Origin of the sequence: Streptomyces sp. NPDC051219 (genome assembly GCF_040682335.1) — a bacterium.
Taxonomy (GTDB): domain Bacteria; phylum Actinomycetota; class Actinomycetes; order Streptomycetales; family Streptomycetaceae; genus Streptomyces.
The window spans coordinates 171,376-217,379 of record NZ_JBFBAS010000009.1 but is presented as its reverse complement, the minus strand read 5'-3'; the positions used below and the strand labels follow the sequence as shown (position 1 = coordinate 217,379).

33 protein-coding genes, 1 tRNA gene and 3 pseudogenes (1 of these 37 running past the window's edge) are annotated in these 46,004 nt (G+C 70.5%); 22 read left to right on the top strand and 15 right to left on the bottom strand.

Going from position 1 to position 46,004, the window contains the following annotated elements:
• Positions 1 to 181: 181 nt before the first annotated feature.
• A tRNA-Thr gene (locus tag AB0M62_RS14010) sits at positions 182 to 257 on the top strand.
• Between the two features lie 47 nt (positions 258 to 304).
• On the opposite strand, the gene AB0M62_RS14005 is transcribed toward AB0M62_RS14010, so the two are convergent.
• Positions 305 to 2,938: a SpoIIE family protein phosphatase gene (locus AB0M62_RS14005; protein ID WP_366074405.1), complete on the bottom strand. Its 2,634-nt coding sequence runs from the start codon at positions 2,936 to 2,938 to the stop codon at positions 305 to 307.
• 347 nt (positions 2,939 to 3,285) lie between these two features.
• On the opposite strand from AB0M62_RS14005, the gene AB0M62_RS14000 reads away from it, so the two are divergent.
• From AB0M62_RS14000 to AB0M62_RS13955, 10 genes are all read left to right on the top strand, one after another.
• A complete protein-coding gene (locus AB0M62_RS14000) occupies positions 3,286 to 8,772 on the top strand; it encodes a HAMP domain-containing protein (protein ID WP_366074404.1) in 5,487 nt (1,828 codons plus the stop codon).
• A gap of 247 nt (positions 8,773 to 9,019) precedes the next feature.
• Positions 9,020 to 9,715: a response regulator gene (locus AB0M62_RS13995; protein WP_366074403.1), complete on the top strand. Its 696-nt coding sequence runs from the start codon at positions 9,020 to 9,022 to the stop codon at positions 9,713 to 9,715.
• A gap of 116 nt (positions 9,716 to 9,831) precedes the next feature.
• Entirely contained in the window at positions 9,832 to 12,642 is a 2,811-nt protein-coding gene (locus AB0M62_RS13990) for a DNA translocase FtsK (protein WP_366074402.1), read from the top strand.
• Positions 12,643 to 12,835: 193 nt separating this feature from the next.
• Complete coding sequence (locus AB0M62_RS13985) at positions 12,836 to 13,684, top strand: RodZ domain-containing protein (RefSeq protein ID WP_366074401.1); 849 nt, start codon at positions 12,836 to 12,838, stop codon at positions 13,682 to 13,684.
• Positions 13,685 to 13,768: 84 nt separating this feature from the next.
• Positions 13,769 to 15,280, top strand: coding sequence for a 30S ribosomal protein S12 methylthiotransferase RimO (rimO, locus tag AB0M62_RS13980; RefSeq protein ID WP_366074400.1), 1,512 nt, complete (start codon positions 13,769 to 13,771; stop codon positions 15,278 to 15,280).
• Positions 15,277 to 15,957, top strand: a complete 681-nt coding sequence (gene pgsA, locus AB0M62_RS13975) for a CDP-diacylglycerol--glycerol-3-phosphate 3-phosphatidyltransferase (RefSeq protein WP_366074399.1) — start codon at positions 15,277 to 15,279, stop codon at positions 15,955 to 15,957. Before rimO ends, pgsA begins: the two co-directional genes overlap by 4 nt.
• Positions 15,954 to 16,472 (top strand): CinA family protein, encoded by a 519-nt coding sequence (locus AB0M62_RS13970; protein ID WP_366074398.1) that lies wholly within the window; start codon positions 15,954 to 15,956, stop codon positions 16,470 to 16,472. The genes pgsA and AB0M62_RS13970 overlap by 4 nt, the downstream gene beginning before the upstream one ends.
• A 109-nt stretch (positions 16,473 to 16,581) precedes the next feature.
• Positions 16,582 to 16,965, top strand: a complete 384-nt coding sequence (locus tag AB0M62_RS13965; RefSeq protein ID WP_366074397.1) for a helix-turn-helix transcriptional regulator — start codon at positions 16,582 to 16,584, stop codon at positions 16,963 to 16,965.
• 163 nt (positions 16,966 to 17,128) lie between these two features.
• On the top strand, positions 17,129 to 17,599 hold the full coding sequence (locus tag AB0M62_RS13960) for a DNA starvation/stationary phase protection protein (RefSeq protein ID WP_366074396.1): 471 nt from the start codon (positions 17,129 to 17,131) through the stop codon (positions 17,597 to 17,599).
• A gap of 105 nt (positions 17,600 to 17,704) precedes the next feature.
• Complete coding sequence (locus AB0M62_RS13955; protein ID WP_366074395.1) at positions 17,705 to 17,992, top strand: hypothetical protein; 288 nt, start codon at positions 17,705 to 17,707, stop codon at positions 17,990 to 17,992.
• Here the strand turns inward: AB0M62_RS13955 and AB0M62_RS13950 are convergent.
• From AB0M62_RS13950 to AB0M62_RS13940, 3 genes and pseudogenes are all read right to left on the bottom strand, one after another.
• A pseudogene (locus AB0M62_RS13950) lies at positions 17,940 to 18,715 on the bottom strand (SDR family NAD(P)-dependent oxidoreductase). The gene AB0M62_RS13955 and the pseudogene AB0M62_RS13950 overlap by 53 nt on opposite strands.
• A gap of 51 nt (positions 18,716 to 18,766) precedes the next feature.
• Complete coding sequence (locus AB0M62_RS13945) at positions 18,767 to 19,552, bottom strand: DNA-formamidopyrimidine glycosylase family protein (RefSeq protein ID WP_366074394.1); 786 nt, start codon at positions 19,550 to 19,552, stop codon at positions 18,767 to 18,769.
• A 231-nt stretch (positions 19,553 to 19,783) separates the two neighbouring features.
• Positions 19,784 to 24,430 carry an ATP-dependent helicase gene (locus AB0M62_RS13940; protein ID WP_366074393.1) on the bottom strand — a complete coding sequence of 1,549 codons (4,647 nt, stop codon included), beginning with the start codon at positions 24,428 to 24,430 and terminating at the stop codon, positions 19,784 to 19,786.
• A 79-nt stretch (positions 24,431 to 24,509) separates the two neighbouring features.
• Here AB0M62_RS13940 and AB0M62_RS13935 point away from each other — a divergent pair, with 79 nt between their 5' ends.
• From AB0M62_RS13935 to AB0M62_RS13925, 3 genes are read left to right on the top strand one after another with little or no spacing between them, the layout of a single operon-like run.
• Entirely contained in the window at positions 24,510 to 25,382 is an 873-nt protein-coding gene (locus tag AB0M62_RS13935; protein ID WP_366074415.1) for an AraC family transcriptional regulator, read from the top strand.
• Between the two features lie 37 nt (positions 25,383 to 25,419).
• On the top strand, positions 25,420 to 26,175 hold the full coding sequence (locus AB0M62_RS13930; protein WP_366074414.1) for an AzlC family ABC transporter permease: 756 nt from the start codon (positions 25,420 to 25,422) through the stop codon (positions 26,173 to 26,175).
• Positions 26,172 to 26,480, top strand: coding sequence for an AzlD domain-containing protein (locus AB0M62_RS13925; RefSeq protein WP_366074392.1), 309 nt, complete (start codon positions 26,172 to 26,174; stop codon positions 26,478 to 26,480). The genes AB0M62_RS13930 and AB0M62_RS13925 overlap by 4 nt, the downstream gene beginning before the upstream one ends.
• Before the next feature lie 102 nt (positions 26,481 to 26,582).
• On the opposite strand, the gene AB0M62_RS13920 is transcribed toward AB0M62_RS13925, so the two are convergent.
• Positions 26,583 to 27,506, bottom strand: a complete 924-nt coding sequence (locus tag AB0M62_RS13920) for a hypothetical protein (RefSeq protein ID WP_366074391.1) — start codon at positions 27,504 to 27,506, stop codon at positions 26,583 to 26,585.
• A gap of 79 nt (positions 27,507 to 27,585) precedes the next feature.
• On the opposite strand from AB0M62_RS13920, the gene AB0M62_RS13915 reads away from it, so the two are divergent.
• From AB0M62_RS13915 to recX, 4 genes and pseudogenes are all read left to right on the top strand, one after another.
• Positions 27,586 to 27,780: a DUF3046 domain-containing protein gene (locus tag AB0M62_RS13915; RefSeq protein WP_366074390.1), complete on the top strand. Its 195-nt coding sequence runs from the start codon at positions 27,586 to 27,588 to the stop codon at positions 27,778 to 27,780.
• 119 nt (positions 27,781 to 27,899) lie between these two features.
• Positions 27,900 to 29,108 carry an AI-2E family transporter gene (locus tag AB0M62_RS13910; RefSeq protein WP_366074413.1) on the top strand — a complete coding sequence of 403 codons (1,209 nt, stop codon included), beginning with the start codon at positions 27,900 to 27,902 and terminating at the stop codon, positions 29,106 to 29,108.
• A gap of 315 nt (positions 29,109 to 29,423) precedes the next feature.
• Positions 29,424 to 30,554 (top strand): recombinase RecA, encoded by a 1,131-nt coding sequence (gene recA / locus AB0M62_RS13905; RefSeq protein WP_366074389.1) that lies wholly within the window; start codon positions 29,424 to 29,426, stop codon positions 30,552 to 30,554.
• Positions 30,461 to 31,147: pseudogene (gene recX, locus AB0M62_RS13900) on the top strand (recombination regulator RecX); the annotation flags it as partial. The gene recA and the pseudogene recX, both read left to right, overlap by 94 nt.
• 10 nt (positions 31,148 to 31,157) lie before the next feature.
• Here recX and AB0M62_RS13895 read toward each other — a convergent pair.
• The 8 genes from AB0M62_RS13895 to AB0M62_RS13860 form a co-directional block, all read right to left on the bottom strand.
• Positions 31,158 to 31,553, bottom strand: coding sequence for a rhodanese-like domain-containing protein (locus AB0M62_RS13895; protein ID WP_366074388.1), 396 nt, complete (start codon positions 31,551 to 31,553; stop codon positions 31,158 to 31,160).
• Complete coding sequence (locus AB0M62_RS13890; protein ID WP_366074387.1) at positions 31,550 to 32,086, bottom strand: cysteine dioxygenase; 537 nt, start codon at positions 32,084 to 32,086, stop codon at positions 31,550 to 31,552. The genes AB0M62_RS13895 and AB0M62_RS13890 overlap by 4 nt, the downstream gene beginning before the upstream one ends.
• A gap of 75 nt (positions 32,087 to 32,161) precedes the next feature.
• A complete protein-coding gene (locus tag AB0M62_RS13885; RefSeq protein ID WP_311605579.1) occupies positions 32,162 to 32,248 on the bottom strand; it encodes a putative leader peptide in 87 nt (28 codons plus the stop codon).
• 32 nt (positions 32,249 to 32,280) lie between these two features.
• Positions 32,281 to 33,897, bottom strand: a complete 1,617-nt coding sequence (locus AB0M62_RS13880; RefSeq protein ID WP_366074386.1) for an FAD-dependent monooxygenase — start codon at positions 33,895 to 33,897, stop codon at positions 32,281 to 32,283.
• A gap of 170 nt (positions 33,898 to 34,067) precedes the next feature.
• The gene (locus AB0M62_RS13875; RefSeq protein WP_366074385.1) at positions 34,068 to 34,985 is read right to left on the bottom strand and encodes an amino acid ABC transporter permease; all 918 of its coding nucleotides are present in this window, start codon (positions 34,983 to 34,985) and stop codon (positions 34,068 to 34,070) included.
• Positions 34,982 to 35,656 (bottom strand): amino acid ABC transporter permease, encoded by a 675-nt coding sequence (locus AB0M62_RS13870; RefSeq protein WP_366074384.1) that lies wholly within the window; start codon positions 35,654 to 35,656, stop codon positions 34,982 to 34,984. Before AB0M62_RS13870 ends, AB0M62_RS13875 begins: the two co-directional genes overlap by 4 nt.
• A 74-nt stretch (positions 35,657 to 35,730) precedes the next feature.
• Positions 35,731 to 36,570, bottom strand: coding sequence for a glutamate ABC transporter substrate-binding protein (locus AB0M62_RS13865; protein ID WP_366074383.1), 840 nt, complete (start codon positions 36,568 to 36,570; stop codon positions 35,731 to 35,733).
• Between the two features lie 66 nt (positions 36,571 to 36,636).
• Positions 36,637 to 37,413, bottom strand: coding sequence for an amino acid ABC transporter ATP-binding protein (locus tag AB0M62_RS13860; RefSeq protein ID WP_366074382.1), 777 nt, complete (start codon positions 37,411 to 37,413; stop codon positions 36,637 to 36,639).
• Positions 37,414 to 37,673: 260 nt separating this feature from the next.
• On the opposite strand from AB0M62_RS13860, the gene AB0M62_RS13855 reads away from it, so the two are divergent.
• A complete protein-coding gene (locus tag AB0M62_RS13855; RefSeq protein WP_366074381.1) occupies positions 37,674 to 38,366 on the top strand; it encodes a response regulator transcription factor in 693 nt (230 codons plus the stop codon).
• Positions 38,367 to 38,378: 12 nt separating this feature from the next.
• Positions 38,379 to 39,788, top strand: a complete 1,410-nt coding sequence (locus AB0M62_RS13850; RefSeq protein WP_366074380.1) for a HAMP domain-containing sensor histidine kinase — start codon at positions 38,379 to 38,381, stop codon at positions 39,786 to 39,788.
• A gap of 15 nt (positions 39,789 to 39,803) precedes the next feature.
• Here AB0M62_RS13850 and AB0M62_RS13845 read toward each other — a convergent pair whose 3' ends face one another.
• Positions 39,804 to 42,875: a glycoside hydrolase family 38 C-terminal domain-containing protein gene (locus tag AB0M62_RS13845; RefSeq protein WP_366074379.1), complete on the bottom strand. Its 3,072-nt coding sequence runs from the start codon at positions 42,873 to 42,875 to the stop codon at positions 39,804 to 39,806.
• A 464-nt stretch (positions 42,876 to 43,339) separates the two neighbouring features.
• Between AB0M62_RS13845 and AB0M62_RS13840 the strand changes: the two are divergent.
• Positions 43,340 to 43,696, top strand: a pseudogene (locus AB0M62_RS13840) (ROK family protein); the annotation flags it as partial.
• Here AB0M62_RS13840 and AB0M62_RS13835 read toward each other — a convergent pair.
• Positions 43,686 to 44,690 carry a TAXI family TRAP transporter solute-binding subunit gene (locus tag AB0M62_RS13835; protein ID WP_366074378.1) on the bottom strand — a complete coding sequence of 335 codons (1,005 nt, stop codon included), beginning with the start codon at positions 44,688 to 44,690 and terminating at the stop codon, positions 43,686 to 43,688. The pseudogene AB0M62_RS13840 and the gene AB0M62_RS13835 overlap by 11 nt on opposite strands.
• Positions 44,691 to 44,789: 99 nt before the next feature.
• Here AB0M62_RS13835 and miaB point away from each other — a divergent pair, with 99 nt between their 5' ends.
• Positions 44,790 to 46,004: the 5' portion of a tRNA (N6-isopentenyl adenosine(37)-C2)-methylthiotransferase MiaB gene (miaB, locus tag AB0M62_RS13830; RefSeq protein ID WP_366074377.1), read on the top strand. The gene runs 276 nt beyond the window's last position; 1,215 of the gene's 1,491 nt are visible here — the first part of the coding sequence; it begins with the start codon at positions 44,790 to 44,792; the stop codon falls past the right edge of the window.

Here is a 46,004-nt window from a genome sequence, read left to right as displayed (position 1 = left end):
TACTGCAGGGGGGACCCTGTGGGAGAGTAGGACGCCGCCGAACAATCATTGTGGGAAAGCCCCGCACCTCATGGTGCGGGGCTTTTCTGCGTTCCAGGGACGGCACCACCCCGTACACCGCGCAGTCCGAGGATGGTGCAGGAGTGCCGTCAATCTGGGGTATGATCTATCTCGTTGCTGCGCCCCAATAGCTCAGTCGGCAGAGCGTCTCCATGGTAAGGAGAAGGTCTACGGTTCGATTCCGTATTGGGGCTCCACCAATAACGAAGGCCCCCGCCTTTCGAGGCGGGGGCCTTCGTCATGTTCAGCCCTGGTGCGGCTCGGGGACGCGCATTGCGAGAATGGCCATGTCGTCCGAGGCCGGCTCGGCAGCGAAGCGCTCCACGGCTCGCAGCACACGTGAGGCGACCGCTCCCGCCGTCAGCCCCGTGCAGGTGGTCAGCACATCGGCCAGGCCGTCGTCGCCCAACATGCGGGTGCCTTCGCGGCGTTCGGTGACGCCATCTGTCACGCACAGAAGGACGTCGCCCGGATCGAGGGTGACCGTCTGCTCGTACAGCTCGAGGTCTTCCATCACCCCGAGCAGCGGCTGCGGCTCCGCGGCCGCTTCCACCGAACCGTTCTGGCGCAGGCGAAGCGGGAGCGGGTGGCCCGCGCAGACCACCTTGAGGACGGCGCTGCCGTCCTCCTGCGGCCACAACTCCCCGTACAGAAGCGTCAGGAAGCGGCTGCGGGCGCCCTCGTCGAGGATCGCCGCGTTCAGGCGCTCCAGGACCGCGGGGCCGCCGAAGCCCTCGCGGGCGAGCAGACGGATGGCGTGGCGGGCGAGGCCCGTGACGGCGGCGGCCTCGGGGCCCGTGCCGCAGACGTCCCCGATGGCGAAGCCGTACGCGCCGTCGCGGATCGGGAAGAGGTCGTAGAAGTCGCCGCCGACCTCGTTGCCCTCGCCGGCCGCACGGTAGATGACCTCGACCTCGACACCGGGGACCACCGGCAGGCCCGGCGGAAGCAGACTCCGCTGCAGGGCTTGGCTGATGGCGGTTCGCTCGGAGTAGAGGCGGGCATTGTCGAGAGCCAGAGCCGCCCGGCGGGACAGGTCTTCGGCCAGTTCCAGGATTTCCTGGCGGAAGTGCTCGTCCGTGGGCTTGCCGAGCGTCAGCATGCCGATCACCCGGTTGCGGGCGACCAGAGGGAGCACCACGGTCTCACCGCCCACCGTGGCTGCCGTGGCAAGTGTCGTGCCGATGCCAGAGCTGAGGTGAGGGGCGGTGCCGAGGCCCAGGCTGCGCATGGACCTGCGCAGGGCCGCCTGATGGGCGGCTTCGGCCGGGGCGGTCCAGAGCCGGGCGCCCGGGGCGGGTACCGGATCGGGCGGGCTGATCTTCGAAAGCAGTGCCTTGAGGCCGTCGATGCGGTCCTCGTCCTCGTGCAGCACGTAGGAGAGGTACGGATCCGAGGACTGGTCGGCGATGGTGTAGACGGCGCACCAGGTGGCGAGCGTCGGAACCGTCATCTGGGCCATCAGCGCGAGCGTCTGGTCCCGGTCCAGGGTGCCGGCCAGCAGGTCCGAGGCCTCGACGAGGAAGGAGAGTGAGCCTCTGCGGAGGCGTTCCAGCTCGCCGAGGCGCGCGGACTCGACGGCCAGCGCGATCCGGTCCGCAGCGAACTGCAGGCGCAGGGCCTCTTCGTTAGAGTACCGGCCGGCGGACTCGGCCGCGACGCCGAGGGAGCCGGTGAGCCGGCCCTCGACCTTGAGCGGAACGGTGACGACCGAGCGCATGCCGGTGCCGTTGAGCAGCGGGACCGCGCCCGGCACCGCCGCCAGGTCCTCATGGACCGCGGGCATGCGCGCCGAGCCGTAGCGCCCGGAGCCCGCTTCGACGGGTACGCGGGCGAAGCGCTGACGGGCGGACGGCAACCCGGTCGTGGCCCGAACTTCGAGTTCTGTCTCGTCGTCAGTTGCCAGCAGGAGGAAGGCCGAGTCGGCGTCGAGCATGTCGCGGGCGCGCTCGACGGTGCGCTGGAGCAGGCCGTCCAGGTCGTCGGGAGCGGGGGAGCCGATGAAGATTTCGAACGGGTCGGCGGCGCTGCGGCCCTCGGACAGGCCGGAGTCGGTGGACGGGGCGCGGGCCGGCGTCTGGAGGACGGCGCGCTCGTCGTCCCGTACGAGAAGACAGACGGTGGACGGTTCGCCGTCGGTGTCGCGGACGCGGAGATGGGAGGCGTAGACGGGGATGACGCGGCCGTCGGCGCCGCGGATGCCGTAACTGCCCTCCCAGCGCGAGAGTTGAAGGGCCTCGGCGATGCCGGTGCCGGTGCCGGGCGTGTGCGGCCAGGCCGCGAAGTCGGTGAGCTGCTTGCCGGTGACCTGCTCGCCGGCGTAGCCGAAGAGGTGCTCGGCATCCTCGTTCCATACGGCGATCGCGCCGCCGCCGTCGATCTGGACGACGGCCACGCGCACGCGCGATTCGGCGACGGGGAGCATGCCGACGGGAAGCGCGGGGCCGACGGAACGGGCGCCCACCGGGCGTTCGGGGAGGTCGAGTTGGAACCAGACGTGCTTGTGCGTCGGGGCGTACTCGACTCCCCAGCGGGTGGCCATGGCGGCGCAGAGGAGCAGTCCGCGTCCGCCCTCCTGTTCGTGGCTGCCGAACGGGTGGGCCGGGTGGTGGAGCGGGATTTCGCGTTCCGGGTACCGGTCGGCGACCTCGACGCGTACACCCTCGTCCGTACGAAGGCAGAGAACGTCCGCGTTGGTGCCCGCGTGCACCACGGCGTTGGTGACGAGCTCGCTGGTGAGGACGACGGCATCGTCGACGATGTCGGCGAAGCCCCATCCCTGGAGCGTGTCCCGGACGAAGGCGCGGGCGGTCGCGACGGAACGGCCTACAGGTTCGAAGTTGGCGGCCGCCCGTGCGGTGATCACAGCACTCCCCATTGGTGTCTCGTCGCTCCCCCGAGTTCTGTGCCCGTTTCTTGCGGCTTCGATTCGCTTGCCAGGCTAGACGGTCGGCCCCGGCGCCGTGGCACGGAGTCCCGACTCGGGAAGCTGATACGGTCCGGCGGTCTGTGCGGGCCGTCCGACGAGGAGGAGCCGCCGCGGCTTCCCGGTGGATCCCGCGGCGAGCAAGAAGGGGCAGGGCCCCACCCTTGTAGGTTCCAACGATTTGACGCTCGGGTGGTCACGTGCCAACTGTTGGCCGGGACAGTGAGCCGAAGTGGAAGACTGGGCAGGCTTGCGGAGACAGCCCGGGTAGAACGGTCGACCCCTGCGGGAGGGACACGGTGGAGTCTGGCGTGGCGGCGCGAGGGACGAACACGCGCGCAAAAGGCGGACGGTCCCGGACCAATGGGACGACAGAAGTGGATACGGCGGCCCTGAACCGGCTTCTGGCTGCCCTGGTGTCCATGCGGGACGGGAACTTCCGCAAGCGGCTCACCGTCTCCGGGGACGGCGTGATGTCGGAGGTCGCCGCCGTCTTCAACGAGGTCGCCGACCGCAATCTGCACCTGACCGGTGAGATGGCCCGGGTCCGGCGCATGGTGGGCCGGGAGGGCAAGCTCAGCGAGCGTCTGGAGACGGGGGCCTGCGAGGGCTCCTGGGCGGCCGCAATCGACGCTTCGAACGCCCTGGTGGACGATCTGGCCAGGCCGGTGTCCGAGGTCGGCAGGGTGCTGTCCGCCGTCGCGGAGGGTGACCTCGACCAGCGGATGGACCTGCGGACGCAGGGGACGGACGGGGCGGGGCATCCGCTGCGCGGGGAGTTCCTCAGGGTCGGGCGTACGGTCAACAACCTGGTGGACCAGTTGTCGGCGTTCACCGACGAGGTGACTCGGGTCGCCCTCGAGGTGGGTACCGAGGGCAAACTGGGCGGCCAGGCGCAGGTGCGCGGAATGTCCGGTTCCTGGAAGGATCTGACGGATTCCGTCAACACCATGGCGTACCGGCTCACCGCCCAGGTGCGTGACATTGCTCTCGTGACGACGGCGGTCGCCAAGGGTGATCTGTCGCGGAAGGTCACGGTTCACGTGGCCGGCGAGATGCTTCAGCTGAAGAACACCGTCAACACGATGGTGGACCAGCTCTCCTCGTTCTCCTCCGAAGTGACCCGGGTCGCGCGTGAGGTGGGCACCGAGGGTGAACTCGGCGGACAGGCGCAGGTGCCCGAGGTCGCCGGCGTATGGAAGGACCTCACGGACTCCGTGAACCTGATGGCGGGCAATCTGACCGCTCAGGTGCGCGGAATCGCCCAGGTCACGACGGCCGTCGCCAACGGAGACCTGTCACAGAAGGTCACGGTGAGCGCACGCGGCGAGGTCGCCCAACTCGCCGAAACGATCAACCAGATGACGGAGACGCTGCGCACCTTCGCGGACGAAGTGACCCGCGTCGCCAGCGAGGTCGGCGCCGAGGGGCTGCTCGGTGGTCAGGCGCAGGTGCCGGGTGCGGCGGGAACGTGGAAGGACCTCACCGATTCGGTGAACACCGTCTTCCGCAACCTCACCACACAGGTGAGGGACATCGCACAGGTGACGACGGCGGTCGCGAACGGTGACCTCTCGCAGAAGGTCACCGTGGACGTCGCGGGCGAGATGCTGGAGCTGAAGAACACCGTCAACACGATGGTGGACCAGCTGCAGTCCTTCGGATCCGAGGTCACCCGCGTCGCGCGCGAGGTCGGGGTCGAGGGTGAGCTCGGCGGTCAGGCGCAGGTGCCGGGTGCGGCGGGAACGTGGAAGGACCTCACCGATTCGGTGAACACCGCCTTCCGCAACCTCACCGGCCAGGTGCGGAACATCGCACAGGTGACGACGGCGGTCGCGAACGGCGACTTGTCGCAGAAGGTCACCGTCGATGTGTCCGGCGAGATGCTCCAGCTGAAGAACACCGTCAACACGATGGTGGACCAGCTGTCGTCGTTCGCCGACCAGGTCACGCGGATGGCCCGGGACGTGGGTACGGAGGGACGGCTGGGCGGCCAGGCCCGGGTGGACGGCGTGTCCGGCACCTGGAAGGAGCTCACCGACTCCGTCAACTTCATGGCCGGGAACCTGACTTCGCAGGTACGCCAGATCGCCCAGGTGACGACCGCGGTCGCCCGGGGCGATCTGTCGCAGAAGATCGACGTGGACGCGCGGGGCGAGATCCTCGAGCTGAAGAACACCATCAACACCATGGTCGACCAGCTCTCCGCCTTCGCCGAGCAGGTCACCAGGGTGGCCCGCGAGGTGGGTACGGACGGGCGGCTCGGCGGCCAGGCGCAGGTGCCCGGCGTGGCCGGGGTGTGGCGCGACCTGACCGACTCGGTGAACGGCATGGCCGGCAACCTCACCGCGCAGGTCCGCAACATCGCACAGGTGGCCACCGCGGTGGCCCGCGGTGACCTGTCGCAGAAGATTGACGTGGACGCGCGGGGCGAGATCCTCGAGCTGAAGAACACCCTCAACACGATGGTCGACCAGCTGTCGAACTTCGCCGAGCAGGTGACGCGGGTCGCCCGTGAGGTGGGTACGGAGGGCATCCTCGGCGGGCAGGCCGAGGTGCAGGGCGTCTCCGGCACCTGGAAGGACCTCACCCAGTCCGTCAACTTCATGGCGAACAACCTGACTTCACAGGTGCGCAACATCGCCGAGGTGACGACCGCGGTCGCCAAGGGCGATCTGTCGAAGAAGATCACCGTTGACGCCAAGGGCGAGATCCTGGAGCTGGTGACGACCGTCAACACGATGGTCGACCAGCTGTCGTCGTTCGCGGAGCAGGTGACGCGGGTCGCCCGTGAGGTGGGCACCGAGGGCATCCTCGGCGGCCAGGCGCGGGTGCGCGGTGTCACCGGCATCTGGAAGGACCTCAGCGACAACGTCAACCTGATGGCCAACAACCTGACGTCCCAGGTGCGGAACATCTCGCAGGTCTCGGCCGCGGTCGCCAACGGCGATCTGACCAAGAAGGTGACCGTCGAGGCGCGCGGCGAGGTCGCGCAGCTCGCCGACACCGTCAACACCATGGTGACGACCCTGTCGTCGTTCGCGGACGAGGTGACCCGGGTCGCCCGCGAGGTGGGTACGGAGGGCGAGCTCGGCGGCCAGGCGCATGTTCCCGGCGTCTCCGGTACCTGGAAGGACCTCACCGAGTCCGTGAACTCGATGGCGTCCAACCTGACCGGCCAGGTGCGCCAGATCGCCATGGTCACCACCGCCATTGCCAAGGGCGATCTCACCAAGAAGATCGACATCGACGCGCGGGGCGAGATCCTCGAGCTGAAGACCACCATCAACACGATGGTCGACCAGCTGTCGTCGTTCGCCGACCAGGTGACGCGGGTCGCCCGCGAGGTGGGCACCGAGGGCATCCTCGGCGGCCAGGCCCGGGTGAGGGACGTGGACGGCACCTGGCGCGACCTGACCGAGTCGGTGAACGAGATGGCCGGGAACCTGACCCGTCAGGTGCGCGCGATCGCCGCGGTCGCCACCGCGGTGACCCGTGGCGACCTCAATCTCAAGATCGACGTGGATGCGGCCGGCGAGATCCAGGTGCTGCAGGACAACATCAACACGATGATCGCCAACCTGCGTGACACCACCCTCGCGAACAAGGAACAGGACTGGCTCAAGGGCAACCTGGCCCGTATCTCGGGCCTGATGCAGGGCCGCCGGGACCTGGACGACGTGGCCTCGCTGATCATGAGCGAGCTGACTCCGGTCGTCTCGGCGCAGCACGGCGCGTTTTTCCTCGCGATGCCGACCGGCGCCGGCCAGGAGATCGGCGTCGAGGGCGCCAGGGAGGGGTCGTACGAGCTGCGGATGCGCGGTAGTTACGCGTACGCGGGCGGGGCGATGCCCACGTCCTTCCGGCCCGGCGAGGGCCTCATCGGCACGGTGGCCGAGGAGAAGCGCACGATCCTGGTGGAGAACACACCGCCCGGCTATCTGAAGATCTCCTCCGGGCTGGGGGAGGCACCCCCTGCACATGTGATCGTGCTGCCCGTGCTGTTCGAGGGGAAGATCCTCGGCGTGATCGAGCTGGCGTCCTTCCAGCCCTTCACGCAGATCCAGAAGGACTTCCTCAGCCAGATCGCCGAGATGATCGCGACGAGCGTCAACACGATCAGTGTCAACACCAAGACCGAGGTGCTGCTGAAGCAGTCGCAGGAACTCACCGAGCAGCTGCGCGAGCGCTCGGCGGAGCTGGAGAACCGGCAGAAGGCGCTCCAGGAGTCCAACGCCGAACTCGAGGAGAAGGCCGAGCTGCTGGCCCAGCAGAACCGCGACATCGAGGTGAAGAACACCGAGATCGAAGAGGCCCGGCAGGTGCTGGAAGAGCGGGCCGAGCAGCTGGCCGTCTCGATGCGGTACAAGAGCGAGTTCCTGGCGAACATGTCGCACGAGCTGCGCACACCGCTCAACTCGTTGCTGATCCTCGCGAAGCTGCTCGCCGACAACGCCGAGGGCAACCTGTCGCCCAAGCAGGTGGAGTTCGCCGAGACGATCCACGGGGCCGGCTCCGACCTGCTGCAGCTGATCAACGACATCCTCGACCTGTCGAAGGTCGAGGCGGGCAAGATGGACGTCAGTCCGACCCGGATCGCGCTGGTCCAGCTGGTCGACTACGTGGAGGCGACCTTCCGGCCGCTCACCGCCGAGAAGGGGCTGGACTTCTCCGTACGGGTCTCGCCGGAGCTGCCCGCGACCCTGCACACCGACGAGCAGCGGCTGCTGCAGGTGCTGCGCAACCTTCTGTCCAACGCGGTGAAGTTCACCGACACCGGGGCGGTCGAGCTGGTCATCCGGCCCGCGAGCGCCGATGTGCCGCACGCCATCCGCGAGCAGTTGCTCGAAGCCGGTTCACTGCGCGACGCGGACGCCGATCTCATCGCCTTCTCGGTCACGGACACCGGTATCGGGATCGCGGCGAGCAAGATGCGGGTCATCTTCGAGGCGTTCAAGCAGGCGGACGGGACGACCAGCAGGAAGTACGGCGGTACGGGGCTGGGCCTGTCGATCAGCCGCGAGATCGCCCGGCTGCTGGGCGGCGAGATCCACGCGGCCAGCGAGCCCGGCCGCGGCTCCACCTTCACGCTGTACCTGCCTCTGCACCCCAGCGAACTGCCCCCGCAGGGCTACCCCCAGCTCTCTCCAGGAGGTATCGACCTGGCGCGGCGCGCGGCCGGAGGAGGGGTTGCCGGGGACGCGGCCGGGGACATGGCGGGCCAGGGGCAGGCGTCGGTGCATGCCGAGAGCCACGGGCCTGCCGCGCTGTTCCGCAGGCGGCGGAAGGCCGTGAGCCCGACGCGGCAGCGGCCTGCCCTGCCGGGGCAGCCGACGGGCGGCCAGGCGGCGGCCCAGGAGTCCTGGGCGGCCGAGCAGGAGGAAGCGGCGACACCACGGACCTTCGACTTCCGCGGCGAAAAGGTGCTGATCGTCGACGACGACATCCGTAACGTCTTCGCGCTCACGAGTGTGCTGGAGCAGCACGGTCTCTCGGTGCTGTACGCGGAGAACGGCCGCGAGGGCATCGAAGTCCTGGAACAGCACGACGATGTGACGGTCGTACTGATGGACATCATGATGCCGGAGATGGACGGTTATGCGACGACCACGGCGATCCGCAGGATGCCGCAGTTCGCCGGCCTGCCGATCATCGCGCTCACGGCGAAGGCCATGAAGGGCGACCGTGAGAAGGCCATCGAATCGGGTGCTTCCGACTACGTCACCAAGCCGGTTGATCCTGACCACCTGCTGTCGGTGATGGAGCAGTGGATGCGCGGCAAGTGATCGACTGCTGAGTGAATTACGGTCGGTTGCTGACTCGCTGTGGCCGATGACGTGTGGGAGGGCGGTATTCGGGGAACCTTCTGGTCTCCCACTACGTTTCTGCTACGTGCACAGTGACATCGCGGTGACAGGGTGTGGCGACAGGTGGGGTGCGGCTACCATGACCGGCACAAGGACGGGCGGCGCAAGGGAGTCGTCGTCCCCTGGGGCGGCGCCCGGTGCACTGCCGGGGCGAGGAGGACGGGCCATGGTGCAGAAGGCCAAGATCCTCCTGGTCGATGACCGGCCGGAGAATCTGCTGGCGCTGGAGGCCATCCTCTCTGCGCTCGATCAGACACTGGTGCGGGCATCGTCAGGGGAGGAAGCGCTCAAAGCGCTGCTCACGGACGATTTCGCAGTGATTCTGCTGGACGTCCAGATGCCGGGAATGGACGGGTTCGAAACCGCCGCCCACATCAAGCGGCGGGAGCGGACGCGGGACATCCCGATCATCTTCCTCACCGCGATCAACCACGGGCCCCACCACACCTTTCGGGGCTACGCGGCGGGAGCGGTGGACTACATCTCGAAGCCCTTCGACCCGTGGGTGCTGCGCGCCAAGGTCTCGGTCTTCGTCGAGCTCTACATGAAGAACTGCCAACTGCGGGAGCAGGCGGCGCTGCTGCGGCTGCAACTGGAAGGCGGCGGCGGCCGGTCCGGCGTCGGGGACACCAAGGAACCCGCCGGCCTGCTGGCCGAACTCTCCGCGCGCCTCGCGGCCGTCGAGGAGCAGGCCGAGGCGCTGTCCAAGCAACTCGACGACGACTCGGCGGACGCGGCGGCCGTCGCCACCGCCGCGCACCTCGAGCGCAAGCTCACCGGCCTGAGGCGGGCCCTGGACGCCCTGGAGCCGGGCGCCGGCAGCGCCAACGGCGGCCCCCCGTCGCTGCCCGCGCAGAACTGAGCGTCCGGCAAGCCCCTTGATGCCGCGTCAGCTTCGTGGTGTCTTCGCGGCGACACGAACGGGTGAAGCAGTGGGCGCACGTGTTCACTGCCGTCGACAGCGGTAACCTCCACCTCATGGCCTCACGTACGTCCGGCAAGGGTTCCCAGGGCACGGCGGGTCCCGCAAAGCCGCGCGCCGGCCGTACGACGGGAGCGGCGAAGAAGGCGGCGCCCGTGAAGAAGGCAGCCGCGAAGAAGGCCGTGCCCGCGAAGCGGGCGCCCGCCAAGAAGGCGGCGAAGCCCGCCCCCAGACCCGCACCGTCTCCCACGGGGGGCGTGTACCGGCTTGCCCGTGCCCTCTGGCTCGGGCTCGCTCACACGGTGGGTGCCATGTTCCGTGGAATAGGGCGGGGCGCCAAGGGCCTCGACCCGGCACACCGCAAGGACGGCCTCGCGCTGCTGCTGCTCGGACTGGCTCTGGTCGTCGCGGCCGGCACGTGGTCGAACCTGCGCGGCCCGGTCGGCGACCTGGTCGAGATGCTGGTGACCGGCGCCTTCGGCCGGCTCGATCTGCTGGTGCCGATACTGCTGGGCGCCGTCGCGGTGCGGCTGATCAGGCACCCGGAGAAACCGGAGGCCAACGGGCGGATCGTCATCGGGCTGTCCGCCCTGGTCATCGGCATCCTCGGGCAGGTGCACATCGCCTGCGGCTCACCGGGCCGTGGCGCGGGTACCGAGGCGATGCAGGATGCGGGCGGGCTCATCGGCTGGGCCGCCTCCATGCCGCTGATCTTCGCCATGGGTTCCGTACTGGCTGTCCCGCTGCTCGTGCTGCTCACCGTGTTCGGTCTGCTCGTCGTCACGGCGACCCCGGTCAACGCCATCCCCCAGCGGCTGCGGCTGCTGGGTGCCAGGCTTGGGCTCCTCGAACCCGACCGTGCGTCCGGCCCGATGGAGGAGGGCTTGGACGACGAGCGGTACGACGAGCAGTGGCGGGAGTCGCTGCCCGCCCGCCCGCGGCGCTCGGCGGTACGCAGGAGCGCCGCGGCCCCGGCCGGCCGCGACGCCGAGCGGGCCGAGGAAGAGGCGCTGTCCACGCGCCGCCGGCCGCGCCGCCCGTCCGTGGCGCCGGCACTCGACCGGCCCATGGACGCCGTGGACGTGGCAGCCGCCGCGGCCGCCGCGCTCGATGGCGCCGTACTGAACGGAATGCCGCCCTCTCCGCTGGTCGCCGATCTGACCCAGGGCGTCTCCGGCGACCGGACCGCTGCCGCGGCGCAGGTACCGACCGCCCGTGAGGGCTTGCAGCCGGACAGCGGCAGTACCAACGAACGGCGGCCGGAAGCGGGCCGTCCCGGGGCCGCGAGGCCCGGGCCCGCTTCCGCCGCTGTGCCCGATCTGACGAAGTCCTCGCCCCACCAGGAGTCACAGCCGCTGCCGCCCCGCGCGGAGCAGCTCCAGCTCTCCGGCGACATCACGTACGCGCTGCCCTCGCTGGACCTGCTGGAGCGCGGTGGCCCCGGCAAGACCCGCAGCGCCGCCAATGACGCGGTGGTGGCGTCGCTGACGAACGTCTTCACGGAGTTCAAGGTCGACGCGGCCGTCACCGGTTTCACCCGCGGCCCGACGGTCACCCGGTACGAGGTCGAACTCGGCCCTGCGGTGAAGGTCGAGCGGATCACGGCACTGACCAAGAACATCGCCTACGCCGTGGCCAGCCCCGACGTACGGATCATCAGCCCGATCCCCGGCAAGTCCGCCGTCGGCATCGAGATCCCCAACACCGACCGCGAGATGGTCAACCTCGGCGATGTGCTGCGCCTGGCGGACGCCGCCGAGGACGACCACCCGATGCTGGTGGCGCTCGGCAAGGACGTCGAGGGCGGCTATGTGATGGCCAACCTCGCCAAGATGCCGCACGTCCTGGTCGCCGGTGCCACCGGATCCGGAAAGTCCTCCTGCATCAACTGCCTGATCACCTCGGTGATGGTCCGGGCGACTCCCGAGGACGTCCGGATGGTCCTGGTCGACCCCAAGCGGGTCGAGCTCACCGCGTACGAGGGCATCCCGCACCTGATCACACCGATCATCACCAACCCGAAGCGGGCCGCCGAGGCACTCCAGTGGGTCGTGCGCGAGATGGACCTGCGCTACGACGACCTCGCGGCGTTCGGCTTCCGGCACATCGACGACTTCAACCGGGCCGTACGGAGCGGCAAGGCCAAGGCGCCGGAGGGCAGCGAGCGGGAGCTGTCGCCGTATCCGTACCTGCTGGTGATCGTCGACGAGCTGGCCGACCTGATGATGGTCGCGCCGCGCGACGTCGAGGACGCCATCGTCCGCATCACCCAGCTCGCGCGCGCCGCGGGTATCCATCTGGTGCTCGCCACCCAGCGGCCCTCGGTCGACGTGGTCACCGGTCTGATCAAGGCGAACGTGCCCTCGCGACTCGCCTTCGCCACCTCCTCGCTCGCCGACAGCCGTGTCATCCTCGACCAGCCGGGCGCCGAGAAGCTGATCGGCAAGGGCGACGGACTCTTCCTGCCGATGGGCGCCAACAAGCCGACCCGTATGCAGGGCGCGTTCGTCACCGAGGACGAAGTCGCGGCCGTGGTCCAGCACTGCAAGGATCAGATGGCTCCTGTCTTCCGCGAGGACGTCGTGGTCGGCCAGGCGAAGAAGAAGGAGATAGACGAGGAGATCGGCGACGATCTCGACCTGCTCTGCCAGGCGGCGGAGTTGGTGGTCTCCACACAGTTCGGCTCCACCTCGATGCTTCAGCGCAAACTGCGGGTCGGCTTCGCGAAAGCCGGGCGCCTGATGGATCTGATGGAGTCGCGAGGCGTCGTCGGACCGAGCGAGGGTTCGAAGGCGCGGGATGTACTGGTGAAACCGGACGAACTGGATGGAGTGCTCGCGGTGATCCGCGGGGAGGCTCATCCGTAAGGGGACCGGATCGGCAGGCAACCGTTTCCCTTGCCCGTACGTCAAGTTGAGGGGAGGGACGGAGATGTCTCCTCAACAGGTCACAAAATCATTCTGATGGAGTACAAAGTCCACCCTCCCGGTTGCTCCCACCTTTCGTACCACCCCTAGACTGAACGTCCAGCAGGTGGTTACACGCTCGAAAGGCACCCCCGTGTCCATCGGCAACTCCCCCGAAGACGACCGGCCTTCGATCGGCGACGACGACAGGCCCTCGATCGGTCGTGCCCTCCAGCAGGCCCGTGTCGACGCCGGACTTACCGTCGACGAGGTCAGTACCACCACCCGGGTGCGCATCCCCATCGTGCACGCGATCGAACAGGACGATTACACGCGCTGCGGCGGCGACGTCTACGCGCGCGGTCACATCCGTACGCTCGCGCGCGCCGTGGGCATGGACCCGGCCGCTCTCATCGAGCAGTTCGACGCCGAGCACGGCGGCCGGCCCGCTCCGACACCTGCGGCTCCGCTGTTCGAGGCGGAGCGGATCCGGCCCGAGCGCCAGCGGCCGAACTGGACCGCGGCCATGGTTGCGGCGATCGTCGCCGTGATCGGGTTCGTGGGCTTCACCATGTTCAACGGCGGTGACGAGAACGAGAAGGGCAGCCCGGTCGCGGAAGGCACCGCGCCGCCGCAGCCGGCGCCCAAGCCCCCGACCAGCCGGCCGACGCCCGACACCACCCCCGAGCCTTCGGACAGCGCCATCGCCGCTGCCCCGAAGGACATGGTGACCGTCAGGATGACGGCCGTGGACCGCAAGAGCTGGATCTCCGCCAAGGACCACAACGGCCGGCTGCTCTTCGACGGCATGCTGGAGGCCGGCGACTCCAAGACCTTCACCGACAAGGAGGAGGTCGAGCTGGTGCTCGGCGACGCAGGCGCGATCCAGCTGTTCGTGAACGGCCAGGAGATCAAGGACGAGTTCCAGCCGGGCCAGGTCGAGCGGCTCAGGTACACGAGGGACGACCCCCAGCCGGCCGAGGACGACCCGCAGGCCGGATAGCGCCGACGTGCGCCGCCCGGGCCGTGATCCGCGGCCCGGGCCTCGCGGCGGAGGCTCCTGCTGGGACAAAGTAGTCTTGAGCCCATGCCCGAACGCCGTACCGTCGCCCTTGTCACTCTTGGCTGCGCCCGTAACGAGGTGGACTCGGAAGAGCTGGCAGGCCGCTTGGCAGCGGACGGCTGGGAGCTCGTCCAGGACGCCTCCGACGCGGATGTGGCCGTCGTCAACACCTGCGGCTTCGTCGAAGCCGCCAAGAAGGACTCCGTAGACGCCCTGCTCGAAGCCAACGATCTCAAGGATCACGGCAAGACTCAGGCCGTCGTGGCCGTCGGCTGCATGGCCGAGCGGTACGGCAAGGAGCTCGCCGAGGCCCTGCCCGAAGCGGACGGCGTCCTCGGCTTCGACGACTACGCCGATATCTCCGACCGGCTGCAGACCATCCTCAACGGCGGCATCCACGCCTCCCACACCCCGCGCGACCGTCGCAAGCTGCTGCCGATCAGCCCTGCCGAGCGGCAGGAAGCCGACGCTGTGGCGCTGCCCGGCCACGCGCAGGCCCAGGTCCAGGAAGTGGCTTCCGCCCCCGAGGATCTGCCGGAGGGCGTCGCACCGGTGTCCGGCCCCCGTGCGCCGTTGCGCCGCCGGCTCGGCAGCAGCCCCGTCGCCTCGGTGAAGCTCGCGTCGGGCTGCGACCGTCGCTGCACCTTCTGCGCCATCCCGTCCTTCCGCGGATCGTTCATCTCGCGGCGTCCCTCGGACGTCCTGGGGGAGACCCGCTGGCTTGCCGAGCAGGGTGTCAAGGAGGTCATGCTGGTCTCCGAGAACAACACCTCCTACGGCAAGGACCTCGGCGACATCAGGCTGCTGGAGACGCTGCTGCCCGAACTGGCGGACGTCGACGGCATCGAGCGCGTACGGGTCAGCTATCTGCAGCCCGCGGAGATGCGTCCCGGCCTGATCGACGTACTCACCTCGACCCCGAAGGTCGCGCCGTACTTCGATCTCTCCTTCCAGCACTCGGCACCCGGCGTGCTGCGGGCGATGCGGCGCTTCGGGGACACCGACCGCTTCCTCGAGCTGCTCGACACCATCCGTACGAAGGCGCCCGAGGCGGGTGTCCGGTCGAACTTCATCGTGGGCTTCCCGGGCGAGACGGAGGGCGATCTCGCCGAGCTCGAGCGCTTCCTCACCGGCGCGCGTCTGGACGCTATCGGCGTCTTCGGCTACTCCGACGAGGAGGGCACCGAGGCGGTCTCGTACGACCACAAGCTGGACGCCGACGTCATCGCCGAGCGACTGGCGCACATCTCGCGGCTCGCGGAGGAACTGACCTCGCAGCGCGCGGACGAGCGGCTCGGCGAGACGGTCGAGGTGCTCGTGGAGTCCGTCGACGGCGAGGACGGCGCGGTGGGCCGGGCGGCGCACCAGGCGCCGGAGACGGACGGCCAGGTGGTGTTCACGACAAGCCAGGGGCTGGCTCCCGGTCGTATGGTCGTGGCAAAGGTGGTCGGTACCGAGGGCGTCGATCTGGAGGCCGAGATCTGCGACGTTCTGGGTGGCGCCCCCCGGACCCCCGGTGAGGAGGCGGGCAGATGACCGGAGTCCCGGCATCCACGGCGGGCGGATCCGGCACGAAGCCGGCGCCCGGCGGCAAGCTGGGGGCTGCAGCGGTCAATCAGGCCAGCCTGTGGAACATCGCCAACATCCTCACCATGATCCGGTTGGTGCTGGTGCCCGCTTTCGTCGTGCTGATGCTGCAGGACGGCGGTTACGACCCGGTCTGGCGGGCCTGGGCGTGGGCCGCGTTCGCCGTTGCCATGATCACTGACATCTTCGACGGCCACCTTGCGCGGACGTACAACCTCGTCACGGACTTCGGGAAGATCGCCGACCCGATCGCCGACAAGGCGATCATGGGGGCCGCGCTCCTGTGCCTGTCGGCTCTCGGGGACCTGCCCTGGTGGGTGACGGGCGTGATCCTCTTCCGTGAGCTCGGCATTACCCTGATGCGCTTCTGGGTGATCAGGCACGGAGTGATTCCGGCCAGCCGGGGCGGCAAGCTGAAGACCCTGGTGCAGGGTGCGGCTGTCGGGATGTACGTCCTGGCGCTCACCGGTCCACTGGCCACTCTGCGTTTCTGGGTGATGGCTCTGGCCGTCGTGCTGACCGTCGTCACGGGCCTGGACTACGTGCGGCAGGCCGTGGTGCTCAGGCGCCAGGGGCTCGCCGTGGCACGGGCGGCCCAGCGGTCCGCGCAGGAGTCCGCGCGGTGACCGAGCGTGACGCGGATGCGGCCGGCGTGCTGCGGCTGCTCGCGGAACGTGGGGAGACGCTGGCCGTAGCGGAGTCCCTGACCGGCGGTCTGGTGGCGGCCGAGCTGACCTCCGTACCGGGTGCGTCCCGCTCGTTCCGGGGGTCCGTCACGGCGTACGCGACCGAGCTCAAGCGCGATGTGCTCGGTGTCGACGGGGAGCTGCTGGCGGCACGTGGAGCGGTGGACGCCGAGGTCGCGCGGCAAATGGCCGCCGGGGTCCGCCGTGTGCTGGGCGCCGGCTGGGGGATCGCCACCACGGGAGTGGCCGGTCCGGAAGCGCAGGACGGGCAGCCGGTGGGCACCGTCCATCTGGCAGTGGAGGGTCCGGCAGGCGGGAAAGTCGCCACGCTCCGGTTGAACGGCGACCGGGCGGACATTCGTATGGAGAGTGTACGGAGGGTGCTCGTGCTGCTCTCCGGCGAACTCGTTGAGAATGGGCGGGCACAGGATACGGAACAGAACGGGGGGATTTGATGTTTGCAGCCCTGAGTGAACACGACATCGCTCCCCGCACGGCCGCAGCGCGAGGCGGTACGGTGGGGCGTGAAGGATGCGGCTACGCGGTCCGAGGAGGGAGCCACCGATGATTCTGCTCCGTCGCCTGCTGGGTGACGTGCTGCGTCGGCAGCGCCAGCGCCAGGGCCGTACTCTGCGCGAAGTCTCCTCGTCCGCCCGGGTATCGCTCGGCTATCTCTCCGAGGTGGAGCGGGGGCAGAAGGAGGCTTCCTCCGAGCTGCTCTCCGCGATCTGCGACGCGCTTGACGTACGGATGTCCGAGCTCATGCGCGAAGTGAGTGACGAGCTGTCCCTCGCCGAGCTGGCCCAGTCGGCAGCGGCGAGCGAGACGGTGCCTGCGCCAGTACGCCCAATGCTCAATTCGGTCTCTGTGACGTCCGTGACAGGTGGCCCGCCGGAACGAGTGACGATCAAGGCCCCCGCGGAAGCGGTGGACGTCGTCGCTGCCTGATCCGGTTCGTACGAATCCGTACGAAGAGGTTTGCGTCGGAGCCCCGGTGGTACCCGTGTGCCGGCCGGGGCTTTGTCGTTCCCGGTTTCAGAACCCTTCGAGTGACCGAATTGCGGCATTCGTGCCATGGTTGAGGGGATCGCACATGAATCGGAGGACAGGGATGTCTGTGGTGAAGAGCCCGCTGTCGGATGCCGACCTCAAGGTGGTCGCCGAGGCGCTGCAAGGCGCGCTCGTGGATCTCGTGGACCTTTCCCTGGTGGCCAAGCAGGTCCACTGGAATGTTGTCGGGCCGCGCTTCCGCTCTGTGCACCTCCAACTGGACGAGGTCGTCGCTGTCGCGCGCCAGCACACCGACACGGTGGCCGAGCGCGCCTCCGCTCTCGGGGTGTCGCCGGACGGCCGGGCCGGGACGGTCGCCCAGGCCAGTGGCATCGGGAGGGCGCCCGAAGGCTGGATCAAGGACTCGGACGCGATCGGCACGATGGTCGCGGCGCTGAGTGCGGTGATCACCCGGATGAGGGAACGGATTGCCGCGACGGATGAGCCGGACCCGGTCAGTCAGGACATCCTTATCGGCCTGACCGGCGACCTGGAGAAGCATCACTGGATGTTCCAGGCCGAGAACGGGTAGCTCACGCGGGACGAGGGCGCGCCGGGTGTGCACCCGGTGCGCCCTCCCGTGGGCGGGTACCCCCGTCTAGGTTCTGTCCGGTCGGTCGGACCGGAGGAGGCGGCCATGGCATGGCGTGACCTGTGGGGACGCCCGGCAGTGAGATGGCCGCTGGTGGTGCTCTTCGGCGGGCTGTGGTGGTGGGCCGCGCTGCGGCTGGCCTTCGTGCCCGGCCGGGCCGGAACCGTGGAGGGTGCGGTGGTGGCGGGCGGCTGGGGACTCAGCCTGCTGCCGGTGCACTGTGTGCCGCGGGGGCGGCAGCGGACTGCAGGGGCGTCGCTGACGGCCCGGGTCTCACGGATCACCAGGGCATCGCGACGCCCCCGTTCGGGCGCAGGATCTGGCCCGTCATGAAGGACGACGCGTCCGAGGCGAGGTAGAGCACGGCCTGGGCGATGTCCTCCGGCTCGCCCACCCGGCGCAGCGGCGAGATACGCACCATTGCCGCTTCGGTCTGCTGCTGGGCGGCGGGGTCGTGCCGGTCGGTCATCGGGGTGCGGACCCAGCCGGGAGCGACCGCGTTGACGCGGATTCCGTGCGGGCCGGTCTCGGTGGCGAGGGTTCTGGTCAGCTGGACCACCGCGGCCTTGGCGGCGCTGTAGCAGAGCAGGCCCGGGCTCGCCGCGTCGACCGCACCCGAGGCCATGGTGATGATGCTGCCGGGTGTCCGGCTGGAGATCATGGCGCGGGCCGACTCCTGGCAGGCGTACAGGACGCCCTTGAAATTGACCGTCAGGACTCGATCGAGGTCTTCGTCCCTGGTGTCCAGGACGGGGCTGCTGTGCATGACGCCGGCGACGGCGGCCATGATGTCGAGCCGGCCCGTGGTGCGGACGGCGTACTCGACGGCTGCTTTGAGCTGGGCGCGGTCGCCGACGTCCAGGGGTGGGCGTGGGCCGTACCGCCCGCTTTCCCGATCAGTGCGGCGGTCTCCCGCAGTCCCGCTTCGTCGAGGTCGGCACAGTGGACGGTCGCGCCGGCCTCGGCGAGGAGTACCGCGCAGGCTCGCCCGATGCCGCCGGCGGCTCCGGTGATCAGCGCGGTGCGGCCGGTGAGGTCGTACGCCTTGAGGGGCATGGCCGGACGGTACGACTACATCTGACGGGCCGTCAACTATGTTGCGTTTCATCAGCTGTGTTGCGGGCCCGATTGGCAGCGGGGGCACCAATAGGTGGGACGCCCGTCCTGTTCGGCTTTGCGGACGGGGGTGGAGCAGCGCAGGCAGGGCCGGGGGGCCCGCCCGTAGACGTACAGGTTCTGGCTCCGGCCCGCGCCGGGTGTGGTGCGCCGGCCGGCGCGGCCGCGATTGAACTCCAGCAGTCTCTTGGCCGCGGTGACCAGACGCTCGGGGGAGGGGAGTTCACCGACCGGCAGCCAGGGGCTGGCGCGCGCCAGGAAGCACAGCTCACACTTGTAGACGTTGCCGATTCCGGCCAGGTTGCGCTGGTCGAGGAGGGCTTCGCCGAGCGGACGGGCGGGGTCCGACAGGAGGTTGCGCAGCGCACGCTCCGCATCCCAGTCCGGGCCGAGGAGATCGGGGCCGAGGTGGCCGACGGCATGCTGCTCGTCGGCGGTGCGCAGCAGTTCGACTACGGGCAGGCGGTAGCCGACGGCGGTGTGATGCTCGGTGCCGAGAATGGCCCGGATCTGGTGCGACGGGCCGCCGCGCCAGCGCTCGCCGGGGGCGTAGATCTTCCAGGCGCCGTCCATGCGGAGATGGCTATGGAGGGTGAGGCCGCCCTCGATGCGCGTGAGGAGGTGCTTGCCGCGCGGGGTGACGTCCAGAACGGTCCGGCCGGTGAGATCCGCGGTGGCGAAACGGGGGACGCGCAGGTCGGACAGGACGAGTACGTGCCCGGCCAGGGCGGCGTGCAGGCGCCGGGCGGTCTGCCAGACGGTGTCTCCTTCGGGCATGTGACCCATTTTGCCGGGTCGGAGTGCGGCTGCGTGGGCTCGGGGGTAGCCGGTGGGTGCGCGCGACGCCCGCGTACCCGAGGGCGGTGTCGGCTGCCCCGCCCGTGCCGGCGCGAGGCGGCGGATGCGGGGCCGACTGGTGGGCGGGCGCGGGTGCCGCCGAAGCTCTCGGACCGTCCTGTCCGAGAGGCTTCGCGTGGCCATCGGCGCGCTCGCTCCGTCCCGGGCCGGTCAGGCGCGCAGCCGTAGGCCTCTCGGGGTGGGGTGGAAGCCCGCGGCTTCCAGGGTCTTGCCCAGGGGTGAGGTCAGTGCCGAGGTGCCGTTGGTGCGTTCCACTGTGATCGTGCCCAGCGTGCCCGCCCGGGCCGCTGCCGCCAGGGCCTCGGCTGCCGCGTGGAGGCGGGCGTCCGGTGCGGCCGGGTCGGCCGGTTCCGTGGGCCAGGCGAGAAGGGTCTTTCCGCCTCGTTCCATGTAGAGCGTCAGCTCGCCGTCGACCAGGACGACCAGCGAGCCCGCCTTCCTGCCCGGCTTGTGGCCCGCCCCGGTGGGCGGCTCGGGCCAGGGCAGCGCAGCCCCGTACGCGTTGGCCGGGTCGGCCGCGGCGAGCACGAGCGCACGCCGAGGCGCGTCCTCCGCCGCGCGGTCCTGGGCCGTCGCCGCCGCCCGCAGGCGGTCGACCGCGCCGTCCATCGCGAACTGCGCGGCGCCCAGACCCTCGACCACATATCCGCGCCGCGCCTGCCCGCTGTCCTCGAAGGCCGAGAGAATGCGGTACGTCGCCGAGAACCCGCCCTCGACGCCCTCGGCGGCGACCGCCCCGCGCGTGACCACTCCGTGCCGGTCGAGCAGCGTGCGCGCCAGTGCGTGGGCCCGGTGCGTCGGATCCGGCTCGGCCGCGGGAAGCAGGGACCAGCGGCCCGCCACGGTGGGCGGACCCGTACGGGAGGCGGTGCGGGCCGCCGCGGTGAGCGTTCCGTACCGGCCGCGGGGGACCGGGCGCTTGGCCCGGTGGGCGGTGGATCCGGCGGTGCGGCCAGAGCCCAGCAGCGAGCGGAGCGGGGCCAGGGTGTCGTTCGTGAGCCGGCCGGACCAGGCGAGCTCCCAGAGGGCGTCGGCGAGTTGGGAGTCGGTCGCCTCCGGGTGGGTGGTCGCCCGGACCTGGTCCGCGATCTGCCGGAAGAACAGCCCGTATCCGCCGGAGAGGGTGGTCAGGACGGACTCGTGGAGCGCGGACAGTTCCAGCGGGTGCGGCTGGGGAAGGAGCAGCGGGGCGGCGTCGGCGAGGTAGAGGGAGATCCAGCCGTCCTTGCCCGGGAGTGCGCCCGCGCCGGCCCACACCACCTCACCCGTGGTGGTGAGTTCGTCGAGGAGGGCGGGGGTGTAGCCGGCGACGCGGGACGGCAGCACCAGCTTTTCCAGGGCGGAGGCCGGGACGGCGGCGCCCTGGAGTTGTTCGATGGCCCGGACCAGGCCGTCGATGCCGCGGAGGCTGTTGCTGCCGAGGTGCTGCCACTGGGGCAGGAAGCCGGCGAGCGCGGCCGGAGGCACCGGCTCCAGCTCCTGGCGGAGCGCCGCGAGCGACCGGCGGCGCAGTCGGCGCAGAACCGTCGCGTCGCACCACTCCTGGCCGATGCCGGCGGGGTGGAACTCACCCTGGACGACTCGCCCGCTCGCGGCGAGACGCTGCAGCGCGCCGTCCGTCACCGCCGCGCCGAGCCCGAACCGGGCCGCCGCCGCGGCCGAGGTGAACGGGCCGTGCGTGCGGGCGTAACGGGCGAGCAGATCGCCGAGCGGATCCTTGACCGGCTCGGTGAAGGCCTCCGGCACGCCCACCGGAAGGGCGGTGCCGAGGGCGTCTCGCAGCCGTCCGGCGTCTTCCACAGCCGCCCAGCGGTCCTCGCCCGCGATACGGACCCGGATCGCGCGCCGGTAGGTGAGGAGCTCCTGCGGCCAGCCGGGCTCGCCGCCGCGGGCCGAGAGCTCGGAGTCGGTGAGCGGGCCGAGGACGCGGAGGAGATCCGCGACTCCCTCCACGTCCTTGATCCGCCGGTCGTCGGTGAGCCACTGGAGCTCCTGCTCCAGCTCGGTCAGGACATCGGCGTCGAGCAGCTCGCGCAGCTCGGCCTGGCCCAGCAGCTCGGCGAGCATCCGGGAGTCCAGGGAGAGTGCCGCGGCGCGCCGCTCGGCCAGCGGCGAGTCCCCCTCGTACAGGAACTGCGCCACGTAGCCGAAGAGCAGTGAGCGCGCGAAGGGGGACGGCTCCGGGGTGGTCACCTCGACGAGCCGGACCCGGCGGGACTCGATGTCGCCCATCAGCTCGGTGAGGCCCGGAACGTCGAACACGTCCTGGAGGCATTCGCGGACGGCCTCGAGGACGATCGGGAACGATCCGAACTCGGAGGCGACCTGCAGCAGTTGCGAGGCGCGCTGGCGCTGCTGCCAGAGCGGCGTGCGCTTGCCCGGGTTGCGGCGGGGCAGCAGCAGCGCCCGGGCGGCGCACTCGCGGAACCGGGCGGCGAACAGCGCCGAGCCGCCGACCTGTTCGGTGACGATCTGGTTGACGTCGCCCTTGTCGAACGCGACGTCCGCGGCCCCGAGGGGGGCCTGCTCCGTGTCGGCCGCCGTGTTGAAGGAAGCATCCTGCTGTACGGGGTCGTGGTCGAGCAGATCCAGGCCCAGCAGGTCCGCGTCGGGCAGCCGCAGGACGATGCCGTCGTCGGCGTGCATCACCTGGGCGTCCATCCCGTACCGCTCGGAGAGCCGCGCGCCGAGCGCCAGCGCCCACGGCGCGTGGACCTGGGCCCCGAAGGGGGAGTGCACCACGACCCGCCAGTCACCGAGCTCGTCCCGGAACCGCTCGACGACGATCGTGCGGTCGTCGGGGACGTGGCCGCAGGCGCGGCGCTGCTCGTCCAGGTACGACAGGACGTTGTCCGCGGCCCAGGCGTCGAGGCCCGCGGCGAGCAGCCGCAGGCGGGCGTCCTCCTCCGAGAGCCCGCCGACCTCCCGCAGGAACGCCCCCACAGCGCGCCCCAGCTCCAGCGGGCGGCCCAGCTGGTCGCCCTTCCAGAACGGCAGCCTGCCCGGGACACCGGGGGCAGGGGAGACCAGCACCCGGTCGCGGGTGATGTCCTCGATCCGCCATGAGGTCGTACCGAGGGTGAAGACGTCGCCGATCCGCGACTCGTAGACCATCTCCTCGTCGAGCTCACCGACCCGGCCGCCGCCCTTCTTCGGGTCCGCACCGGCCAGGAAGACGCCGAACAGGCCGCGGTCCGGGATCGTGCCGCCGGAGGTGACGGCCAGCCGCTGCGCGCCCGGCCGGCCCGTGACCGTACCGGCTACGCGGTCCCACACCACGCGCGGACGCAGCTCCGCGAAGGCGTCGGACGGGTAGCGCCCGGCGAGCATGTCCAGGACGCCGGAGAAGGCGGACTCGGGAAGCGAGGCGAAGGGGGCGGCGCGGCGGACCGTGGCGAGCAGGTCGTCGACCTGCCACACGTCCAGGGAGACCATCGCGACCAGCTGCTGCGCCAGTACGTCCAGCGGGTTGGAGGGGATCCGCAGCGACTCGATGGAGCCGGTGCGCATCCGCTCGGTGACCACCGCGGCCTGCACCAGATCGCCCCGGTACTTCGGGAAGACCACACCGGTGGAGACGGCCCCGACCTGGTGTCCGGCGCGGCCGACCCGCTGCAGCCCGGAGGCGACCGACGGCGGTGACTCGACCTGGACGACCAGGTCCACCGCTCCCATGTCGATGCCCAGCTCCAGGCTGGACGTTGCGACGACGGCCGGCAGCCGGCCCGCCTTGAGGTCCTCCTCGACCAGAGCCCGCTGCTCCTTGGAGACCGAGCCGTGGTGGGCTCGGGCGAGCAGCGGCGGGGCGCCCTGCGCCGCGCCGGACTGCGCCATGATCTCGGCCGGTGGCGCCCCGTCCGGCAGAGCGGCGCCGGTGGCACGCTCGTACGCGATCTCGTTGAGCCGGTTGCACAGCCGCTCCGCCAGGCGGCGAGAGTTGGCGAAGACGATGGTCGAGCGGTGAGCCTGGACGAGGTCGGCGATCCGCTCCTCGACATGCGGCCAGATCGACTGCTTCTCACCGGTGTCCGAATCGGCGGCCGGAGCGCCGCCCAGCTCGCCCATGTCCTCCACCGGGACGACCACCGAGAGGTCGAACTCCTTCCCGGAGCGGGGCTGGACGGTCTCCACCTTGCGCTGCGGCGACAGATAGCGGGCGACCTCGTCCACCGGCCGGACCGTCGCGGACAGTCCGATCCGGCGGGCCGGCCGTGGCAGCAGCTCGTCGAGCCGCTCCAGCGACACGGCGAGATGCGCGCCGCGCTTGGTACCGGCGACGGCGTGCACCTCGTCCAGGATCACCGTCTCGATGCCGGACAGAGCGTCGCGCGCCGCAGAGGTGAGCATCAGGAACAGCGACTCCGGCGTGGTGATCAGGATGTCGGGCGGCCGGGTCACCAGGGCGCGCCGCTCGGCGGGCGGGGTGTCTCCGGAGCGGATCCCGACCCGCACCTCCGGCTCGGCCAGCCCGAGCCGGACGGACTCCTGGCGGATGCCGGTCAGCGGGCTCCGCAGATTGCGCTCCACGTCGACGGCGAGGGCCTTGAGGGGGGACACGTACAACACCCGGCAGCGCTTTTTGGCGTCCGCCGGCGGCGGGGTGCTCGCGAGGTCGTCCAGCGCGGCGAGGAACGCGGCCAGCGTCTTGCCGGACCCGGTCGGGGCCACGACCAGCACGTCCGAGCCCTCGCGGATCGCCCCCCAGGCGCCCTCCTGCGCGGGCGTGGGCGCGCTGAAGGCGCCCGAGAACCAGGAGCGGGTAGCGGGGGAGAACGAGTCGAGTGCGGAGCCGGCCATGCCCCCCATCGTGCACCCCGCCACTGACAATGTGCCCTGACGTGGAGAAACACCGCCGAACCGGGTGGCGCAGAATGGAATCATGGCGACAGCGGAACGGGCCAGGCACTGGCGGTACCCGGAGCTGCCCGGCGTCGACCTGTTGCGGGCGAGGTATGTCCGGAAGAACTTCGCCCAGCACACGCACGAGACCTTCGTGATCGCGGCGATCACCGAAGGCGTCGAGGTTTTCCACCACCGCGGCGCCGACCAGCGCGCCGGGCCCGGCGCGCTCGCGCTGATCAACCCCGACATCCCGCACACCGGACGCGCCGGCGGGCCCGAGGGCTGGCAGTACAGCGCCCTCTACCCGGCGGCGGACCTGGTCGCCGAGATCGCCGCCGAAAGCACGGCGATCCGCGGCACCCCCGGCTTCGCCGAACCGGTCCTCGACGACCCGTACGCGTCCCGGCTGGTCCACCAGGTCCTGCGGGCGGCGGACGAGGGCAACGCGCTCGCCGCCGACACGCTCCTGCGGGTGGCCGTCACACGACTGCTGCGGCGCAACGGAGGAGTGCTCCCGGAGCGCGAGATACGCGGCGGGGGCGCCCGGGTGGCCGCGCGCGCCCGCGCCGTACTCCAGGAGCGGATGGCCGATCCGCCGTCGCTGGCGAAGCTCGCGGCGGACCTCGGGACCAGTCCCTTCGTCCTGCTGCGGGCGTTCCGCGACACATACGGCATGCCGCCGCACACCTGGCTCACCGACGCCCGCGTACGGGCGGCCCGGCACCTCCTGGACGGCGGGACCACGCCGGCCGAAGCGGCCGTCGCCGTCGGCTTCACCGACCAGCCGCATCTGAACCGGCACTTCACCCGGATCGTCGGGGTGCCGCCCGGCGCGTACCGGCGGGAGCGTGCAGAGGCGTACGAGCCCGCAAGAACGTACAAGACCGGCGACGGCCGCCCCACGTAACGTCGCTGACGTGGCAGAACAGACAGCAACAGCAGAGATACGCGACAAGGCGGGCGAAGGGCCGGTGGCGGCGGTCAAGCCGGATCCGGCCGTCAAGCCGGATTCGGCCGTCGTAAGGGACGCCCTGGGCGTCGGCATCGCCGTCGGGCTCTCCGGATTCGCCTTCGGTGTCACCTCGGCCGGCTCGGGCCTCACCCTTCTCCAGACCTGCGTGCTGAGCCTGCTGGTCTTCACCGGTGCCTCCCAGTTCGCGCTGGTGGGAGCCCTCGCGGCCGGCGGCAACCCGTTGACGGCCGCCGCGGGCGCCTTCTTCCTCGGTGTGCGCAACGCCTTCTACGGCCTGCGCCTCTCTCAGCTCCTCGCACTGCCGCGCTGGGTGCGCCCCTTCGCCGCGCACTGGGTCATCGACGAGACGACGGCCGTCGCCCTCGCGCAGCCGACCCGGCGCAGCGTCCGTATCGGGTTCACCGTCACGGGCCTGAGCCTGTACGTGCTGTGGAACCTCACCACCCTCCTGGGCGCCCTCGGGGCCGAGGCCATCGGTGACACCAACGCATGGGGCCTGGACGCCGCCGGGCCCGCCGTCTTCCTCGCGCTGCTGGCGCCGATGCTGAAGACGGCCACGGAGCGCGCGGTTGCCGGACTGGCGCTCGTGCTGGGGCTCGCCTTCCTGCCCGTCCTGCCGGCCGGGGTGCCGGTGCTCGTCGCCGCGCTCGCCGCGCCCGCCGTGCTCTTCTTCCAGGGCCGCAAGGACCGCGAGACCGCCAGGACCGATGAGGAGGACCACCGGTGAGTATCTGGATCGCCATCGGAGTAACCGCCGTCGGCTGCTACCTCGTGAAGCTGGTCGGCCTGCTCGTGCCCGCGGGAGCGCTGGAGCGTCCGCTCGTGCGGCGGATGGCAGCCTTGCTGCCCGTCGCACTGCTCGCCGCGCTGACCGCCCAGCAGACCTTCAGCACCGGCAGCGCACTGATCGTGGACGCCCGCGCAGCCGGAGTCGCGGCGGCTGCGCTCGCGCTGCTGCTGCGGGCCCCGTTCCTGCTGGTCGTCGGGGCCGCGGTGGTCGTCACCGCGGGCGTACGGGCCATGGGCGGATGACCGGGACCGGGGCAGCCGCCGCGCAGTAAGCCGAAAGGACCCTTCAGCCGAGGATGCGACCGTCAGGCGAGGACGCGACCCGTCGGTCGAGGCTGCGTCCCGTCAGTCGAGGATGCGACCGTGGGCGCGCAGCGTCAGCAGCGCCTCGATCGTCACCATCGGCCGGCATTCGTACGTGGTGCCCGGGGCCCACTCGCGCCAGGAGATCGGCCAGCCGCCGTCCTTCCGCTGTTCGCCCGCCAGGAAGTCCAGCGAGCGGGCCATCTCCTCGTCCGTGAACCAGCCGCGCGCCAGCGACTCGGGGCGGCCGGCGAAGTCGTGCGGGAAGTGATGCTCGCCCGGCGCGTAGCCGGACGGCACCGGGTGCTCCGCCCGCCGCCCGGGATCCAGCACCACGAGCCCCTGTTCCCGTACCAGTCGGCCCAGTCGGTCCGCCGCGGCCCGGGCGCGTGACCGGTCGGGGGCGCCGTCCAGGAACGCGACGGCCGCCTGGATCTCGTACGGATGCGACTTCTCCAGCGACTCGACGGCCGCCCAGCAGAAGTCCGTCGCCCGGAACATCCAGGCGTGCCAGACCCGGTTGCGGTGCAGCAGCCCGACCACCGGGCCGGTGGCCAGCAGTGCGCCCGGCGGATCGTCGGCCACCGGGAGGAACGGAGCCGAGGGGTAGCCGCGCAGCGAGGGGTGGAGCGCCGGCAGCGCACCCTCCGGTGTCGAGATCGCCGTCAGGTAGCGGCACACCTTCTCGACGCGCTGCCCGCCGCAGCGGCCGATGGAGTCCAGGACGCGCAGGGCGTGCCCGGTGTGCAGCGGCTGGCTCACCGGGCCGCGCAGATCGGGCTCCAGCGCGTGGCCATAGCCTCCGTCCTCGACGAGATACGCGCTGAGGGCCGTCTCGACCGGGTCGGCGCCGCCGCCGAGGAAGTGGTACGCGAACCGCCGCTGTTCGAGGACCCGGGCCGTCAGCCAGATGAAGTGCTCGGCGCGGGCCAGCGGGGAACGGGGTGGTGCATCGGTTCCAGCCATGTTCCGAAGGTAGGGCGGAAAGCGCTCGCGGCAAGCCGCTCGTGCATCTCTGCACCCCCAGGGGCGTGATACTGGAGTCATGCGGTTGACGATTTTCTGGGAGCGGATGTCCGACCACTTCGGGGCGGGGTACGCGGATTCCTTCGCGCGCGACCATGTGCTGTCCGAACTGGGCGGCCGTACGGTCCACGAGGCGCTGGCCGCCGGCTGGAACGCCAAGGACGTGTGGCGGGTGGTCTGCTCTGCGATGGACGTGCCCGCCGAAAAGCGCTGACCCCGGTAAGCGAGACTGGCTGCGTGGCACCGACAGACGAGACCGGCGAGGCGGCACTCCCGCCCAGCCCGCCCAGCCCGCCCAGCCCGCCCAGCACGCAGAGCCCGGCGACCCCGCCCATCCCCCCGGTCCCGCCGCCTCCGCCGGCGGAAGGCCGTACATCTCCCGCAGGGCCGGCCCGGATGCCGGGCTGGCTGCCGCGTGCCATGGTGCTCGCGCTCGCCCTCTACGCCTGCTTCCAGCTCGGCAGCTGGGCTTTCCACCAGCTCATCAGCCTGCTGGTCAACATCCTGATCGCCTTCTTCCTGGCGCTCGCGGTGGAGCCCGTGGTGAGCCGGATGGCGGCCCGCGGAATGCGCCGGGGCCTGGCCACCTTCCTGGTTGTCCTCGGGGTGTTCATCGCGGGCGCGGGCTTCGTCGTCCTGCTCGGATCGATCCTGGCCGGACAGATCATCGACATCATCGAGGACTTCCCGCAGTACCTCGACTCGGTGATCAAATGGATCAACGACACCCTCCACACGAAACTGTCCCGCGTCGAGATCCAGGACAGCCTGCTGCGCTCCGACTGGCTGCGGAACTACGTGGAGAACAGCGCGGGCGGAGTGCTGGACGTCTCCGCCACCGTGCTCGGCGGACTGTTCAAGCTGCTGATGATCGGACTTTTCTCCTTCTACTTCGCGGCCGACGGCCCCCGGCTGCGCCGCGCGGTGTGCTCGGTACTTCCGCCCGCCAAGCAGACCGAGGTTCTGCGGGCCTGGGAAATCGCGGTCAACAAGACCGGCGGCTACCTCTACTCACGCGGACTGATGGCGCTCATCTCCGGCGTCGCGCACTACGTCCTGCTGGAGATCCTGGGAGTGCCGTACGCGCCGGCGCTCGCCGTGTGGGTCGGTATCGTCTCGCAGTTCATCCCGACCATCGGCACCTATCTGGCGGGCGCGCTGCCCATGCTGATCGCGTTCACGGTCGACCCGCTGTACGCGCTGTACATCCTCGCCTTCGTGGTGATCTACCAGCAGTTCGAGAACTACGTACTGCAGCCCAAGCTCACCTCGAAGACCGTCGACATCCACCCGGCGGTGGCCTTCGGCTCGGTCGTCGCGGGCACCGCTCTGCTCGGCGCGGTCGGCGCGCTGATCGCGATTCCGGCGGTCGCCACGCTGCAGGCTTTCCTCGGCGCCTACGTGAAGCGGTACACCGTGACGGACGACCCGCGTGTGCACGGTCACCGGCGCGGCAGCGGCGGACAGGCGCTGGCCCGCGTCCGGCGGGCGCTGAGCAGGCGGACGCACCGGACGCCGCCCTCCGGGGAGGGCGGCGCCTGACTTCTGTACGGCTCGCACGGCGCACGGGGCGTAGACCAGTGCGGGGAGGGCAGCACGGTCAGTGACGCTCCAGGGTCACCGCGGCGGGGGAGTGCCATGCCCGGAGGAACAGGGCGGTCATGAGAGGGACGGGTGGGCCGTGTGGTGCCTTGACACCAAAATCGAACATCCATTCTTATGGGATTCCGGCCGGACGGGTCCGCAGGATTCCGATGGAGTTGTCCACAGGTCGGAGGGCGTGAGGGCGCATTGTCAGTGGCAGGCGTTAGCGTCTTTGACGTGAAGCGATCGACTCAAGCAAATCGGGTGGAACCCATGGCAGGCACCGACCGCGAGAAGGCGCTCGACGCCGCGCTCGCACAGATTGAACGGCAATTCGGCAAAGGCGCGGTGATGCGCCTCGGCGACCGGCCGAACGAACCCATCGAGGTGATCCCTACCGGGTCGACCGCTCTGGACGTCGCCCTCGGCGTCGGCGGACTGCCGCGCGGGCGAGTGGTGGAGGTGTACGGACCGGAGTCCTCCGGTAAGACGACGCTGACGCTGCACGCCGTGGCCAACGCGCAGAAGGCGGGCGGCACCGTCGCCTTCGTGGACGCCGAGCACGCTCTCGACCCCGAGTATGCCAAGGCCCTCGGCGTCGACACCGACAACCTGATCCTCTCTCAGCCGGACACCGGCGAGCAGGCACTCGAGATCGTGGACATGCTGGTCCGCTCCGGTGCCCTCGACCTCATCGTCATCGACTCCGTCGCGGCTCTGGTGCCGCGCGCGGAAATCGAGGGTGAGATGGGCGACTCGCACGTCGGTCTCCAGGCCCGGCTGATGAGCCAGGCACTCCGGAAGATCACCAGCGCGCTCAACCAGTCCAAGACCACCGCGATCTTCATCAACCAGCTCCGCGAGAAGATCGGTGTGATGTTCGGCTCCCCGGAGACCACGACCGGTGGCCGGGCGCTGAAGTTCTACGCGTCGGTGCGGCTCGACATCCGCCGTATCGAGACCCTCAAGGACGGCACGGACGCGGTCGGCAACCGCACCCGCGTCAAGGTCGTCAAGAACAAGGTCGCGCCGCCCTTCAAGCAGGCCGAGTTCGACATCCTCTACGGCCACGGCATCAGCCGCGAGGGCGGCCTCATCGACATGGGCGTGGAGCACGGCTTCGTGCGCAAGGCCGGCGCCTGGTACACGTACGAGGGCGATCAGCTCGGCCAGGGCAAGGAGAACGCCCGCAACTTCCTGAAGGACAACCCCGATCTCGCCAACGAGATCGAGAAGAAGATCAAGGAGAAGCTGGGCGTCGGTGTCAGGCCCGAGGCCCCGTCCGCCGAGCCGGGCGCGGACGCCGCCGGTGCCGCCACCGCCTCCGCCGACGACGCCGCCAAGACCGTGACCGCCGCGGCGACGAAGGCCAAGGCCACCAAGGCCGCCGCAGCCAAGAGCTGACGGTGGGACGGCGTACCGAGTGGGCGGACCGCGAGGACTCCGAGGACGGCGGCAGCCCCGACACGTCGAGGGCCGGGAAGGGGCTGCCGTCCCAGAGCCCGCAGGAGCAGGCGCGGGCGATCTGCCTACGCCTGCTCACGGGGAGCCCGCGCACCCGTAAGCAGCTCGGGGACGCCCTGCACAAGCGGGGCATCCCCGAGGAGGTGGCCGACGAGGTTCTCTCCCGCTTCGAGGACGTCGGCCTGATCGACGACGCGGCTTTCGCGGGCGCCTGGGTGGAGTCCCGGCACCACGGCCGGGGCCTGGCCCGCCGGGCACTGGCCCGCGAGCTGCGGACCAAGGGGGTCGACTCCACCCTGATCGACGAGGCCGTCGGCCAACTCGACGCCGAGCAGGAGGAGGCGACCGCCCGCGAGCTCGTCGCCCGCAAACTCCGCTCCACCCGCGGCATGGACCGCGACAAGCGTCTGCGGCGGCTCGCCGGAATGCTGGCCCGCAAGGGGTACCCGGAGGGCATGGCCCTGCGGGTGGTCCGGCGTGCCCTGGAAGAGGAGGGCGAGGAGACCGAAGGGCTGGAGTACGACCTCCACTGACTCGTGCGTGTCAGATCTCGACCGGCAGTCCCGCCGACCGCCATGCCTGGAAGCCGCCGTCGAGGTCGGTCGCCCCGTGCAGGCCGAGCTGCCGGAGCGAGACTGCGGCGAGGCTGGAGGCGTACCCCTCGTTGCAGATCACCACGACCCGCAGGTCGTGGCTCGTCGCCTCCGCCGCGCGATGGCTGCCCTGCGGATCGAGCCGCCACTCCAGCTCGTTGCGTTCGACGACGAGCGCGCCGGGAATCAGCCCGTCGCGCTCGCGCAGCGCCTGATATCGGATGTCCACCAGCAGTGCACCTGCGGCGGCCGCGTCGAAGGCCTCCTGCGGACCGAGCCGTTCGAGGTCCTGCCGGACCCGCTCCAGCAGCTCGTCGATGCCGATCGGCACCGTGTACTCGCTCACTGCCAGTCCTCCGGACGCTCGACGTGCTCCAGCCGGAGTACCGCGCCACTGCGGCTGAACCGCCGGAGCAGTGGCAGCGGCGGGTAGTAGGCGTGTACGGAGACCGCGTGCTCGGTGGCGGACTCGTTCAGCACCTCGTGCACATGGTGCTCGCCGAACGCCTTGCCCGTGCCGGCCGGCAACGTGCGCTCACGGTCCACGTCTTCGGCCAGCTCCAGGGTCTTCCACCCTGCGCTGGGCAGCCGCACGGCGAGTGAGTGCTCCTTGAGCTCGCCCTGCGCGGTGGAGAACGCGCCGTGGGACTCGGCGTGGTCGTGCCAGCCCGTGCCCGTGCCGGGCGGCCAGCCGATCAGCCACGCCTCACTGCCCCCGGGGCCTTCGAGGCGTACCCAAGTGCGGCCGTCGGGGTCGAGCGGGAGTGAGGCGACGAGTTCCGAGTCCGCGGCGGTACGGCGGACGAAGTCGAGCAGCTCGTACGCGGTGGGCCCGCCGACTGGCCGGACGCGGGCGGGTGGGGATACGGAGAGCGACATGAAGGGCCGTCCTGTGGTTCGCATGGGTGCGTGCGCGGCCACACCGGAAGGACGGGGCGCGCGGGAAAAGGCGAATCAGCAGGAGGGGCGACACACGCAGCCCGCATAGCGGACGAGGTCCATATGAACCCTCCGCCACAGGCGCACATCGGTGTCGGTCATGCTCCGGAGTACACCATGCGCTCCGGCGACGGTCAATTGATGTCCGCAGTACGGTCCTGCGGAGCAGGTGCCTCCGCGGCGGCCGGCGCGCCACCGCGCACGGCGTCGGCGCATGCGTAGAGCTCCGCCGGGCGCACCCCGGTGAACGCGGCGACCAGGTGGCCGTCGGGCCGCACCAGCAGCACGGAGTGCGCGGCCGCGCCCGGATACCCCTCGGTGACCAGCACCTCGGCCCGCACCGGCAGCGCGGTCACCGCTGCTGCCAGCCGGGGCATGAGCCCGGCCTTCAGCCAGTGCCGCCGGTCCCACACCCCGGTCCCCGGCGCTACCAGCACCACGAGCAACTGCCCCCGCCCCAACCGGTCACTCAGCCGTGCGGTCGTCCCGTCCGGTGCCGTCACCCGGACGTCGGCGACCGGCGTGCCGGGTTCGGTGCCGGTCGGGGTTTCGGAAGCGCTGCTCGCAGGCGCGAGGGGGGAGCGCGTGTACCCGGGGGGCGCGCCCAGTGGGCCGCGCCCCAGGTGGCCGTCGGCCAGCAGGGTTTCGTGGCCGCGGGTGGAACCGGGCAGCCGGGTGCGCAGGCCGCCGCCGCCCCGCAGTATCGGCAGCGACTGGTCGGCGGCCCGCAGCCGGGCGGCCACGGCGGTACGGCGCTCCGCCTGGTAACTGTCCAGCAGCGTCCGGGAGGCCCCGTGATGCCACGCCAGCGCCAGCTTCCAGGCCAGGTTCTCGGCGTCCCGCAGCCCCTCCTGCAGTCCTTGGGTGCCGATCGCGCCGAGCAGGTGCGCGGCGTCCCCCGCGAGGAAGGCCCTGCCGGTACGCCAGCGGCGGGCGAGGCGGTGGTGAAGCGTGTAGACCCCGGTGTCGATCAGGTCGTAGGGAGGAGTCTCACCGCACCACCCGGCCAGCGTGTCCCGGACCCACGCCACCAGCACATCCGGCGTGACCAGGTCGCCGCGCGGTGGCAGCAGCCAGTCGATCCGCCACACCCCGTCCGGCAGCGGGCGGGCGGTCACCTCCTCGCCGGAGCCGCGCCACGGCGGCATACGGTGCAGCAACGCCTCGTCCGGCCAGGGGAGTTCGGTGCGCAGTGCGGCGATCGCGTGCCGCTCCACGGCCGTACGGCCGGGGAAGCGGATGTCGAGCAGCTTGCGCACGGTGGACCGGGCACCGTCGCAACCGACCAGATAACTCCCGCGCCACCAGGTGGACTCGGAGCCCCGCGTGTGGGCGGTGATGCCGCTCGCGTCCTGTTCGATCGAGTCGAGCTTGGTGTCGGTGACGATCTGCACGAGGTCCTGCCCGGCGGCGGCCGCGCGCAATCCGCGCGTCAGTGCGTGCTGAGGCAGGTGCAGTGGCGCACGACCGGCGCCCTGAGGACCGTCGCCGAGGGAGATGCGGTGCAACTCCTGCTTGCGGCGCAGCGTCCGCCATCCGGTCCAGCGCGCCCCTTCGTCACGGGCGGTCGCGCAGCCGAGCCGCTCGATCATGGCTCCGGCGTCGGGGTGCAGTACGACCGTACGCGCCGGACGCGGTACGTCCTTGCCCGGCGTCTCGTCGAGCACCACGGAGGGCACTCCTTGATGGGCGAGCGCCAGCGCCAGGGCGAGGCCGACGGGCCCGGCCCCGACGACGATCACCGGGTCCACGGCACGGCTCCCTCAGCCTTGCTGACGGAACGAAAGATGACGAGTGGAGCCCGGCGCACGATCACACAAGGTATGCAACAGATTGCGGGTGCTTGCGTCAAGCGACAGAAGTATGCGGCGAGGGGGCAGCGGCCGTGGTCGCTGCCCCCTCGCCCGGTACTGCCAGGCCGTCAGGGTTTGGCGACGGCACCGCCCGGAGCATGGTCCGTCGCGTGCCCCGGCGCGTTGAGCTCCTCCACGTCGTCGGCCGCCAGGACCGCGCCCGTGCCCTTCTTGGACCGGCGCGCCCTGCCTTCCAGCCACGACGCCACGCTGGTGAGCAGGAAGTTGAGCGCGATGTAAAGAAGGGCGATCACGGTGAGGGAGGCGATGGTGTTCGCACCGTAGTTCGCCGGGATCGTGCGGGCCTGCGACATCAGCTCCGCGAGGCCGAGCAGGGCGCCACCGATGGCGGTGTCCTTGACGATCACCACGACTTGGCTGACCAGGGCAGGGAGCATCGCTGTCACCGCCTGCGGCAGCAGGACGTGCGACATGGTCTGGCCCTTGCGCATACCGATCGCCTTCGCGGCGTCGGTCTGGCCGGACGGCAGCGAGAGGATGCCGGCCCGCACGATCTCGGCGATGACCGAGGCGTTGTAGAGCACCAGGCCCGTCACCACCGCGTACATCGGGCGGATCTCCGACTCGATGTCCGTGTACTGCACGAAGATCGCGCTGGCGAAGACCATCAGGATCAGGACCGGGATGGCGCGGAAGAACTCGACCACGAGGCCGGCCGGAACGCGGACCCACCGGTGGTCGGAGAGACGGCCGATGCCGAGCAGGGCGCCGAGTGGCAGCGCGATCACGATGGCGAACGCGGCCGCCTTCACGGTCAGCCAGAGGCCGGGCAGCAGGAACGTCGTCCACACCTGGGAGTCCGTGACGAACGGGCTCCACTTCTCCGAGGCCAGCTGGCCCTTCTCGGCCATGACGGACAGCGCCCACCAGATGGCGAAGCCGAGCACGACCAGGAACACGATCGTGTAGAGGATGTTCCGCCGCTTGGCGCGGGGGCCGGGGGCGTCGTAGAGAACGGAGGTCATCGCTTCACCGCCACACGCTTGGCCACCCAGCCGAGGATCAGGCCGGTCGGGAGGGTGAGAACGATGAACCCGAAGGCGATGACGGCGAAGACGGCGAAGAGCGCGTCGGCCTCGTTCTCGATCATTTCCTTCATCAGCAGTGCGGCCTCGGCCACACCGATCGCCGCCGCGATGGTGGTGTTCTTCGTCAGCGCGATCAGTACGTTCGCCAGCGGCGCGACCACCGAACGGAAGGCCTGCGGAAGCACGATCAGCGTCAGCACCTGGGTGAAGCTCAGCCCCAGCGCGCGGGCCGCCTCCGCCTGCCCGACGGGCACGGTGTTGATGCCGGACCGCAGCGCCTCACAGACGAAGGTGCCGGTGTAGGCGATGAAGCCGAGGACGGCCAGCCGGAAGCCGATGTCCTTGAAGTTGTCGCCGCCGAGTGCGAAGCCCAGCGTCTGGTTCAGGACCAGGGAGCAGGCGACGATGATCACCGTCAGCGGGGTGTTGCGGACGAGGTTGATGTACGCGGTGCCGAAGGCCCGCATCAGCGGTACCGGGCTGACCCGCATACCGGCCAGGAGCGTGCCCCAGATCAGGGACCCGACGGCCGAGTAGAGGGTGAGCTGAACCGTCACCCAGAAGGCGCCGAGCAGGTCGTACTGCCCGGAATCAAGAAAGTCGAACACGTTGCCCCGCGCTCTCCCCAGGTTGGCTGGTGGGGCGTGCCGCCGGCTCGGGCCGGCGGCACGCCACGGCTGACTCAGCTGCCTTCAGTGATCTCCGGGGCAGGCTCGTTCTTGTAGTTGGCCGGGCCGAAGTTCGCCTTCACGAACTTGTCCCAGGAGCCGTCGGACTTCATCTTCTCCAGGGCGGCGTTGATCTTCGTCTGAAGGTCCTTGTCGCCCTTCTTCAGACCGATGCCGTAGGGCTCGTCGCTCAGGTTGAGACCGACCAGCTTGAACTTGCCCTGGTGCTGCGGCTGCGCGGCGTAGCCGGCCAGGATGGAGTTGTCGGTCGTCAGGGCGTCGACGGCCTTGTTCTCCAGGCCGGTGATGCACTCCGAGTAGCCGCCGAACTCCTGCAGGTCCGCGTTGGGAGCGAGCTTCTCCTTGACGTTCTGCGCCGAGGTGGAGCCGGTGACCGAGCAGAGCTTCTTCTTGTTGAGGTCCTCGGCCTTGGTGATGCCCTTCTCGTCCGCGCGGACCAGCAGGTCCTGGTGGGCGAGGAAGTACGGGCCGGCGAAGTCGACCTCTGCCTTGCGCTTGTCGTTGATCGTGTAGCTCGCGACGACGAACTTGACGTCACCGTTCTTGATCAGGTTCTCGCGCTCGGCGCTGGGCGCCTGCTTGAAGGTGATGTCCTTGGCGTCATAGCCAAGCTCCTTGGCCACGTACGTGGCGACATCGACGTCGAAGCCGGTGAACTTGCCGTCCGGCGTCTTCAGACCGACACCGGGCTGGTCGTACTTGATGCCGATAGTGATCTTGTCGCCACCGGACCCGCCCTCGCCGCCCTTGTCGCTGTCGCCACCACACGCGGTGGCGGTCAGGGCGAGGGCGGCGGCGGCTGCGGCGGCAGCAGAGGCCTTACGGAGCTTCATGATGAACTTCCCTGAGGTAGGCGGGATGTGTGTGATCGGCTGAAAACGCTTCCGAACGAGGCGGGTTCAGTGGTGAAGGATCTTCGACAGGAAGTCCTTGGCGCGGTCGCTGCGCGGGTTGCTGAAGAACTGGTCGGGCGTCGCCTCTTCGACGATCTTGCCGTCGGCCATGAAGACAACCCGGTTTGCGGCGGAGCGCGCGAAGCCCATTTCGTGGGTGACTACAACCATGGTCATGCCGTCCCTGGCGAGCTGCTGCATAACTTCCAGCACCTCGTTGATCATCTCCGGGTCGAGCGCCGAGGTCGGCTCGTCGAAGAGCATCACCTTCGGGTTCATCGCCAGCGCCCGTGCGATGGCCACGCGCTGCTGCTGGCCACCGGAGAGCTGCGCCGGGTACTTGTCGGCCTGAGATCCGACACCCACCCGGTCGAGCAGGTTCCGCGCCGACTGCTCGGCCGTCTTCTTGTCCGTCTTGCGGACCTTGATCTGGCCCAGCATCACGTTCTCGAGCACGGTCTTGTGCGCGAAGAGGTTGAAGGACTGGAAGACCATCCCGACGTCGGCCCGCAGCCGGGCCAGCTCCCGCCCCTCCTGGGGCAGCGAGTTGCCGTCGATGGAGATCTCGCCCGAGTCGATCGTCTCCAGGCGGTTGATGGTGCGGCACAGTGTGGACTTCCCGGACCCGGAGGGCCCGATCACGACAACGACCTCGCCCCGGGCGATGGTCAGATCGATGTCCTGGAGCACATGCAGCGCGCCGAAGTGCTTGTTGACGTTGCTCAGCACAACCAGGTCATCCGCGGCGGGCACGGCATCCTTGGTCACTGATACTCCGCTCATCGGCCTCTTGCTCCGTCCTCCTCGGTTGGGAGGACACTAGTGAGCTGCCCGGACCTGCGTCATTACATCTGAGGGGAAATTGAGCATAACGATCCGGTCGCACCCCGCCACGCTGCGTGTACGGGGGCTGGTGCGCCCTGTACCGGCTGGGTAACGGTACGTTTCGGCACCGGGAAGTCTCTTGACGTGAGCCGCGTGATCCGCGTGGATGCCAGGGGACCATGAAAGAGGAAACACGAAGCCAACGGAAGGGGGCCCGGATGAGACTGCTGCTCGTCGAGGACGACGACCACGTCGCCGCGGCCCTGTCCGCGGTCCTCGCCCGGCACGGCTTCAAGGTCGTCCACGCGCGCAACGGCGAGGAAGCCCTCCAGGCCCTGCTGCCCGCCGGGGCGCCTCCGTTCGGGGTCGTGCTCCTCGACCTGGGCCTGCCCGACCAGGACGGCTACGAAGTGTGCGGCAAGATCCGCAAGCGCACCTCGACCCCGGTCATCATGGTGACCGCGCGGGCGGACGTCCGCTCCCGGATCCACGGCCTCAACCTGGGCGCCGACGACTACGTGGTCAAGCCGTACGACACGGGGGAACTTCTGGCCCGTATCCACGCCGTCAGCCGGCGTACGGCCGCCGAGGGGGAAGCCGCCACGGCGGGCGACAGTACGGTCCGGCTCGGCGCGGTCAGCATCGAACTGCCCACCCGGCGCGTGAGCGTGGAGGGCGAGCCCGTTCAGCTCACGCGCAAGGAGTTCGACCTGCTCGCGCTGCTCGCCCAGCGGCCCGGCGTGGTCTTCCGCCGGGAACAGATCATCAGCGAGGTGTGGCGCACCAGCTGGGAAGGCACCGGCCGCACTCTGGAAGTGCATGTCGCCTCGCTGCGCTCCAAGCTGCGGATGCCCGCCCTCATCGAGACGGTGCGCGGCGTCGGCTACCGGCTCGTCGTACCGGCTCCGTAAAGTCGAAGCCCCGTGCGCACCCGTCTTCTTCCGCTCCTGATCGTCCTCATGGCGGGCGTGCTCCTCGCTCTCGGCTTCCCCCTCGCCGTGTCCGTGGCCGCCGCCCAGCAACAGCGGGTCGTGATCGACCGGATCGACGACACCGCGCGCTTCGCGGCGCTGGCGCAGTTCGTCAGCGACACGTCGGTCTCCGGCGCGCCCGGCGCCGGACAGCGCCAGGACACCCTGCAGAAGGACCTCACCCGGTACCACCAGCTGTACGGCATCAGGGCCGGGGTCTTCCACCGCGACGACAGTGCCATGGCCAAGGCCCCCGGGGACTGGACCGTGGCCGCCTCGGGCGAGGAGAGGGAGGCCTTCAAGGAAGCGCTCGCCAGCCGCGGCAGCCACGACCCGCCTCAGGTGTGGCCGTGGGAGGAGGACGGCCGGATCGTCGTCGCCTCTCCGGTGGTCCTCGACGGCGATGTGGTGGCCGTCGTGGTCACCGACTCGCCCACCGGCCAGATGCGGTCGCGGATCCTGCGGGGCTGGCTCGTCATCGGGGCCGGCGAGGCGGCGGCCATGCTGCTCGCCGTCGGTGCGGCCATCCGGCTCACCGGTTGGGTGCTGCGGCCCGTACGCATCCTGGACGCCGCCACACACGACATCGCGACAGGGCGGATGAAGTCGCGCGTGGTGGCCTCCGGCGGCCCGCCGGAACTCAGGCGTCTGGCCCGGTCGTTCAACGAGATGGCCGACAACGTCGAAGATGTGCTGGAGCAACAGCGGGCCTTTGTCGCCGACGCCTCCCACCAGCTGCGCAATCCGCTTGCCGCCCTGCTGCTGCGCATCGAGCTGCTCGCTTTCGAACTGCCGGAGGGCAACGAGGAGATCGCCTCGGTCCGGACCGAGGGGAAGCGGCTGGCCCAGGTGCTCGACGACCTCCTCGACCTGGCACTGGCGGAGCACACCGCGGCGGACGTACAGCTCACCGACGTAGGCGCGCTCGCGGCCGAGCGGGTCGCGGCCTGGCGCCCGCTCGCCGAGGAGAAGGGGGTACGCCTGACGGGGGACGGCATCGGGGCCGTCACCGGCTGGGCGGACCCGATCGCGCTCTCCAGCGCCCTCGACGCCGTCATCGACAACGCAGTGAAGTTCACCCCGGAGGGTGAGGAGGTCCGGGTCTCGGCAGGCGCCGGCGGCAGCTCCGCCACGATCACCGTCGCGGACCGCGGGCCCGGTCTCACCGAGGACGAACTCGCGCGCATCGGCGACCGCTTCTGGCGCAGCAACCGCCACCAGAACGTCAAGGGTTCCGGTCTGGGTCTGTCGATCTCGCAAGCCCTGCTCATGGCCGGCGGCGGATCCCTCGCGTACGAGACGAACCCCCCGCACGGTCTGCGGGTGACGGTGTCGGTCCCGCGCACCGCCCCGCACGGCTGACCGTCCCGGCGCGGTTCAGGGGTCCTGCCGGGCCAGGCGCAGCGTCAGAAGCTGGAACGGGCGCAGGGAGACCTCGATCCGGCCGTCCGCGACCAGGTACGCGGGAGCGTCGGCGAGCGGGCGCTCCAGCAGATCGGTCGAGACCGCCGAGAGGGCGGGGAAACCGGTGCTGAGCACGGCGGTGGCCCGCCCGCCCGCCGCCTCGTAGAGCCGTACGACCACGTCGCCGGTCCCGTCGTCGGCGAGCTTCACCGCGGAAAGCACCACGGCCTCGTTGTCGACGGTGAACAGCGGGGCGGCTCCGGCCTCTCCCGGCAGCCGCCGTTCCGGCAGGTTGATCCCGTACCCCTCGCGGACCGCTTCGACGACGGACGCGCCGGGGACGAGCGCGTAGCGGAAGCGGTGGGTGCCCTGGTCGGTCTCGGGGTCCGGGAAGCGCGGGGCGCGCAGCAGGGAGAGCCGGAACGTGGTGGTCGGGCCGGAGTCCTCCGGGCGCACGGCCCGGCTGACGTCGTGGCCGTACGTGGAGTCGTTGACCAGCGCCACGCCCCAGCCGGGCTCGGCGATGTGCAGGAACCGGTGGTTGCAGGCCTCGAACCTGGCCGCGTCCCAGCTCGTATTGGTGTGCGTGGGCCGGAAGAGGTGGCCGAACTGGGTCTCGGCGGCGTACCGGTCGGCGTGGATGTCCATCGGGAAGGCGGCCTTGAGGAACTTCTCCGTCTCGTGCCAGTCGATCTCGGTGGCGAAGTCCAGACGCTTGTGGCCTGCGGCGAGGGTCAGTACCTGGACCGCGCGCGATTTCCCGAATGAGCGGACCACACGGACGGAGGCGGCCTCCGGGACAGCGGAGAGCGTGATCTCGTCGGTGTCGGTCAGGTCGGTGACCACATTGCGGTAGAACGCGTCCACGTCCCACGCGTCCCACATGTTCGGGAAGTCGGGGTGGATCTGCAGCAGGTTCGCGGCCTGTCCGGGGGCGACCGTCTCCCGGCCGGTTTCGAGGTCGTACGCGGAGACGACCAGGCCCCGGGCGTCGACGGCGACCCGCAGCAGGCCGTTGTCCAGGACGTGCCCCCCGTCCTCGCGCGGGGCGACGGCAACCGGCGCCGGTGTCGGTGCCCCAGTGAGTGGCGGGCGCAGACCCGCGCTCGGCATGGGGACCGCGCCGCCCGCGGGCACCCCGCCTCGCGTGTGCGGGGCCGCGTTGAAGACGACGTCGGATCCGACGGCCGGCTCACCGGCCAGCGCACGCTGGGCGGCGTTGACGATGCCGGTCAGCTCCTCCGCGACCGCCGCGTACGTCTTCTCGGCCTCGCGGTGGACCCAGGCGATCGACGAGCCCGGCAGGATGTCGTGGAACTGGTGCAACAGCACCGTCTTCCAGATCCGGTCCAACTGCGCGTACGGGTAGGGATGTCCGGCGCGGACGGCCGCCGTCGCCGCCCACAGTTCCGCCTCCCGCAGCAGGTGCTCGCTGCGCCGGTTGCCCTGCTTGGTCCTGGCCTGGCTGGTGAGGGTCGCGCGGTGCAGTTCGAGATACAGCTCTCCCACCCACACCGGCGGATCCGTGTACTCGGCCTCCGCCTTCGCGAAGAACTCGGCCGGGCTCTCCCAGGCGACCCTCGCCGACCCCTCCAGATTCTTCATCCGGCGTGCCTTCGCCACCATCTCGCGCGTGGTCCCACCGCCGCCGTCACCCCAGCCGGTCGGCGCGAGCGAATGACCGGCCGCGCCCTTGTCCCTGAAGTTCCGAACCGCATGGGCGATTTCATGGCCGGTCATCGAGCAGTTGTACGTGTCGACGGGCGGGAAGTGCGTGAAGATCCGCGTCCCGTCGATGCCCTCCCAGTGGAACGAGTGGTGCGGAAACGCGTTGGTCCGGCTCCAGGAGATCTTCTGGGTCAGCAGCCACTTCGAACCCGCGGCCTTGATGATCTGGGGAAGTCCGCCGGCGAAGCCGAAGGTGTCCGGCAGCCACGCCTCCCGGTTCTCGATACCGAACTCGTCCAGGAAGAAGCGCTTGCCGTGGACGAACTGCCGGGCCATCGCCTCCGACCCCGGCATGTTCGTGTCCGACTCCACCCACATGCCGCCCACCGGTACGAAGCGCCCGTCCGCCACCGCCCGCTTCACCTCGGCGTACACCTCCGGCCGGTGCTCCTTGAGCCATGCGTACTGCTGCGCCTGCGACATCGCGAAGACGAACTCCGGCTCCGTCGAGAGCAACGCGGTCATGTTCGAGGCCGTACGGGCCACCTTGCGCACGGTCTCGCGCAGCGGCCACAGCCACGCCGAGTCGATGTGCGCGTGGCCGACCGCGCTGATGCGGTGGGCGGACGCCTCGGCGGGCGCCGCCAGTACGTCCGTCAGGTGCAGCCGGGCGGCGGCCGCGGTGCCGGCCACGTCCTGGAGGTCGACGGCGTCCAGGGCCCGGGCCACCGCGCGCAGCAGCTCCCAGCGCCGCGGACCGCCGGGCGGGAGCTCGTGCATCAGCTCTCCCACCACCTCCAGGTCCTGGACCAGCTCCCACACGGTGGTGTCGAAGACGGCCAGGTCGATCCGGGCCAGCCGGTACTGCGGCTCGGTCCCGGCCGTCTCGCGGTCGCCGAGAGCGGTGGGCCGGAAGGGCCGCACGCCCATGACCACCGGGTTGGCCGCGGCCTCGAGATGCCACTCCACCCGCTCGCCGCCGGCCACCGGCGTGCCGACCCGCACCCACTGGTTGCGGGGGTTGACCGCCTTCACGGGGCTGCCGTCGGGCGTGTAGACCAGCGCCTCGCACTGGAAGCCGGGCATCCGCTCGTCGAAGCCCAGGTCCAGCACGGCTTCCACGGTCTTCCCCGCCCACTCGCGGGGCACGGCGCCGCGCACCCGGAACCAGGTGGTCGCCCAGGGAGCGCCCCAGGCGTCGCCCACCGCCACGGGCACATGGTCCGCGGCCAGTCCCTCGGCGACGGGTACCGGCTCGCCGGGCGCGACCCAGGCCGCGATCTCCAGCGGGACCGACTCGGGATACACGGCCGGCCGTATCCGCTCCTCGAGCACGCGCCCGAGGCGGGCCTCTACCAGTGCGCGGTCGTCATGCATGGCGGGTGCTCCGTATCTGGCGTAGGGACACGCCCCCACCGTCCCGCGCGAGGCGTGTGGTCCTCAACCCGTTGGACACCCAAGGCCGGCGTAGGAAGGCGGAAGCCGCTGGTCCGGCTGTGCGGCGTGGCCGCATCGCGTACGGTCCCGCCATTGCCGTACATGTCGGCACGCACGACGTCGCGATGGCGGGCGGGTCTCGCCCGTCCGATCCCGAGGAGCGACCCTGTGACCACCGCCGAAGCCCGACCGGCCCGTATCGCCGTGCCCCAGGCGCGCGGCGTCGGCGCCGGCGGCTCCACCGTCGCCCTCGACATCGGCGGCACGAAGATCGCCGGCGCCCTCGTCCGCGACGACGGGGCGCTGACCGTCACCGCGCGCCGCCCGACGCCGGCCTCCACCGACCCGGACGTGGTGATGGCCGCGGTGGAGAGCGTGGTGGCCGAACTGGCACGGCACCCCTCGCCCGCCGTGCCGCGGCCGGGGGCTGGCGCCCCAATTGCAGCGACCGCAGCGCCGCCGCCGTCGCGGACTCGGCCCGAGCCGGCGACCCGGTCGCACTCGCCGCGTACGACCGCGCGGGACAGGCGCTCGCCGCCGCCGTCGCCGCCACGGCGACCCTCGTGGAGACCGACATCGCCGTGATCGGCGGCGGCGTCGCAGCGGCCGGCGACGTGCTCTTCGCCCCGCTCCGCCGCCACCTCCACGGTTACGCCGCGCTCTCCTTCGTACGGAACCTGGACATCGTTCCGGCACGACTGGGCACCGACGCCGGACTGGTCGGCGCTGCGGCCGCCGCGGCGCAGCTGCTCACGGCTTGACCGAGCTGTAGTAGCGCGCCGCTCCCTCGTGCAGGGGCAGCGGATCCGTGTAGATGGCCGTACGGAGATCGACCAGCTGGGCGGCGTGGACCTCGCGGCCGATGCGGTCCCGCCGGTCTATCACCGTGCGGGTGAAGCCCTCGGTCAGCGCCGGATCCATCCGGTCCGTGGTGACCAGCAGGTTCGGCACCGCAACGGTCGCCACGCTGGCTCCGTGCTGCGCCCGGGCGTAGGCGTCGGCGGGCATCACGGCGGCCCGGTAGTAGCGCGCCGGACTGCCGCCCCGCTGCAGTTCCTCAAGCAGGTCGCCGAGCGGGACCAGCCGGATCCCGGTCCGCTCGGACAGCTCCTTGACCGCGTTCGTCGGCAGCCCGCCGGACCAGAAGAACGCGTCGATCTCGCCTCGTTCGAGCTGCTCCGGCATGGTGTTGATGCCGATCGACACCGGCGTGATGTCCTTCTCCGGATCGAGCTTCGCGGCCGTCAGCAGCCGGTCCGCGACGAGCCGCACGCCCGACCCCTCCTGGCCCACCGCGACCCGCTTGCCCCGCAGGTCCCGGGCCGTCCGTACGTCGGACGCCTCGGGGACGACCAGCTGTACGTAGTCGTCGTACAGCCGGGCGCAGCCGCGCAGACGTGCCGCGCCCGGCTTGTTGTCCCGCTGGTACTTCGCCACCGCGTCCGCCGTGGCGATCGTGAAGTCGGCCTCCCCGGTGGCCACACGCTGCAGGTTCTGCTGGGAGCCCTCACTGGTCTTCAGCCGCACCGTCACGTCGGGCAGCTCGCGCGCCAGGGCCTGCTCCAGCAGTTCTCCGTAGCGCTGGTACACCCCGGTCCGTACTCCCGTGCTGAACGTCAGCGTTCCGCTCGGCGACGACTTGCCCAGCGGCAGCAGCCACCACAGCAGCAGCCCGAGCACGACGAGCACCGCGGCGGAGCCCTGAAGGGCGCGCCGCTTGCTGATCCGGGGAAGCCGGGGGAGTGCGGGGGGCATGCGCGCGATCCTGCCACTTCACTCACGGTGATGGCCAGGGCTGGGCTGACCCGAGCCCCGGGCGGACGCGCCGCTCGACCCCGTACTCTGGGGGGCGAGATGAGCGCGAAGACATACGAGGTGCGCACCTACGGGTGCCAGATGAACGTCCACGACTCCGAGCGGCTGTCGGGCCTGCTGGAGGACGCCGGCTACGTGCGTGCGCCCGAAGGCGCCGACGAGGGTGACGCCGACGTCGTCGTCTTCAACACCTGCGCGGTGCGGGAGAACGCCGACAACCGGCTGTACGGAAATCTCGGCCGGCTCGCCCCGATGAAGACGAAGCGGCCCGGGATGCAGATCGCCGTCGGCGGCTGCCTCGCGCAGAAGGACCGCGACACGATCGTGCAGCGGGCGCCCTGGGTCGACGTGGTCTTCGGAACGCACAACATCGGCAAACTTCCGGTGCTCCTCGAGCGTGCCCGTGTACAGGAGGAGGCGCAGGTCGAGATCGCCGAGTCGCTGGAGGCGTTCCCCTCGACGCTGCCCACGCGCCGCGAGTCCGCCTACGCCGCCTGGGTGTCCATCTCCGTCGGGTGCAACAACACCTGCACGTTCTGCATCGTCCCGGCTCTGCGCGGCAAGGAGAAGGACCGGCGCACCGGCGACATCCTCGCCGAGATCGAGGCTCTGGTCGGCGAGGGCGTCTCCGAGATCACCCTGCTCGGCCAGAACGTCAACGCGTACGGCTCGGACATCGGTGACCGTGAGGCGTTCTCGAAGCTTCTGCGGGCCTGCGGGAAGATCGACGGCCTGGAGCGCGTCCGCTTCACCTCGCCGCACCCGCGTGACTTCACCGACGACGTGATCGCGGCGATGGCACAGACGTCGAACGTCATGCCGCAGCTGCACATGCCGTTGCAGTCGGGCTCGGACACCGTGCTGAAGGCGATGCGCCGCTCGTACCGGCAGGACCGGTATCTCGGGATCATCGAGAAGGTCCGCGCCGCGATGCCGGACGCCGCCATCTCCACCGACATCATCGTGGGCTTCCCCGGCGAGACGGAGGAGGACTTCGAGGAGACCCTGCACGTGGTGCGCGAGGCGCGCTTCGCGCAGGCCTTCACCTTCCAGTACTCCAAGCGCCCGGGGACGCCGGCGGCGGAGATGGAGGGACAGATCCCGAAGGCTGTGGTGCAGGCCCGCTACGAGCGTCTGGTCGCGCTCCAGGAGGAGATCTCCTGGGAGGAGAACAAGAAGCAGGTCGGCCGCACCCTGGACGTCATGGTCGCCGAGGGCGAGGGCCGCAAGGACGGTGCCACGCACCGCCTCTCC

What these genes read in the sequence shown, in the direction of transcription:
- AB0M62_RS14005 (WP_366074405.1), bottom strand. Translation starts at nt 2,938, where the DNA reads ATGGGGAGTGCTGTGATCACCGCACGGGCGGCCGCCAACTTCGAACCT.
- AB0M62_RS13995 (WP_366074403.1), top strand. Translation starts at nt 9,020, where the DNA reads ATGGTGCAGAAGGCCAAGATCCTCCTGGTCGATGACCGGCCGGAGAAT.
- AB0M62_RS13990 (WP_366074402.1), top strand. Translation starts at nt 9,832, where the DNA reads ATGGCCTCACGTACGTCCGGCAAGGGTTCCCAGGGCACGGCGGGTCCC.
- rimO (WP_366074400.1), top strand. Translation starts at nt 13,769, where the DNA reads ATGCCCGAACGCCGTACCGTCGCCCTTGTCACTCTTGGCTGCGCCCGT.
- pgsA (WP_366074399.1), top strand. Translation starts at nt 15,277, where the DNA reads ATGACCGGAGTCCCGGCATCCACGGCGGGCGGATCCGGCACGAAGCCG.
- AB0M62_RS13965 (WP_366074397.1), top strand. Translation starts at nt 16,582, where the DNA reads ATGATTCTGCTCCGTCGCCTGCTGGGTGACGTGCTGCGTCGGCAGCGC.
- AB0M62_RS13960 (WP_366074396.1), top strand. Translation starts at nt 17,129, where the DNA reads ATGTCTGTGGTGAAGAGCCCGCTGTCGGATGCCGACCTCAAGGTGGTC.
- AB0M62_RS13955 (WP_366074395.1), top strand. Translation starts at nt 17,705, where the DNA reads ATGGCATGGCGTGACCTGTGGGGACGCCCGGCAGTGAGATGGCCGCTG.
- AB0M62_RS13945 (WP_366074394.1), bottom strand. Translation starts at nt 19,552, where the DNA reads ATGCCCGAAGGAGACACCGTCTGGCAGACCGCCCGGCGCCTGCACGCC.
- AB0M62_RS13940 (WP_366074393.1), bottom strand. Translation starts at nt 24,430, where the DNA reads ATGGCCGGCTCCGCACTCGACTCGTTCTCCCCCGCTACCCGCTCCTGG.
- AB0M62_RS13920 (WP_366074391.1), bottom strand. Translation starts at nt 27,506, where the DNA reads ATGGCTGGAACCGATGCACCACCCCGTTCCCCGCTGGCCCGCGCCGAG.
- AB0M62_RS13915 (WP_366074390.1), top strand. Translation starts at nt 27,586, where the DNA reads ATGCGGTTGACGATTTTCTGGGAGCGGATGTCCGACCACTTCGGGGCG.
- recA (WP_366074389.1), top strand. Translation starts at nt 29,424, where the DNA reads ATGGCAGGCACCGACCGCGAGAAGGCGCTCGACGCCGCGCTCGCACAG.
- AB0M62_RS13890 (WP_366074387.1), bottom strand. Translation starts at nt 32,086, where the DNA reads ATGTCGCTCTCCGTATCCCCACCCGCCCGCGTCCGGCCAGTCGGCGGG.
- AB0M62_RS13885 (WP_311605579.1), bottom strand. Translation starts at nt 32,248, where the DNA reads ATGACCGACACCGATGTGCGCCTGTGGCGGAGGGTTCATATGGACCTC.
- AB0M62_RS13875 (WP_366074385.1), bottom strand. Translation starts at nt 34,985, where the DNA reads ATGACCTCCGTTCTCTACGACGCCCCCGGCCCCCGCGCCAAGCGGCGG.
- AB0M62_RS13865 (WP_366074383.1), bottom strand. Translation starts at nt 36,570, where the DNA reads ATGAAGCTCCGTAAGGCCTCTGCTGCCGCCGCAGCCGCCGCCGCCCTC.
- AB0M62_RS13860 (WP_366074382.1), bottom strand. Translation starts at nt 37,413, where the DNA reads ATGAGCGGAGTATCAGTGACCAAGGATGCCGTGCCCGCCGCGGATGAC.
- AB0M62_RS13855 (WP_366074381.1), top strand. Translation starts at nt 37,674, where the DNA reads ATGAGACTGCTGCTCGTCGAGGACGACGACCACGTCGCCGCGGCCCTG.
- AB0M62_RS13845 (WP_366074379.1), bottom strand. Translation starts at nt 42,875, where the DNA reads ATGCATGACGACCGCGCACTGGTAGAGGCCCGCCTCGGGCGCGTGCTC.
- AB0M62_RS13835 (WP_366074378.1), bottom strand. Translation starts at nt 44,690, where the DNA reads ATGCCCCCCGCACTCCCCCGGCTTCCCCGGATCAGCAAGCGGCGCGCC.